Source organism: Catellatospora coxensis (assembly GCF_016862635.1).
In the GTDB taxonomy this organism is placed as follows: Bacteria; Actinomycetota; Actinomycetes; order Mycobacteriales; family Micromonosporaceae; genus Catellatospora; species Catellatospora coxensis.
The window spans coordinates 1-57,671 of sequence record NZ_BONI01000052.1 but is presented as its reverse complement, the minus strand read 5'-3'; the positions used below and the strand labels follow the sequence as shown (position 1 = coordinate 57,671).

44 protein-coding genes and 2 tRNA genes are annotated in these 57,671 nt (G+C 69.6%); 27 read left to right on the top strand and 19 right to left on the bottom strand.

Annotated features, from left to right (window positions below; translation table 11 throughout):
• Nucleotides 1–179: 179 nt before the first annotated feature.
• From Cco03nite_RS27265 to Cco03nite_RS27255, 3 genes are all read left to right on the top strand, one after another.
• Nucleotides 180–647 carry a DUF6584 family protein gene (locus tag Cco03nite_RS27265; RefSeq protein ID WP_203695071.1) on the top strand — a complete coding sequence of 156 codons (468 nt, stop codon included), beginning with the start codon at nt 180–182 and terminating at the stop codon, nt 645–647.
• 83 nt (nt 648–730) lie between these two features.
• Nucleotides 731–1,228, top strand: coding sequence for a DUF6584 family protein (locus tag Cco03nite_RS27260; protein WP_203695070.1), 498 nt, complete (start codon nt 731–733; stop codon nt 1,226–1,228).
• 39 nt (nt 1,229–1,267) lie between these two features.
• A complete protein-coding gene (locus Cco03nite_RS27255) occupies nt 1,268–1,771 on the top strand; it encodes an NfeD family protein (RefSeq protein ID WP_239167700.1) in 504 nt (167 codons plus the stop codon).
• 26 nt (nt 1,772–1,797) lie between these two features.
• Here Cco03nite_RS27255 and Cco03nite_RS27250 read toward each other — a convergent pair whose 3' ends face one another.
• Complete coding sequence (locus Cco03nite_RS27250; RefSeq protein WP_203695068.1) at nt 1,798–3,006, bottom strand: RNA-guided endonuclease InsQ/TnpB family protein; 1,209 nt, start codon at nt 3,004–3,006, stop codon at nt 1,798–1,800.
• A 120-nt stretch (nt 3,007–3,126) separates the two neighbouring features.
• Here Cco03nite_RS27250 and Cco03nite_RS27245 point away from each other — a divergent pair, with 120 nt between their 5' ends.
• Together Cco03nite_RS27245 and Cco03nite_RS27240 are read left to right on the top strand one after the other, a co-directional pair.
• Nucleotides 3,127–4,605 carry a flotillin family protein gene (locus Cco03nite_RS27245; protein WP_203695067.1) on the top strand — a complete coding sequence of 493 codons (1,479 nt, stop codon included), beginning with the start codon at nt 3,127–3,129 and terminating at the stop codon, nt 4,603–4,605.
• 142 nt (nt 4,606–4,747) lie between these two features.
• The gene (locus Cco03nite_RS27240; protein WP_203695066.1) at nt 4,748–6,115 is read left to right on the top strand and encodes an MFS transporter; all 1,368 of its coding nucleotides are present in this window, start codon (nt 4,748–4,750) and stop codon (nt 6,113–6,115) included.
• A gap of 87 nt (nt 6,116–6,202) precedes the next feature.
• Here the strand turns inward: Cco03nite_RS27240 and Cco03nite_RS27235 are convergent, their stop codons facing one another.
• Nucleotides 6,203–7,645: a CCA tRNA nucleotidyltransferase gene (locus Cco03nite_RS27235; protein WP_203695065.1), complete on the bottom strand. Its 1,443-nt coding sequence runs from the start codon at nt 7,643–7,645 to the stop codon at nt 6,203–6,205.
• Nucleotides 7,646–7,703: 58 nt separating this feature from the next.
• On the opposite strand from Cco03nite_RS27235, the gene murJ reads away from it, so the two are divergent.
• Entirely contained in the window at nt 7,704–9,440 is a 1,737-nt protein-coding gene (murJ, locus tag Cco03nite_RS27230) for a murein biosynthesis integral membrane protein MurJ (RefSeq protein ID WP_203695064.1), read from the top strand.
• Nucleotides 9,441–9,521: 81 nt separating this feature from the next.
• On the opposite strand, the gene Cco03nite_RS27225 is transcribed toward murJ, so the two are convergent.
• Complete coding sequence (locus tag Cco03nite_RS27225) at nt 9,522–11,039, bottom strand: helicase HerA-like domain-containing protein (protein ID WP_203695063.1); 1,518 nt, start codon at nt 11,037–11,039, stop codon at nt 9,522–9,524.
• 230 nt (nt 11,040–11,269) lie between these two features.
• Between Cco03nite_RS27225 and Cco03nite_RS27220 the strand changes: the two genes are divergently transcribed.
• The 7 genes from Cco03nite_RS27220 (at nt 11,270) to Cco03nite_RS27190 (ending at nt 18,448) form a co-directional block, all read left to right on the top strand.
• Nucleotides 11,270–12,853 (top strand): protein kinase family protein, encoded by a 1,584-nt coding sequence (locus tag Cco03nite_RS27220; protein ID WP_373314338.1) that lies wholly within the window; start codon nt 11,270–11,272, stop codon nt 12,851–12,853.
• A complete protein-coding gene (gene sigM, locus Cco03nite_RS27215; RefSeq protein ID WP_203695061.1) occupies nt 12,850–13,488 on the top strand; it encodes an RNA polymerase sigma factor SigM in 639 nt (212 codons plus the stop codon). The genes Cco03nite_RS27220 and sigM overlap by 4 nt, the downstream gene beginning before the upstream one ends.
• Nucleotides 13,488–14,333, top strand: coding sequence for an RsmA family anti-sigma factor (locus Cco03nite_RS27210; RefSeq protein WP_203695060.1), 846 nt, complete (start codon nt 13,488–13,490; stop codon nt 14,331–14,333). Before sigM ends, Cco03nite_RS27210 begins: the two co-directional genes overlap by 1 nt.
• Before the next feature lie 118 nt (nt 14,334–14,451).
• Nucleotides 14,452–15,375, top strand: a complete 924-nt coding sequence (gene trxB / locus Cco03nite_RS27205; protein WP_203695059.1) for a thioredoxin-disulfide reductase — start codon at nt 14,452–14,454, stop codon at nt 15,373–15,375.
• A gap of 110 nt (nt 15,376–15,485) precedes the next feature.
• The gene (gene trxA / locus Cco03nite_RS27200; protein WP_203695058.1) at nt 15,486–15,809 is read left to right on the top strand and encodes a thioredoxin; all 324 of its coding nucleotides are present in this window, start codon (nt 15,486–15,488) and stop codon (nt 15,807–15,809) included.
• A 195-nt stretch (nt 15,810–16,004) separates the two neighbouring features.
• On the top strand, nt 16,005–17,159 hold the full coding sequence (locus Cco03nite_RS27195; RefSeq protein WP_203695057.1) for an N-acetylmuramoyl-L-alanine amidase: 1,155 nt from the start codon (nt 16,005–16,007) through the stop codon (nt 17,157–17,159).
• A 5-nt stretch (nt 17,160–17,164) separates the two neighbouring features.
• A complete protein-coding gene (locus Cco03nite_RS27190; protein WP_203695056.1) occupies nt 17,165–18,448 on the top strand; it encodes a DUF2786 domain-containing protein in 1,284 nt (427 codons plus the stop codon).
• Between the two features lie 12 nt (nt 18,449–18,460).
• Here the strand turns inward: Cco03nite_RS27190 and Cco03nite_RS27185 are convergent, their stop codons facing one another.
• Complete coding sequence (locus tag Cco03nite_RS27185) at nt 18,461–19,132, bottom strand: GNAT family N-acetyltransferase (RefSeq protein WP_203695055.1); 672 nt, start codon at nt 19,130–19,132, stop codon at nt 18,461–18,463.
• A 265-nt stretch (nt 19,133–19,397) separates the two neighbouring features.
• Here Cco03nite_RS27185 and Cco03nite_RS27180 point away from each other — a divergent pair, with 265 nt between their 5' ends.
• Together Cco03nite_RS27180 and Cco03nite_RS27175 are read left to right on the top strand one after the other, a co-directional pair.
• Nucleotides 19,398–20,660 (top strand): aminotransferase-like domain-containing protein, encoded by a 1,263-nt coding sequence (locus Cco03nite_RS27180; protein WP_239167703.1) that lies wholly within the window; start codon nt 19,398–19,400, stop codon nt 20,658–20,660.
• Between the two features lie 7 nt (nt 20,661–20,667).
• On the top strand, nt 20,668–21,651 hold the full coding sequence (locus tag Cco03nite_RS27175) for a D-alanine--D-alanine ligase family protein (protein ID WP_203695053.1): 984 nt from the start codon (nt 20,668–20,670) through the stop codon (nt 21,649–21,651).
• 186 nt (nt 21,652–21,837) lie between these two features.
• Here Cco03nite_RS27175 and Cco03nite_RS27170 read toward each other — a convergent pair whose 3' ends face one another.
• From Cco03nite_RS27170 to rpmH, 9 genes are all read right to left on the bottom strand, one after another.
• Complete coding sequence (locus tag Cco03nite_RS27170; protein ID WP_239167699.1) at nt 21,838–22,443, bottom strand: hypothetical protein; 606 nt, start codon at nt 22,441–22,443, stop codon at nt 21,838–21,840.
• An 8,249-nt stretch (nt 22,444–30,692) separates the two neighbouring features.
• Nucleotides 30,693–31,760: a ParB/RepB/Spo0J family partition protein gene (locus tag Cco03nite_RS27165; protein ID WP_203695052.1), complete on the bottom strand. Its 1,068-nt coding sequence runs from the start codon at nt 31,758–31,760 to the stop codon at nt 30,693–30,695.
• Between the two features lie 40 nt (nt 31,761–31,800).
• On the bottom strand, nt 31,801–33,072 hold the full coding sequence (locus tag Cco03nite_RS27160; RefSeq protein ID WP_373314340.1) for a ParA family protein: 1,272 nt from the start codon (nt 33,070–33,072) through the stop codon (nt 31,801–31,803).
• Between the two features lie 520 nt (nt 33,073–33,592).
• Nucleotides 33,593–34,339, bottom strand: coding sequence for a 16S rRNA (guanine(527)-N(7))-methyltransferase RsmG (rsmG, locus tag Cco03nite_RS27155; protein ID WP_373314336.1), 747 nt, complete (start codon nt 34,337–34,339; stop codon nt 33,593–33,595).
• Nucleotides 34,336–34,914, bottom strand: coding sequence for a Jag family protein (locus Cco03nite_RS27150; RefSeq protein WP_239167702.1), 579 nt, complete (start codon nt 34,912–34,914; stop codon nt 34,336–34,338). Before Cco03nite_RS27150 ends, rsmG begins: the two co-directional genes overlap by 4 nt.
• A 225-nt stretch (nt 34,915–35,139) precedes the next feature.
• Complete coding sequence (yidC, locus tag Cco03nite_RS27145; RefSeq protein ID WP_239167698.1) at nt 35,140–36,015, bottom strand: membrane protein insertase YidC; 876 nt, start codon at nt 36,013–36,015, stop codon at nt 35,140–35,142.
• Nucleotides 36,012–36,296 carry a membrane protein insertion efficiency factor YidD gene (gene yidD, locus Cco03nite_RS27140; RefSeq protein WP_203695050.1) on the bottom strand — a complete coding sequence of 95 codons (285 nt, stop codon included), beginning with the start codon at nt 36,294–36,296 and terminating at the stop codon, nt 36,012–36,014. The genes yidC and yidD overlap by 4 nt, the downstream gene beginning before the upstream one ends.
• On the bottom strand, nt 36,293–36,736 hold the full coding sequence (gene rnpA, locus Cco03nite_RS27135; protein WP_203695049.1) for a ribonuclease P protein component: 444 nt from the start codon (nt 36,734–36,736) through the stop codon (nt 36,293–36,295). Before rnpA ends, yidD begins: the two co-directional genes overlap by 4 nt.
• Nucleotides 36,737–36,755: 19 nt before the next feature.
• On the bottom strand, nt 36,756–36,893 hold the full coding sequence (gene rpmH / locus Cco03nite_RS27130; RefSeq protein WP_020522716.1) for a 50S ribosomal protein L34: 138 nt from the start codon (nt 36,891–36,893) through the stop codon (nt 36,756–36,758).
• A gap of 667 nt (nt 36,894–37,560) precedes the next feature.
• Between rpmH and dnaA the strand changes: the two genes are divergently transcribed.
• Nucleotides 37,561–39,189: a chromosomal replication initiator protein DnaA gene (gene dnaA, locus Cco03nite_RS27125; RefSeq protein WP_203695048.1), complete on the top strand. Its 1,629-nt coding sequence runs from the start codon at nt 37,561–37,563 to the stop codon at nt 39,187–39,189.
• Here dnaA and Cco03nite_RS27120 read toward each other — a convergent pair.
• A complete protein-coding gene (locus Cco03nite_RS27120) occupies nt 39,186–39,938 on the bottom strand; it encodes a hypothetical protein (RefSeq protein WP_203695047.1) in 753 nt (250 codons plus the stop codon). The two genes, dnaA and Cco03nite_RS27120, sit on opposite strands and share 4 nt — an antisense overlap.
• Nucleotides 39,938–40,477: a SigE family RNA polymerase sigma factor gene (locus tag Cco03nite_RS27115; protein ID WP_203695046.1), complete on the bottom strand. Its 540-nt coding sequence runs from the start codon at nt 40,475–40,477 to the stop codon at nt 39,938–39,940. The genes Cco03nite_RS27120 and Cco03nite_RS27115 overlap by 1 nt, the downstream gene beginning before the upstream one ends.
• Before the next feature lie 647 nt (nt 40,478–41,124).
• Here Cco03nite_RS27115 and dnaN point away from each other — a divergent pair.
• From dnaN to Cco03nite_RS27090, 5 genes are all read left to right on the top strand, one after another.
• Entirely contained in the window at nt 41,125–42,273 is a 1,149-nt protein-coding gene (gene dnaN / locus Cco03nite_RS27110; protein WP_203695045.1) for a DNA polymerase III subunit beta, read from the top strand.
• A 37-nt stretch (nt 42,274–42,310) separates the two neighbouring features.
• Entirely contained in the window at nt 42,311–43,186 is an 876-nt protein-coding gene (gnd, locus tag Cco03nite_RS27105; RefSeq protein WP_203695044.1) for a phosphogluconate dehydrogenase (NAD(+)-dependent, decarboxylating), read from the top strand.
• A 1-nt stretch (nt 43,187) separates the two neighbouring features.
• Complete coding sequence (gene recF / locus Cco03nite_RS27100; RefSeq protein WP_203695043.1) at nt 43,188–44,294, top strand: DNA replication/repair protein RecF; 1,107 nt, start codon at nt 43,188–43,190, stop codon at nt 44,292–44,294.
• Complete coding sequence (locus tag Cco03nite_RS27095; protein ID WP_203695042.1) at nt 44,287–44,817, top strand: DciA family protein; 531 nt, start codon at nt 44,287–44,289, stop codon at nt 44,815–44,817. Before recF ends, Cco03nite_RS27095 begins: the two co-directional genes overlap by 8 nt.
• Nucleotides 44,818–45,147: 330 nt before the next feature.
• Entirely contained in the window at nt 45,148–45,711 is a 564-nt protein-coding gene (locus Cco03nite_RS27090) for a hypothetical protein (RefSeq protein ID WP_203695041.1), read from the top strand.
• Here the strand turns inward: Cco03nite_RS27090 and Cco03nite_RS27085 are convergent.
• Nucleotides 45,696–46,250, bottom strand: a complete 555-nt coding sequence (locus tag Cco03nite_RS27085) for a hypothetical protein (RefSeq protein WP_203695040.1) — start codon at nt 46,248–46,250, stop codon at nt 45,696–45,698. The two genes, Cco03nite_RS27090 and Cco03nite_RS27085, sit on opposite strands and share 16 nt — an antisense overlap.
• A 449-nt stretch (nt 46,251–46,699) precedes the next feature.
• Here Cco03nite_RS27085 and gyrB point away from each other — a divergent pair, with 449 nt between their 5' ends.
• From gyrB to Cco03nite_RS27060, 6 genes are all read left to right on the top strand, one after another.
• Nucleotides 46,700–48,658 carry a DNA topoisomerase (ATP-hydrolyzing) subunit B gene (gyrB, locus tag Cco03nite_RS27080; RefSeq protein WP_203695039.1) on the top strand — a complete coding sequence of 653 codons (1,959 nt, stop codon included), beginning with the start codon at nt 46,700–46,702 and terminating at the stop codon, nt 48,656–48,658.
• A 148-nt stretch (nt 48,659–48,806) separates the two neighbouring features.
• Nucleotides 48,807–51,299, top strand: a complete 2,493-nt coding sequence (gene gyrA / locus Cco03nite_RS27075) for a DNA gyrase subunit A (protein ID WP_203695038.1) — start codon at nt 48,807–48,809, stop codon at nt 51,297–51,299.
• Between the two features lie 3 nt (nt 51,300–51,302).
• On the top strand, nt 51,303–52,091 hold the full coding sequence (locus tag Cco03nite_RS27070) for a DUF3566 domain-containing protein (RefSeq protein WP_203695037.1): 789 nt from the start codon (nt 51,303–51,305) through the stop codon (nt 52,089–52,091).
• Nucleotides 52,092–52,511: 420 nt separating this feature from the next.
• Nucleotides 52,512–52,585 (top strand) — tRNA-Ile (locus Cco03nite_RS27065).
• Nucleotides 52,586–52,609: 24 nt separating this feature from the next.
• Nucleotides 52,610–52,738 carry a DLW-39 family protein gene (locus Cco03nite_RS42555; RefSeq protein ID WP_239167697.1) on the top strand — a complete coding sequence of 43 codons (129 nt, stop codon included), beginning with the start codon at nt 52,610–52,612 and terminating at the stop codon, nt 52,736–52,738.
• 26 nt (nt 52,739–52,764) lie between these two features.
• A tRNA-Ala gene (locus Cco03nite_RS27060) sits at nt 52,765–52,840 on the top strand.
• A gap of 80 nt (nt 52,841–52,920) precedes the next feature.
• Here Cco03nite_RS27060 and Cco03nite_RS27055 read toward each other — a convergent pair.
• The 3 genes from Cco03nite_RS27055 to Cco03nite_RS27045 form a co-directional block, all read right to left on the bottom strand.
• Nucleotides 52,921–54,042, bottom strand: a complete 1,122-nt coding sequence (locus Cco03nite_RS27055; RefSeq protein WP_239167696.1) for a tyrosine-type recombinase/integrase — start codon at nt 54,040–54,042, stop codon at nt 52,921–52,923.
• A 35-nt stretch (nt 54,043–54,077) separates the two neighbouring features.
• The gene (locus tag Cco03nite_RS27050) at nt 54,078–54,308 is read right to left on the bottom strand and encodes a helix-turn-helix domain-containing protein (protein WP_203695035.1); all 231 of its coding nucleotides are present in this window, start codon (nt 54,306–54,308) and stop codon (nt 54,078–54,080) included.
• Between the two features lie 1,935 nt (nt 54,309–56,243).
• A complete protein-coding gene (locus Cco03nite_RS27045; protein WP_203695034.1) occupies nt 56,244–57,317 on the bottom strand; it encodes an AAA family ATPase in 1,074 nt (357 codons plus the stop codon).
• Nucleotides 57,318–57,671: the final 354 nt, after the last annotated feature.

Below are 57,671 nucleotides of genomic sequence, written 5' to 3'. Positions count from 1 at the left end.
CGCTCTTGAAAAGTGTGAGCGGGCCCACTCATTCATCTGATCATGGCCTGTCTACTGCGGAAATTGACGTACGTCACGCGGTAGATAGGCCATCGTCTGTACTAATAGGCCGCTGACGCGCAGCTTTACGGCACGCTCGGTGTATGGACCCTCGGCCCGCTGATATGCATAGTGGGGACATGGGTAAGTCAGATCTGATGGATCGGGTGACCACGGACCTGTCACGTGGCCATACCTACCCGGCGATCCAGCGCATGCACAGCCTGGTCGCCGCGCATCCCACCGACCTGGATCTGCGGCGCAGGCTCGCCGCGATCTACCGGGCCACCGGCAACGCCGTCGAGGCCGGCCGCTGGTCATACCTGGACGACATCGCCGAACCCGAGGAACTCGAGGCATTCGAGGCCCGCTACCCGGCACACCGTCGCCTCGACGCACTCCGCTGGCCGACCGGCGCACCCGCGCCGACCGACATCTCCCGCGTACGGCTGGCACCGCTGCTGGCCGCCGCCGCTTCGGCACAGTCGCCGAAGCCGAACCCCCGCCGAGGATCCCGTCTGCAGACCTCGGCCGCCGTCGCGGCACTGGTGGCACTGTCCACATTGGTGGTCATCGGTGCCCGGACCGCGCTGGACTGGATCTTCTAGCGCCGAACCTCGGTATTGATCTGTGACCCGGCCGTTATAATTGCCCCTGGCGTGACATGCCACCGGTCCATAAGGATCAGGGCGTGGCAAAGGCGGACGTACTCGCCCGGGTGCGCGCCGATCTCGCGGCCGGGCATACCCATCTGGCTGTGCAGCGTCTACGGACCCTGCTGGCCGTCCTTCCCGACGACGTCGAGATCCGCGCACTACTGTCCTCCATCTACCGGCAGACCGGTAATCCGGTGGAGGCCGGCCGGTGGGGCTTTCTCACCGACGAGGTGCGCGACGCCGAGCTGACGGCGTTCGCCAAGGCCAACCCCGATCCGTGGCAGCGATTGCGGCTGCTGCACTTCCAGGGCGACACCGTGCACCTGTCCGCGACCGCGACCCAGCGCCTGGTGCAGCTCGCCGACGAGGCGGAGCGCTCGGGCAAGCCGACGCAATGGGCCGGGTCGTATCGGGCGCCCACGAAGAAGCGCGGCGTGGTGGTGCCGTGCCTGTTCACCTTCCTGGTCATCGGCCTCGCCCTGGTGCTGGCCGGCATCGGTGCCTTCAAGGTCCTCAGCTGGGTGGCCGAGTGACCGATCCGGTTGTTGCCCGAGGTCGCTACGGTTCCCGGCGTGGGTACGGCGACACTGGTCTTTCTGATCATCGGGGCACTCGGCATCGTCATCGCGGCGGTCGCCGTCCTCGGTGGTGACCTCCTCGACCTCGGCGACGGTTTCGTCTCCACGGAACTCGTCGCGTCACTGATCGGCGGCTTCGGCTTCAGCGCCGCCGTCGTGAACGAGCTCACCGGCGACGCCCTGGGCATCGCCGCGGTGGTGTTCATCGCGATAGTCGCCGCGATACCCCTGGCCCTACTGGCCAGCTACCTGGTAAAACGCATGTCGAACATGCGGACGGACGCCACCCCGACCCGCGCCGACCTGGTCGGCACCCGGGGTGTGGTGGTCACCCCCATCCCTGCCGGCGGCTTCGGCGAGGTCCGCGTGCGCATCGGCGGGCAGCCCGTGAAGCTGTCCGCCCGCGCCGAGCGCCCCGTGCCGCTGGGAACCAAGGTCGTCGTCACGTCCGCCGTCAGCGACACCAGCGTGATCGTGCAAGAAGTCCCGGAGCAGTAGCTCCTCTCCTTGGCAGAAGGAAGGCATTAACGGCTCCCCACGGATGAATTCGGGGGATTCCCAGCTCGGACCGCATCCGATCCACCGTCCCGGAAGGAGGCGATCGTATGTCTGATGTCGTCGGCACCGGCACGGTTGCGTTCAGCCGTGGCGAGGATCGTCCTCGCGGCGTTGAGATCGCGGTCGGCGGTGTACCCGCAGGCCGCGCATTCGAAGATGCGGACACCCAATCCGAGGCGGAGGTTGGCTCTCGCGCCGCACTCGGAGCAGGTCATCGTGGTGTAGGCGGGCGGCACCAGCACCACCTTCCGGCCCGCCCGCGTACCACGGTCGATCAGTTCCCGTTTGCATGCGCCGATCGCGGCGTCGGCCGCCTTTCGGGCCATCCGGGTTTTGGCCAGGAACTTCGGCTTGAAGTCCTCGACGGCGATCAGGGCGTGATGGTCGGTGATGCTCTTGGCCCAGACGCGGGCGTCGTGGGTGTTCTGCCGGGCGGCTTTCTTCTCGATCCGGGCGGCCAGCCGCTTCGCGCTCAGGTAACCCTTCGACGGGGGCTGCCCCTTCGGCGGGCGACGGCGCGCCATTTTGCGCTGGGCCTTGCCACGTTCGGCGGCGCAGCGCTTGCGGTGCCCGAGGTGTGGCAGGTCGAAGGCGGGGTCGGTGGTCGTGGCGGTGGTCTTCACGCCCCAGTCCACGCCGATGGCAGGCAGATCCGCTTCGGGTGTGTCGGCACGGGCACGGCGGACCACGAACGAGGCGTACCAGTGGCCGAGGTTGTCCCGGTAGACGCGAACGCTGGTCGGCTCGGACGGCAGTTCCCTGGACCAGACGACCGGAACGGTGACCTTGCCGGGAAGGCACAGGACCCCGGCCTTGATCCGAAAGCCCCGGGTGGTGTATTCCAGGCTCGCCGGCGCGTCCTTGAGGCGCTTGACCTTCGGCCGGCCCCGGCCTTTGACCTTGAACGAATGATCCAGGGCGATGGCATAGGTACGCAGGCTCTGCTGCTGGGCGACCTGGGAACCGGCGCGCAGCCAGGCGTTACGGCTCCGGGCCTCGGTCAGCATCTTCGACAGTGTGCCGAATGTCGGCTTGCGGCCGGTCCGCTGCTGGTGGACGGCCTCGTTCCACAGCCACCGGCAGCGGCCCCACTCGTCGAGCAGCGCTGCCTCTGCGGTACGGCCGGGCCGCAGGCGGTAGGTGTAGCGCACTGTCTCGAACACGTCGATCACCATATATGCCGAAGCTGTGGAGACCATCCGCTCTCACGGTGAATCGCCTATCCCAGACCTGTTCTACAGAGGTTCCACTCCCTACCCACGGCTAAGACCAAGGGTTTCTTCGAAAGGTTCTGAATGACAGCCCTCACCATTGCGATCGCGGGCGGCGTGCTGCTCGTGCTCCTGCTCATCCTCTTCGTGCTGTCCCGGATCAAGGTGGCCGGCCCGAACGAGGCCTTCATCGTGACCGGCCGCAAGGGCCGGGTCACCGAAACCGCCGACGGCGCGCGCTCCACCGACCTGTCGGGTCAGAAGGTCGTCATGGGCGCCTCGGTGTTCGTGCTGCCGGTCGTGCAGAAGCTGCAGGTCCTCGACCTGTCGAGCCGCCGCATCCACGTCGAGATCACCGGCGCGGTCAGCAAGCAGGGCATCCGGGCCAACCTGCAGGGCGTCGCGATCGTGAAGGTCGGCGGCACCGAGGACGCCATCCGCGCGGCCGCCCAGCGCTTCCTGCACCAGCAGTCCGAGATCGAGGAGTTCACCCGCGAGGTGCTGGCCGGTGCGCTGCGCTCCATCGTGGGCCGGCTGACGATCGAGGAGATCATCCGGGACCGGGCCGCCTTCGCCTCCGCCGTCGCGGAGGAGGCGGAGCACTCGATGACGAACCAGGGCCTGGTGCTCGACACGTTCCAGCTGCAGGACATCCTCGCCGAGGGCTCCTACCTGCAGGACCTGGGCCGCCCCGAGGCCGCCCGGGTGCTCAAGGACGCGGCCATCGCCGAGGCCAACGCCCGCCAGGAGGCCGAGCAGGCCCGGCTCAAGTCCGAGGAGTCCATCGCCGAGGCGCAGCGCAACCTGGCCCTCAAGCAGGCCGGCATCCAGGCCGAGATCGACGCCGCCAAGGCCGTCTCCGCCGCGGCCGGTCCGCTGGCCGAGGCCGAGCGCCAGCAGGTGATCATCGCCGAGCAGCGCAAGGTAGCCGAGCAGAACGCCGAGCTCAAGCAGCGCCAGCTCGACACCGAGGTGCGCAAGCCCGCCGACGCGGCGCGGTACAAGGTCGAGCAGGAGGCCGAGGCCGACCGCAACGCCCGGGTGCTCGCCGCCGACGCGGCCCGCCAGGCGACCATCGCCGCCGCGCAGGCCAACGCCGAGCAGTCCCGCCTGACCGGTGAGGGCGAGCGGGCCCGCCGCGCCGCGCTCGCCGAGGCGAACGCGATCGAGGGCGCCAAGGAGGGTGAGGCCGAGCAGCGGCGGCGTACCGCCATCGCCGACGCGGTCGAGCGCGAAGGCACCGCCGAGGCGGCCGCCATCCTGGCCAAGGGCCAGTCCGAGGCCGAGGCGATGCGCCTCAAGGCTGAGGCGTTCGCCCAGTACGGCGAGGCCGCCGTGCTCGACCTGCTGGTCAAGGTGCTGCCGCAGGTCGTCGCCGCGGCGTCCGCCCCGATGGGCGCGATCGACAAGATGACCGTCATCTCCACCGACGGCGCGAGCTCGCTGACCAAGTCCGTGGCCACGAACGTGGCCCAGGGCCTGCAGCTGGGCAACGACCTGACCGGTATCGACCTGCCGGCGCTGCTCGCCCGGGTGACCGGCGCGACGAACACCAAGGAGTGATCCATCCGCGGCGGGTGTTCCGGTGACCGGGACGCCCGCCGCGTTCGCGAGACGCATCACCGCTGCGGGCGTTCCGGTCGTGGATGACCGGAACGCCCGCAGCGTTCATGTACGGACCCCCCGCGCCACGTAGGGTGGTGACGTGCCGCACCCCGTGATGCCGAACACCGTGCCGACGCCGAAGGTCGCCGCGACCTCCCGCGCGATCCTGGCCGGGGCCCCGTTCCGGCGGCTGCTCGGGGTCAGGCTGACCAGCCAGATCGCCGACGGCTGGTTCCAGGCCGGGCTGGCCGGGTCGCTGCTGTTCAACCCCGACCGGCAGTCCAGCCCGGTCGCCATCGCGGCCGGCTTCGCCATCCTGCTGCTGCCGTACTCGCTGCTCGGCCCGTACGTCGGCGTGCTGCTGGACCGGTGGGACCGCCGGGCGTCGCTGTCCACCGCCAACCTGGCTCGCGCCGCGATGGTGCTGCCCGCGGCGGCGCTGCTGTGGTCCGGTGCGCAGGGCCTGGCGTTCGCGGTCTGCGCGCTCATCGTCATCGCGATCAACCGGTTCTTCCTGGCCGGCCTGTCGGCGTCCCTGCCGCACGTGGTGGAGGAGCGCAAGCTCGTCCCGGCGAACGCGCTGGCCTCCACGCTCGGCACGATCTGCTACTCGGTGGGCCTGTTCACCGCGGCGTCCGTGGTCGCGCTGCGGGTGGTCGGCACGGACCGGCACGGGTACGGCGCCATCGCGGCCACCGCGGCCGTCGGTTACCTGGTCTCCGGACTGCTCGCTCGGCGCCTGTTCAGCCGTGACGAGCTGGGCCCGCTGGCACACGAGCGGCCCACCACGAGACTCGGCGAGGCCGTGGTGCAGGTGTTTCGCGGCATGATCAGCGGTGCACGCCACCTTGCGGAGCGGCGCAAGGCACTGCGCATCATGATCCTGCAGTCGTCCTACCGCTTCCTCTACGGCGTGCTCACGCTCGCGGTGCTGCTCCTCTACAGCCGCTACTTCGGGCAGAACGGCAGCCGGGCCGCGCAGGTGTCCGGTGCCGCGACGTCGATGGGGCAGTTGGGGCTGGTGGTGCTCTCGGGCGCGGCCGGTGCGGCGCTTGCCGCCGTGATCACCCCGCTCGCGGTGCGCTGGTGGGACGCCCGGCGCTGGCTGAGCGGTGTGGTCGCCGCCGTCGGCGTGGTGGTGCTGGTCTTCGGGCTGCCGTTCATCGCGCCGCTGCTGCTGGTCGCGGTGTTCCTGGTGAACGTCGCCTCGCAGAGCATGAAGATCATCGTGGACGCGACCATCCAGCGCGAGTGCCTCGACGAGTACCGCGGCCGCATCTTCAGCGTCAACGACACCGCGTTCAATCTGTGCTTCGTGACGGGCCTGTTCACCGCGGCGCTGACCCTGCCCCCGAACGGCAAGTCCGCGCTCGGCCTGGTGATCACCGCAACGGCGTTCGTGCTCCTGGCGGTCTGGTACTGGTTCGCGACGGCCGGCGCCGCACGGGACGCCGCCACGCGTCCATGATCGTTGGACTTGCCAGGCAAGTGGGCGAAAGCGCGCTCAAGATACGCACGGGTGCCTGGCAAGTCGGACGATCTTGGAGCCCCACGGTCAGGGGATGAGGCCCTCGGTGCGGGCCCAGCGCTGGAGTTCGGCCTCGGCCTCGTCGCGGTCGAGGGGGCCGCGTTCCAAGCGCAGTTCCTTGAGGTGCTTCCAGGCGCGGCCGACGATCGGGCCGGCGGGGATGCCGAGCAGCTCCATGATCGCGTTCCCGTCGAGGTCCGGCCGGACCCGGGCCAGGTCCTCCTCCTCCTGGATACGGGCGATGCGCACTTCCAGCGCGTCGTAGTCCGCGGCCAGCAGGGCGGCCTTGCGCTTGTTGCGGGTGGTGCAGTCGGAGCGGGTGAGCTTGTGCAGGCGGGCGAGCTGGTCCCCGGCGTCGGTGACGTAGCGGCGCACCGCCGAGTCGGTCCACTCGCCGCGGCCGTATCCGTAGAAGCGCAGGTGCAGTCCGACCAGCGCGACCACCGGCGAGATCACGTCCTTGGGGTACTTGAGCAGCTTCAGCCGCGACTTGGCCATGCGCGCGCCGACCATCTCGTGGTGGTGGAAGCTGACGCCCCCGTCGCCGCCGACCGCCTTGGTGGCCGGCTTGCCGATGTCGTGCAGCAGCGCGGCCAGGCGCAGGACCAGGTCGGGGCCGCCGTCGGCGGAGTCGAAGCCGACGGCGTTGCTGACCACCTTGAGGGTGTGCTCGTACACGTCCTTGTGCTGGGCGTGCTCGTCGATCTCCAGCTTGAGGCCGGCCAGCTCGGGCAGGAAGCGGTCGGCCAGGCCGGTGTCGACCAGCAGCCGCAGCCCGGTGACCGGGTCGGCGCCGCACAGCAGCTTGGAGAACTCGTCCCGGATGCGCTCGGCGGTGATCCGGTCCAGGTCCGCGGCCATGTGCTCCATGGCGGTGACCACGGCCGGATCGACGGCGAAGCGCAGCTGGGCGGCGAACCGGGCGGCGCGCAGCATGCGCAGCGGGTCGTCGCCGAACGACTGGGCCGGGGTGCCGGGGGTGCGGATCACCCGCGCCGCCAGGTCGGCCAGGCCGCCGAACGGGTCGGCGAACCCGTGCCCGGGCAGGCTGACCGCCATCGCGTTGACCGTGAAGTCGCGCCGCACGAGGTCGTCGTGCAGGTTGTCGCCGTACTGGACCTGCGGGTTGCGGCTCACCCCGTCGTAGGACTCGGCCCGGTACGTGGTGATCTCCAGGCGGAGCCCGCCGCGCTGCAGCCCGATGGTGCCGAACTCGCGCCCGGTCTCCCAGATCGCCTCGGCCCAGCCCTTCACGATCTTGAGGGTGTCCTCGGGGCGGGCGTCGGTGCAGAAGTCGAGATCGTCGCCGAGGCGGCCGAGCAGCGCATCGCGCACGGATCCGCCGACGAGGTGCAGCTCGAACCCGGCCTTGGCGAACCGGCGGCCCAGTTCGTCGGCGACGGGTGAGACGCGCAACAGCTCGGTGACGGCGTTGCGCTGGACGGTGGTGAGTTCAGGTGAGGGCGACATCGATCATCCAGCGTACTGGGGAGGCTGGCCAGGGCCGTTCGCAGGTATGGTGCATCCCATGACAGCCCCCGATCGTCTGCCCCCGGTCGACGAGGACCACACCACCGTCATCCCGCGCGTGGTGGGGACGGCGCTGCCCGCCGAGGAGATCGAGGTCGCGGCCGAGCCCTCGTTCGAGGACGAGCACCGGGGCGCGGCGGGCAACTCGGCCATGATGGCCGTCGGCTCGCTGGTCAGCCGGGGCACGGGCTTCCTGCGTACGGCCGTGATGGTGGCCGCCGTGGGCACGTACGCCCTGGGCGACGCGTACACGACCGCGCAGATCTTCCCGGGAATGATCTACGAGCTGCTGCTGGGCGGCATCCTGTCCAGCGTGCTGGTGCCGATGCTGGTCCGCGCCCGCAAGAACGACGCCGACCGGGGACAGGCCTTCACCCAGCGGCTGCTCACGCTGACCGTGATCGTGCTCGGCATCACCACGGTGCTCGCCGTGATCTGCGCGCCCCTGCTGGCCCTGGCGTACGCGAGCGGCACCCCCCAGGCCTACCAGGACCTGATCACCTCGCTGTCGTACCTGATGCTGCCGACGATCTTCTTCTACGGCCTGACCGGCCTGTGCAGCGCGGTGCTGAACACCCGCGGGCGGTTCGCCCCGCCCATGTGGACCCCGATTCTGAACAACCTCGTGGTGATCGGCACCGGCGTCGTCTTCCTGACGATCTACCACGGCGACCCGGTCAAGAACGCCGCCGAGGTCACCCGGGGGCAGATCCTGCTGCTCGGCGGCGGCGTGCTGCTCGGCATCGTGGTCCAGGCCATCGGGCTGATGCCCGCGCTGCGCGGAGTGGGTTTCCGCTGGCGCTGGCGGTTCGACTTCGCCAAGCTCGGCCTGCGCAGCCTCGGCCGCGTCGGCGGCTGGATGTTCTGCTACGTCATCGTCAACCAGCTCGCGCTGCTGGTCATGTTCAACCTGCTGAACCGGACCCAGGACGACGGCCCCGGCCCGATCATCTACAACAACGTCTTCCTGCTGATGATGATGGCGCACGGCATCGTGGCGGTCTCGATCATCACGGCGCTGCTGCCCCGGATGAGCGCCGCGGCGGCCGACGGCCGGGCCGGGGACATCGCAGCCGACCTGAGCCGCGGCATCCGCATGGTCTCCGTGGTGCTGGCCCCGATCGCGGTCACCTACCTGGTGCTGGCCCTGCCGATCGCCATCGCGCTGTTCGAGCGCGGCCAGGTCGACCGGACCGCGTCGATCGAGACCGCGCCCGTGCTCGCCATGGCCGGGCTCGCGCTGCTGCCGTTCGCGATCAGCCAGCTGTTCAACTTCAGCTACTACTCGATGCAGGACACCCGCACCCCGGCGCTGCTCAACCTGCCGGTGATCACGCTGCGGCTGTCCATCCAGCTGGGCTGGTGGGTCGCGTTCGCGGCCGCCACCACCGCGGTCGGCATGATGGTCGGCAACGCCGCCTCGTACGTCTTCGCCGCGATCCTGTCGGCCACGCTGCTCAAGCGCAGGATCGGACTGATCGGCCTGCGCCGGATCTCGATCACCCTCGGCAAGGTCGCGGTGGCCGCGCTGGTCGCCGCCGGGGCCGGTTACGGGACGGTCAAGCTGCTGTTCATGGGGGCGACCCAGTCTTCGGTCAGCTCCTTCACCGCGTGGGTGACCCTGGTCGCGGGCGGTCTCGTGATCTGCGGCGTCTACGGCGCGGCCGCCCTCGTCCTGAAGGTGAGCGAGGTTCAGGACGTCGTCGGCATGGTCCGCCGCAAGATCGGCCGCTGACCCGTCACACCAGCTCGCACGAGGCCGCGGTTTCCCAGAAACCGCAGCAACGCGGCCGGTGCGCGCGGCAGGCGGCGGGCGTCAGCGGCGGCGGGTGCCGAAGATGGAGCGGATGATGGCGGTGCCGGCTGCGGCAGCGGCCGTGGTGAGCAGGCGCTTGGTGGTCTTGGAGCCGAGGATCTGCTGGGCGAGGTTCGGCTCGGCCGGGGGCGGGGGAGCGGGTGCCTGCCGGGGCGGCACGGGCGCGGCCGGTGGCGGCGCGAGCCGGGCGGCCAGCATCTCGTACGCCGATTCGCGGTCCACCGGCTGGTGGTACTTCGCGCCCAGCGGCGATCCGGCGACCAGCGCCGCCATCACGGCGGGCTCGACGGCCGCCATCAGCGACTGGGGCGCCCGCAGCCGGGTCCACGCGACCGGGGTCGGGGAGCCCTTCTCGTTCAGCACGGTCACGATCGCCTCGCCCGTGCCGAGCTGGGTCAGCACCTCCTCCAGGTCGTAGCCCGACTTCGGGAACGTGGAGACCGTCGCCTTCAGCGCCTTCGCGTCGTCGGGGGTGTACGCCCGCAGCGCGTGCTGGACCCGGCTGCCCAACTGGGCGAGCACGTCGGCGTGCACGTCCTTGGGGGTCTGCGTGACGAAGAAGACCCCGACGCCCTTGGACCGGATCAGCCGCACCGTCTGCGTGATCGACTCCAGGAAGGCCTTGGAGGCGTCCTTGAACAGCAGGTGCGCCTCGTCGAAGAAGAACACGAGCTTGGGCTTGTCGGGGTCGCCGACCTCGGGCAGCTCCTGGTAGAGGTCCGCGAGCAGCCACATCAGGAACGAGGAGAACAGCGCGGGCTGGGCGACCACCCCGGGCAGCTCCAGGATGGTGACCATGCCCCGCCCGTCGGGGGCGTTGCGGAGCAGGTCCGTGGTGGCGAACTCGGGTTCGCCGAAGAACGCGTCGGCTCCGGCGTCGCTGAACGAGATCAGCTCGCGCAGCAGCACTCCGGCGGTCTGCTTGGACAGCCCGCCCAGCGCCTTCAGCTCGGCCGCGCCCTCCTCGGAGACCAGGTACTGGATCACCGCGCGCAGGTCCTTGACGTCGACGAGGGGTAGGCCCTTCGCGTCGGCGAAGTGGAAGACCAGGTTGAGCGAGGACGTCTGCACCTCGGTCAGGTCCATGACCTTGGCCAGCAGCAGGGGCCCGAAATCGGTGATGCTGGCACGCACCGGCACACCGACGCCCTTGCCGCCGAGGGTGAGGAACTCGCAGGGGTACGCCGTCGGGGTCCAGGGCTGGCCGAGTTCGGCCATGCGTTCGGTGATGCGCTCGCCGGGCACGGCCGGGGCGGCCATACCGCTGACGTCGCCCTTGATGTCGGCGAGGAAGACCGGCACCCCGGCCGCGGACAGCTGCTCGGCCATCACCTGCAGGGTCTTGGTCTTGCCGGTGCCCGTGGCGCCCGCCACCAGGCCGTGCCGGTTGAGCATGGCCAGCGGGACCCCGATCGGGTAGTCCGGGTCGGCCTTGCCGCCGCCGCCGACCAGCGCGCCCAGGTCGAGCGCCGGGCCGTCGAAGGTGTAGCCCGCCTTTGTCGCCGCCGCGTCCACCATGAGATAGGTCCCCTTGAGATAATTTGCCCGATATGGAGGAAGCGTAACTATTCTGGGTCACGCGCACGAAGTATCCGAACCGGCGACTGATATACGTTCGAGTCCCGGAACCGGCCCCTTGCCGATGCGCCGATTCGTCGGATAGCTGTAAGGTCGCACTCGGCAACCGAGCGGAGCGCCTAGGCTCTCTAGATAGCGGACAACAATGCGACGGCTTCGACACGCGCCGAATGGCTGATCGACGCCACGCCGAGCTGATAGAGAGCGACTGCTTGATGAGGGAGGACGGGGTGACCCAGGTCGGCGAGGGTCCACGCGCGGCCGGGTCCGCTGCCGGAGCTCTGGGCGAGCTTGCGGTCGGCGATGTGCTGGCCGAGCGCTACCGCCTCGAGGAGCACATCAACGACGACAGCGCGGGCCGCCAGGTCTGGCGCGGGGTTGACATCGTGCTGCGCCGCCCGGTCGCGCTGGTGCTGCGTACGCCGGGTGGGGCCTCCGCCGAGGAGATGCTCTCCGCCGCCGTGACCGCCAGCCGCGTCGTGCACGGCAACCTGATCGGCGTCTACGACGCGATCGACGAGGGCGAGCGGGCCTACGTCATCCGCGAGTGGATCGACGGCACCGCGCTGCGCGACCTGGTCGCCGAGGAGGGCCCGTTCGACGCCGAGCGCACCACCTCCGTGCTGCACGCGGTCGCCGACGCGGTGTCCGCGCTGCACGCCAGCGGCATGGCGCACGGCAACGTGCACCCCGGCACGGTCCTGGTCGCCGCCGACGGGCGGGTCGTGCTGGCCGACGCCCGGGTCGACTCGACGACCAGCAACGAGGCCGACGTACGCAGCCTCGGCGCGCTGGCCTACTTCATGCTCACCGGCCACTGGCCGCGGGCCGAGGCGGGCCGCGCCACCGCGCTGCCCGACGCGCGCCGCGACAGCACCGGCAGCCTGGTCGCGCCCCGCAACGTGCGCGCCGGCGTGCCGACCTACCTCGACGACCTCGTCATGGACCTGCTGGACCCGAAGCTGGCCCTGCCCACCGCGCAGGTGCTCACCGGCGAGCTGGCCCGCCTGGACACCGGCGAGCGGCTGCTCTTCGGCGGCAACGGCACCCTGCGCTTCGCCGACGAGACCGCCGCGCCCGAGCCGGCCCCACGGGCTGCCACCCCGCGCCTGATGGTCGCCGGCGGCGTCGCCCTGGCGCTGGTCGTCTCCGGCCTGGTGCTCGCCGTACGGGCGCTCAACGCCGACGCGACCGAGCCGTCCACGGCACCGTCGCCCAACGTCGCCGTCGAGGTCAGCGCCACCCCCGCGCCCCAGCCGCAAGCGATCAAGCTGCGCAACGATCAGGTACGCATCGTCGCCCCGGTCAAGGACCGCGACAACGAGAAGCAAGCCTCGAACATGGTCGACGGCAACCCGAAGACGCTGTGGCAGACGACCGGGTACACGAAGTCGAACTTCGGCAACACCGCCAAGAAGGGCATCGGCATCCTGATCACGCTGGACAAGCCGCAGGTCGTGTCCAGCGTCACGCTCGAGCTCTCCGCACCCGGCGCTTCGGCCACGCTGCTGGGCGGCTCCGCCGCCGCACCGGATTCGAGGGCCGGCGACAAGACCATCGTCGACACCTACCAGCAGGTGGCCGGATCGCAGGCCTTCGGCAAGGACTCGGGCACCACCATGGTGTTCTCCACCGACGCCTCCACGCAGTACCAGTACCTGCTGGTCTGGATCACCGATCTGCCGCGTGACCCCAACGAGTCGGACTACCCCTACCGTGTCGGCGTGCAGGAGATAGCGGTAGAGGTGCAGTGACCGGGCAGGACCCCCGCACGGACGAGGAGCTGCTGGCGGCCCATGCCGCCGGCGAGCCCGACGCCTTCGGGGTGCTGTTCCGCCGCCACCGCGACCGGCTCTGGGCGGTCGCGCTGCGCACCACCAACGACCGCGAGGACGCCGCCGACGCGTTGCAGGAGGCGATGCTGTCGGCGCACCGCGCCGCGGCCCGCTTCCGCGGCGAGGCGGCGGTCACCACCTGGCTGCACCGCATCGTCGTGAACGCCTGCGTCGACCGGCTGCGCCGCCGCCAGGCGCACCTGACCGTGCCGCTGCCCGGCCAGGCCGGCGCGGACGACGACGACCGGCACGCCCCCGCCCGCAACGAGCCGGCCGCACCCAGCACCGACCACGACACCGCGATGGTGGTCCGGTCCGCGCTGGCCGAGCTGCCGTACGACCAGCGCGCCGCCCTGGTGCTGGTGGACCTGCAGGGCTACTCGGTGGCCGAGGTCGCGCAGCTGATGGGAGTGGCCGAGGGCACCATCAAGAGCCGCTGCTCACGGGGCCGGGCCCGGCTCGCTGTGATGTTGGGGCACCTGCGCAACCTCGGCGACTCCCCTGACGTCGGAGGGACACGAGCACAGGACGTCACACCGGGAGGGGGGCTCTGATGAGCGCAGTTGATCTCGACTTGCTGGCCGACTACGTCGGCGGTGCGCTGGACGGCACCCCGGAGCACGAGCGAGTCGCGCGGCTCGTCGCCGACGACCCCGAGTGGCGCTCCGCAGCCGCCGACCTGACGACCGCGCTGGCCCTCGTCGACGCGGACCTGACGGCTCTCGGGGCGGCCCCGGAGCCGATGCCCGACGACATCGCCGCACGTTTCGACGCCCTGCTGGCCTCCCCGGAGTTCACCGCCTCCCGGCCCGTCCCGCCGCGCCCCGCGGTGGGGGAGCGGACGCTGAGCCGGGACGTCCCGGGCTCCCGCCCCGCCCGCCGCGGCTGGCGACGCTGGGCCGCCCCGGTCGCGGTCGCCGCCGGCGTGCTCGCGCTGGCGGGCATCGTGCTGCCGCTCGGCCCGCTCACCACGTCACGGGAAGACATGGCGAGCGGCACCGCGGAGAACGCTCCCGCGATCGCCGTGGCGCCCGACGGCGGCGTCCCGGTCACCGCCAGCGGCAACGACTACCGCCGCCAGTCGTTGACCAGCGGTAACGGCATGTCGCAGAAGTCCGCGCCCAGCTCCGAGCCCGTACGCACGTTCGACGGCAGCGAGATGGCCGCGGCGACCGACCTGAGCCGCCTCAGCGGCTCCGGCGATGCGCTCACGAGCTGCTTCGCGGCCATCCGTACGGTGCTGCCGGGCACGATCGCCGGGGCCGACTTCGCCCGCTTCGAGGGCCGTCCCGCGCTCATCGTGATGGTCGACACGGCCACCGGCGGCTGGTGGTTCGTGGCGGGTCCGCAGTGCGGCCAGCCGGGTCCTGACGAGCTGTTCCGCACGCCCCGCAACTAGACACAGTGAGCTGACCCACCGCTGGGGCCGTAATGGAATGTCCGCTCCGTACGATGGCGTTTCAGCCAGCGACAAGTACGGCGCGAACAGTTCGTGTCGACCCAAGGGAGCGCGTCTCGTGGAGAACGTCCGAAACCTGATCATTGTCGGCTCGGGTCCGGCCGGGTACACCGCGGCCGTCTACGCTGCTCGGGCCAACTTGAAGCCCCTGCTCATCGAGGGCGTCGAGTCAGGCGGAGCGCTGATGACCACCACCGAGGTGGAGAACTTCCCCGGCTTCCCGGACGGGGTCATGGGTCCCGAGCTGATGGACCAGATGCGCAAGCAGGCCGAGCGCTTCGGCACCGAGTTCATCACCGACAACGCCACCCGCGTCGAGCTGGCCGGCGACGTCAAGAGCGTATGGGTCGGCGACCAGGAGTACCGTGCCCGCGCGGTCATCCTCACCACCGGCTCGGCCTGGCGCCCGCTGGGCGTGCCGGGCGAGCAGGAGCTGCTCGGCCACGGCGTGTCCTCCTGCGCCACCTGTGACGGCTTCTTCTTCAAGGGCCAGCGCATCGTGGTCGTCGGCGGCGGCGACTCGGCGATGGAGGAGGCGACGTTCCTCACCCGTTTCGCCGAGCACGTCACGATCATCCACCGCCGCGACGAGTTCCGCGCCAGCAAGATCATGGCGGAACGCGCCCTGGCCAACGAGAAGATCTCGGTCGAGTGGAACACCGTGATCGACGAGGTACTCGGCACCGACGGCAAGGTCTCCGGCATCCGCGTGCACAACGTGATCACCGGCGAGTCCCGGGAGATCGCGGCGACCGGCGTGTTCGTCGCCATCGGCCACGACCCGCGCAGCGACATGTTCCGCGGCCAGGTCGAGCTGGACGACGAGGGTTACGTGAAGGTCGACGCGCCGAGCACCCGTACCGACATCCCGGGTGTCTTCGCCGCGGGCGACCTGGTCGACCACACCTACCGTCAGGCCATCACCGCAGCCGGCACGGGCTGCACCGCGGCGTTGGACGCGGAGCGGTTCTTGGCTCATTAGGGCCGAGAACAGGCAACACAGTCTCGCTCACCAGTGCGTGAAACCACGGTCTGGCCCACGCCGGTCGTGCGGGACAGCAGACGGAAAGATCTGAGATAGGAGTGACCCGAATGGGATCCGCGAAGGCGGTCACCGACGCGACGTTCGTCAGTGACGTACTGCAGTCCGACAAGCCGGTGCTGGTGGACTTCTGGGCCGAGTGGTGCCAGCCGTGCCGCAAGGTGGCGCCCGTGCTGGAGGAGATCGCCGGCGAGATGGCCGACCAGGTCACCATCGTCAAGCTGGACATCGACGCCAACCCGGAGACCGCGCGGGCCTACCGCGTCATGTCGGTGCCGACCCTGACCGTGTTCAAGGGCGGGCGGCCGGTGCAGTCGGTCGCGGGCGCCAAGCCCAAGGGCGACATCCTCCGGCTCATCGAGACGGCGCTCTGATTCTGCGCGAACCCCGTGGGGCTTCGAGCTGCGGCTCGGGGCCCCACGGGTTTGTCCGGCCGCGCACCGTGGAACATGGTCATGGTCCGGCGGGCCGGGCGGCGCGTCGGAACGACTACAGGTTCGAGATCCCTACCGGCCCGCGCGGCGCGATAGGCTCCGGTGGCATTTGTGAGGTTTACCAGGAGGTCCGCTGTGCGAGCCATCAAGCGCGGTGAGCGCGGCCCGGCCGTCACCGAGATCAGGTCGATCCTGGTCGCGTTGGGGCTGCTGGAGGCCCCGGCCGACCCGGCCGAGGCGGACCACTTCAACCCGGCCGTGGAGCGCGCCGTCCGCGCTTTCCAGCAGGACCGTGGGCTGTCCGTGGACGGCGAGGTGGGTGCGGAGACGTGGCGCGCCCTGGACGCCGCGCGGTGGACCCTGGGCGCCCGCACGCTCTACTTCAGCGTCTCCGACCCGCTGCGCGGCGACGACGTACGCCAGCTGCAGGAGCGGCTGCTGGAGATGGGCTACGACGTCGGCCGCACCGACGGCGTGTACGGGCCGCGTACCGCGCGGGGCCTGTCGGCGTTCCAGCGCGAGATGGGCCTCACCCCCGACGGCACCTGCGGCCCGCAGACCCTGCACATGCTGCGGCGGCTCGGGCGCAAGGTGGTCGGCGGCTCCCCGCTGAAGCTGCGCGAGGAGGTGACCTTCCGGCAGACCGGGCCCAGCCTGGTCGGGCGGCAGATCATCGTCGACCCGGGGCACGGCGGCTCCGACCCCGGCGTGGTGGTGCCCGACGGCCCGCTGCGCTGGACCGAGTCCGACCTGTCGTACGACCTCGCCACCCGGCTGGAGGGCCGGCTCGCCGCGGCCGGCATGCGGGTGCACCTGACCCGCGGCCCGCTGCCGATCGAGGCGCCCAGCGACCTGGACCGCGCGCAGCTGGCCAACGACCTCGCCGCCGACCTGCTGATCTCGCTGCACATCGACGGCCACCACAACCCGCAGGCCGACGGGGTCGCCACCTACCACTACGGCACCTCGAACGGTGTCACCTCGACGATGGGGGAGCGGCTGGCCGGCCTTGTCCAGCGGGAGATCGTAGCCCGCACCGGGCTGCGCAACTGCCACACCCACGCCAAGACCTGGGAACTGCTGCGCTACACCCGCATGCCCGCGGTACGCGTCGACGTCGGTTACCTGACCTCCCCGAAGGACCGCGCGCAGCTGATCGACCCGATGTTCCGCGAGCGCGTGGTGGAGGCGATCGTCGCCGCCGTGCAGCGCATGTACTACCCGGTCGAGATCGACGTGAAGACCGGCACCATCGACGTGAGCGCGCTGCGCCTGGCCCTGCCGAGCTGATCCCCGTGCCGACCACCCCCACCTCCGGCGAGGCCCGCCGGTACGCCGACCGGATGCTGTCCGAGATCACCGCCGCGCTGCTGCAGCGTGACCCCCGGCGCTGCCGCACGGTCTCCGACCAGGTGTACGCCAGCACCCTCGACCCTGCGGCCGTCGACGCGGCCGTGTCGTACGCGCTGGAGCAGGCGGTGCAGCACGCCTGGGACCGGCACTGGCGGCCCGTGGAGCTGGACCACGCGCTGCGCCGCTTCGCCGCCCGCGCCGGGGCCCCGAAGGCCGCCGCGGGCTGGATGTCGCAGCTGCTGTGCGATGTGATCGCCGGCCGGATGCGCGTCCACGACCCGGCGACCGTCGACGGGCGCTGGTCGGCTGAGCTGGCCACCCTCGACGCGACCGTGTGGTGGACAGGCGACACCGGTCAGCTGGCCCAGTTCGGCGAGCGGCACGGGCTCGTCCGGGAGAAGGTGCTAGGCGGCGCGTTCGAGCTCATGCGCTGGCTCTACCAGGAACTGCCGCCGATGGAGCCGGCCGGGCACGCGCCCGGTTCGCCCATCCCACCGCGTCGGACCGGCTCGGGAACGGGCAAATCCACCGACCAGCGCATGCTCGACCGAATTAGGGCATTGCTGGCTAAAGCGGAGTCCACCGGCTTCCCGGAGGAGGCCGAGGCGTTCACCGCCAAGGCGCAGCAGCTGATGGCCCGGCACAGCATCGACCACGCGCTGATCGACGCCGCGACGGGGGCGGGCGACGGACCGGCCACCCGGCGCATCGTCATCGCCAACCCCTACGAGGGGCCCAAGGCGATGCTGCTGCAGGTCGTCGCCGACGCCAACCGCTGCCGCGCGCTGAACTACAAGGACCTCGGGCTGAGCACCGTCGTCGGTTTCGAACCCGACCTGGACGCCGTGGAGCTGCTCTACACCTCGCTGCTGGTGCAGGCCGTGCAGGCGATGACGGTGGCGAACCCACGCGCCGACCGGTACGGCCGCAACGACGTGCGCTCGTTCCGGCAGGCGTTCCTCAGCGCGTACGCCCAGCGCATCGGCGAGCGACTCACCGAGGTCCGCGAGGAGGTCGACGCGGAACTGTCCGCGGGCACCGACCTGGTGCCCGTGCTCGCCGCGCGTTCCGAGGCCGTGGACGCCGCGTTCGAGGAGCTGTTCCCGCACCGGGTCAGCCGGACCTCGCGGGTGGCCAACGCGGCGGGCTGGGCCTCCGGCCGGGCCGCTGCGGACCGTGCCGAACTCGCGGTCCGGCAACGGCTGCCGGAGCCCACCGCGCGGTGACGCGCCGGCCGGTCAGTTGGTGGTGCTGCGCACCGCCGGACGCACTCCGGGCCGCAGCAGCTCCGGGCTCATCGAGCCGAGCAACTTCTCCAGCGCGTACTCCACGTCGGACTTCCACGACAGCGCGGTCCGCAGCTCCATACGCAGCCGGGGGAAGCGCGGGTGCGGGCGCACCGTCTTGAAGCCCACGGCGAGGAAGAAGTCGGCCGGGGCGAGGCAGCTGAACTGCTTCGTGTCCTCGTCGTCGGAGTGCTCGCCGAACTTGGCGTCACCGAACGCCTCGATGGCGCGGATGCCGCGCTTGGTGAGGTCGCGGGCCACCGACTGGATCAGCACCCGACCCAGCCCGCCACCCGCGAACGCGGCGACCACATGCGCGGTCATCAGCTGGACGGCGTCGGGGGAGACCGGCGAGGTGGGGAAGGCGTTGCCGCGGGGGACGTACATCGGCGGGGCGTAGAGCACGAACGCGGCGGGCATGCCGTCGACGTATGCGATCTTGCCGCAGGAGCCCCACTCCAGCAGGGTCTGCGAGACCCACGCCTCCTTCTCCAAGCCCGGGTCGCCGTTGGCACACGCCCGCTCCCCGGAAACGGGATCAAGCTCCCAGAACACGCAGTTGCGACAACCCTTGGGCAGGTCCTCCAGGGTGTCCAGCGTCAGATTCACCACTCTGCGTGACATGAGCAGCTCCGTGCTCTTACCGCGGCAGAGCCGCGTGCGCCGAAAATTAGCCCGCCACCGAGCCAACCCATTGACTTTACGCCCGATTACGGCCTTCCTGCACCCTATCCCGTTGGATGGATTCGACCGAATGTCGGTTCAAGACCCACATGACCCAGCGTACGATTCGATGACCAACTGTTTGTCCAGCCGGGGAGGGACCGTGGCGGAGACGGGCACGACGCTCGACGACTACACCGATCGGTACGCGCAGCGCATCATCGGGATGACCGCCTCGGAGATTCGAGCACTCTTCGCCGTGGCGAACCGCCCCGAGGTGGTGTCACTCGCCGGGGGTATGCCATACATCTCCGCGCTGCCGCTCGACGCGGTCGGAGAGGTCATCGGCGAGCTCGTCGCCAAGCAGGGCGCCAGCGCGCTGCAGTACGGCCTCGGCCAGGGCATGCCCGAGCTGCGCGAGCAGATCTGCGCGCTGATGGCCGACGTCGGCATCGACGCCTCGGTCGGCGCGTCACCCGACGACGTCGTCGTCACCATCGGCGGCCAGCAGGCCCTCGACCTGATCGCCCGGCTCTTCCTCGACCCCGGCGACGTCGTGCTCGCCGAGGGCCCCACCTACGTCGGCGCGCTCGGCGTCTTCCAGGCGGCGCAGGCCCAGGTCGTGCACGTGCCGATGGACCACGACGGCCTCATCCCGGCCGCGCTGGAGGTCGCCATCGAGGAGCAGCGCCGGCTCGGCCGCCGCGTCAAGTTCCTCTACACGATCCCGACCTACCAGAACCCGGCCGGCGTGACCCTGTCCGAGGAGCGCCGCGAGCAGGTCCTCGACATCTGCGAGCGGGCCGGGCTGCTGGTCATCGAGGACGACCCGTACGGCCGGCTCGGTTTCGAGGGTGAGGCGCCGCGGCCGCTGCGCGCCCGCCGCCGCGACGGGGTCTTCTACCTGAGCACGTTCTCCAAGACCTTCGCGCCGGGCCTGCGGGTGGGCTGGATCCTCGCCCCCCATGCGGTACGCGACAAGCTGGTGATCGCCACCGAGGCGAACATCCTGTGCCCGAGCAACTTCGCCCAGTCCGTGGTGAGCACCTACCTGTCCACCATGCCCTGGCGCCAGCAGCTCAAGACGTACCAGCAGATCTACGCCGAGCGCCGCGACACGCTGCTGACCGCGCTGTCCGACCTGATGCCCGAGGGCACCACCTGGACCCACCCCGCGGGCGGCCTGTTCGTGTGGGCGACCCTGCCCGCCGGTCTCAACTCCAAGGCCATGGTGCCCCGCGCCATCGCCGCGCGCGTCGCGTACGTGCCCGGCACCGGCTTCTACGCCGACGGCACCGGGCAGCAGCACCTGCGGCTGAACTTCTCGTTCCCGCCGCCGGAGCGCATCCGGGAGGGTGTGCGCCGCCTCGCCGGCGTGGTCGAGCAGGAGCTGGCCACGCGGGCCGTGTTCGGCGACACCGGGCCGCTGGACGCGGTGACCGAGCTGCCGCGGCCCGGCGCGCACGCACCCGGTCCCGACTTGGCATGATTCGAGGGTGACCGCACCGTCCACCTCGCCTGCCGTCCGAGCCGACCTCCGCTGCCTGGTGCTGGCGGGCGGCCTGTCCTACGAACGTGACGTCTCACTGCGTTCCGGCCGCCGGGTCCTGGACGCCCTGCGCGCCGTCGGCGTCGAAGCGGACATGCTCGACGCCGACATCGCCCTGCTACCCGCACTGAAGTCCGACCCGCCGGACGCGGTGTTCATCGCCCTGCACGGCTCCACCGGCGAGGACGGCTCGCTGCGCGGGGTGCTCGACCTGTGCGGCGTGCCCTACGTCGGCCCCGACGCGCGCTCGTCCCGGCTCGCCTGGGACAAGCCCTCCGCGAAGGCGGTCTTCGTCGAGTACGGCATCCCCACCCCCGAGTGGGTCGCCCTGCCGCACGACCGGTTCTCCGAACTCGGTGCCGTCGCCGTGCTGGAGCGCATCGTCGACCGGCTCGGACTGCCGCTGATGGTCAAACCCGCCCAGGGCGGGTCCGGCCTGGGCGCCGCGGTGGTCCGGGACGCCTCCGCGCTGCCGGCCGCGATGGTCGGGTGCTTCGCGTACGACCAGACCGCCCTGGTGGAGCGCTATGTCGAGGGAGTCGACGTGGCGGTGTCCATCCTCGACCTCGGTGAGGGTCCGTTCGCGCTGCCGCCCGTCGAGATCGTGCCCAGCAACGGCGTGTACGACTACGCGGCCCGCTACACGGCCGGCCTCACCACCTGGCACGCACCGGCCCGGTTGTCGGCGGAGACGAGCGCGCAGGTGGTCAAGACGGCGCTGGCCGCACACCAGGCACTGGGCCTGCGCGACATGTCCCGCGTCGACCTGATCGTGACCCCGGCGGGGGAGTGCACGGTCCTGGAGGTCAACGTCTCACCGGGCATGACCGAGACGTCCCTGCTGCCGATGGCGGTGCAGGCCGGCGGACTCGACCTCGGCGAGGTGATCACCCGCCTGGTCATGCGGGCCGCCACCCGCCCCGCCGGCTGACCGGCACGCACAGCTGCACGGCGAAGCGCCCAGGTTCCTCGGGAACCTGGGCGCTTCGCGTTATGTCGTTGGCTTGAGGTGTCTGTCTCTCGCCGTTGTCACTCGGTATCGCCGGGCTGTCGGCGGATCCCGCTGCCGGCTTCACCGCTCGGGTCTGCGCGACTGCCGGCGAGGTGCCCGAGCCTGTCAGGAGTCGGTCAGTTTCGCCGGCGCCTGCCAGTCGATGCGCGGTGGCTGCGCCAGCGGTGTGCCGCCGAACTCTGCCAACCACGCCGCGACGTGGGCCAGGCTCTCCCGCCACTGATCCTCGGGGATCGGCGGCAGGATGTCGTCCCACAGCGGCAGGAACGTGCCACGCAGCTGCAGCTGCCCGACCGGGCGAGCCATGAACCACACGTGGAGGTGCGCGGCCCCGTCACCCCACCGGTAGACGTGGACCCGGGCCACGTTGTCCAGTGAACGGATGGCCCGCTCAAGCCGCACCGTCATGACGCCGAGTTCGGCGGCGAGCAGGTTCGGCAGATCGCCCAGATCGAGGTGGGACCGAGGCTCCAGCATCAGCACCATCGGCAGGCCCGTGGGCCGGTCCATGGTGCGTACGCGCCAGCGCTCGTTCACCCAGATGTACGCGTCATCGGGTGCGGTGCACGCCGTGCAGTCGGCCGAGTCCTCGCCCTTGCGGGCGGGTTCGGTCTCTACCGGCGGGTCAAGATGCTTGATCTTGAAGTCGCCCTCGAATGGGAATGAGGGCCACGCAGTGAAGCCGGGAAGGGGCATGGGGATATCGGCCACCTGCAGAATCTAGCCCAGCCAGGCGGTCCTGTCTCCCCCCGGCTGTGGATTCCCGAAGGCCGGTTTCACGTGAAACCACAGCCCACAGGGTGCCTGTGGATAACTTTGTGGATAGGCGGGGACCTCCCTGTGGAATCTGGCATCGTTACCCCCGTCACCTTCTGAGTGCGCAGAGCGACGGCAGGTCTGTTCACGTGCTGATCCCGTTGGCAGCACTCGGATTCGACAGGTTCGTGGCGGTGGTTTCACGTGAAACATGGCCTGTGGATAACCGGGCTCCGGCTGTGGAAAGAGGACAGTCCAAGGCTGTGGACAGCGGATACGTGACCTTCCTCGCACTTCGGCGGGGCAGTGGAGATCGTTGACCTTGGGCATGCGGGTTGTGGATAACCCAGGTGACCTGTGTACAGACCACCGGCTGTCCCTACGGACCTGGCCCAGCGGGCAAGCCGCCTGGCCGACGCTGCCGGACGGGGATGCCCTGCCGCTCAAGCAACAGGCCGGAGAAGGGTGCCGGCCTGTCCGCCCCGGAAGCTCAGGCCGCAGCCGGTGCGCCACGATCGCCGGTCGTGCTCAGTCGGCTTGACCGGTGACAGGTCGGATCTGGTTCGCCTGGTCACAAGATCCCGGACGTGGGCCTGGGCATCCGGCTCAGGTTCGGGTACACCGCCAGGTCCGGCTTTCCGTTCCGCAGGCCGAGACGCGGCGAGGGTGGTCGAACCATGCGCCAGCCGTCGGCCACGAACTGTCTGGCGCACTCGGCCCGATCCGCTGGGCAGACCCAAGCGGTCTGGACCAAGCCCGCTGGCGACCCATGACGAAGGCGGGACACCGGCGAACCGTGAATACCACCGCCGAGTGGCCGAGGTGTCCGACAACGGTGCGTTTGGCATAGCAAGGATGGCGAGAGCGGGCCCGGAGCCAGGCGGGGTGCCTGGTCGGACTACTCGCCTGCCATCGGCCTACCCCTTTAAATCTGTTCCGCTTCCATATCGTTCTGCCGCCCCAGATCTGTGCGGCCAGTGCGGCGCGCCAAGCCCGACATCAGGCCGGGTCCAGCACCAGCGCGGTCCGCCGCGGGAAGGATGGCTCGCGATCGGGGTGACTGGACCCATCGTCCTGGGCTCGGGGTTGCGGTGCCCAGCAAAGTCTGCGGAGCGGTGGTGCAGGCCTTGCCGGTGCACCTGCTGTCCTCGACTTCTGCATGGGCTCGTTGAACCAACTGACAACTGATTGGGCACCGGCGTGGGCTGCATGGCACCGCTTCAACCACTGCGCCGGTGGGCCAAATCGTCGGGCCGTTATCCACGCATCTCGTGCTCGGGATCCACTCGCAGGACCTGGCTTCCACGGCTCGTCACGTCCTGGGTCCGGCGGGAGCAGGGGGCGTGGCGCTTCGTCGGATGGGCTCGGCAACGGAACCAAGCCGATCTTCACCGGGCCTGGCGCGAGTAGAGGGCTGGCTGAGGCGCGTCCATCTGAGGGCGACATGGCATCCGTCGCCGGCTTGTTCCCACAGTCGGCTGACCGCCAGGGCACCGTGGACGGCGGCAACGGTTCAGACCGTGGCCGGGCGGCGGTCCTGGCGGCTTATCGTCGGCTGACCCGGCATCGTGGTTTCACGTGAAACCGCGTGCAGGGAAAACCGGTCCGCCAGATCCCTTCCTTCGCCGTGTGCCTGGTGCTGGGCTGAACAACCCGTCACTCCGCAACCGAAGCGTGTCCAACCGTGCCTCGGGGTGCTTGCGGGTACGGCCCGGATCACCGGTGCTGGCGTCAGTTGCAACCGCGTGGACCTCCGGGTCCCGCTCGTTCAACGGCCTCGAGGTCGATTTGAGGACCTCGTCGAATCCAGCGACAAGCAGCCGAGTTCAGCGGCGCTCCCCGCACTGGCGGCACCGCCTCATCCACCGGTCTATGAGTTCCCCTGTACCCCGTTGAGCGGCCGTGCCGGCGGTTGGCGATCGCCGCCACGACGGGTACTGCTCATCGGGAAGGTCTGCCGCCCGGGTTCCACTCCACGGCGGCTCGGTCTTGTCCGCACGGGGTCCACAGGACAGCGCGTCGGCTGGTCCCGCTGCATGCACCAGCAGACCCGGGCCGCCGCCGCCAGGACCGCGCCGAACTAAGCGGGGCCGCAGTGTCCGCCAGGCCGGCCACCGAACCGCAGAAACCGCGGGACGGAAGTAGCAGGACCGGCGAGCCACACGGGACTACCAGGGGTCTACCCGCGGTCATGTGCTCTGCGAACACCTCAGTTGCCCTGAGACTCCCTGGGGCCTCGGGCCTTCGGGGCATCGGGGCATCGGGGCATCGGCTTCCCCTGGACGCCGGGGCCGCTGAACTGCTGAGCCGCGAGCAGCTGAAGCACATGGACGCGTGGAACGCTGAGTCCAGCACGCGTTCGTCGGGCCGGGAACAACGAGCCGCGCACCGGCACAAGGCGGATGGCGCTGCCGGGCGTGACCGCGACCCATCAACCGAATCAGTGAGCTCCGTTTCATCGCGGGCGTATCAACAGGTGATGGCTGAGGTCCTCTCCGGCGACGCCGGCGTCGCGCCCCGCCGACCCGAACCGCCCGGCCCGAACCCGCCGTTCCTGAACTGCTCTGCCCGAACCGCTCTGCCGTAACGCCCTGAGGCGGCACCGGCGAGGCCGACAGTTCGCTCGACGACAGCACATTCGGTAGCCGTCTCGACAGGAACTTCCGCCCGACGCCGCCGCAAACAGGCGGTTGACCAGACCACGGCCGCCGACGCGTCGTGGGGCGTGTCCACGGCTACGACGGCGCACCCGCGCAACATCGCGCGACACCTTCGCAGATCGGAAGAGAATCGCCCGTCGAGTACCCAATCCGCGCGCGGATCAGGTGCCCATGAAGTTGCCGCTGCATGTGGACAGGGCCACACGCCGAACGAGCCGTCATCTGCTGGTGCCACGGACTCCCGGCCGACGGAGTCCGATGAACCTCAGTCCATCAAGTGCGAACCCATCGGTTTGCTCAAGCAGCCACAGCTCGGTCGAGCCGGCACGGCGCACCCATCGCCAGTCCGGACCGAGGGCTCGCCGCGCCCGCTGTCGTCGGCCGCACGCGGGATTCCCAGTCGCCGCCCACACAACGACGCCGACCAGAACTAGCGGCGAATCCAGCCTCCGGAGGTTCGCGCGAATCGCGGATGAGTTCCTGGCCCACAACTCGGAGGGAAACGGGATCGGCTCGTGCGGGCGGCCTCCAGCCCGGGGTTGGCACACCACACTTCGTTGCGGGGTTCGGCCGTTGGCCCCCGGCCTCGACTGCGTGCTCTGCCGTATGACGATCCGCCTTCCCAGACGTCATGCCGGTCGCCGCGGTCCTCCAGTTAGGGGTCATGTTGGTGCGAGTCGGTTCTGCGCCATGGCTGCAGTGGAACCCGTACAGACAGACCTACGTCCGCAGTCGCGCGATGCACGACTCCACCGCACGACGTCGAGTGTCGGGTGGCCCGAGGACGGGTGACCTGACTCGGTGATGTCGCAGTTGTCGGCCAGGACGTTCAGGTGGACTGATGCGCCGGACGCCGACCACACGAGCCACGAATCGCCCAGTTGCACGCACTATCCCTGCAGTACCGAACTGCTTAGTGCCCCTGCGCCCCGCGCCAGTTCAGGAAACGTCGTCTGGCTCATGTGCGCGCTGCGGCCGTGCCGGCGAAAACACAGCGGCTTCGACAGGTGTGCAACGTGTCCCCAAGCCATACGCCGCCCGGGGCGCGCCAGCACGGTTATCCGCCTCAACCGGGCGGAGTTTGCTAGCGCGTCGCACGACGGCAACCAGGAGGGAGAACCGCACTAACCGAGAACGCGCGGGCGCTTCGGTCTCGGGTGGAGGAGCAAGCGCGCCTTCGCCATGGCAACGAATCTTCCGACTCCGACCGCGGTCGCCATCCGCGCGCCACACCGGTCGACCTCAACGCGGCACCAGTTGTCCTAGCGAGCTGTCGTTCCGAGCTGTCGTTCCGAGCCCTCGTGCAGAAGCGCACTCGCCAAGTTGTCAGTCACGTGCGCCAGCACTCCGCTTGAATGCGACAACGGCCGCACGTGCCGTCCTGGGCTGCAATGCTCTGAAGCCCTTCGCGGCGTGCCGTTCCGCGCAGGCGCAAAGTGCTGCCCGCCCGGCGCGGACCAGCAGGCCGGCAGAGATGGAGACGAACTGGGGCGGCCAGCGGTTGTTCTACGGGCGAGCCACTTGTTAGACACCTGCGCCCTTTCGGGCTGGCCGACCACGCCGGTGAACCTTGATTCGATTCGCTACAGAGACGGCTGCAACCGCGAACGCGATCATCGTGTTTCACGTGAAACACTGCGCCCGCCCACAGGGTCGCGCCAAACCGAGCCAGCGGTCGCCGTCCAGCCCGAGTGCGCCACTAGCCGGTTCGCGGACACACGGGCAACCCTCGTTGCTGGCGGGCGATCCCGTCGCACACGTCGGACGCAGCGAGTAGTTCTCGGGCGGAATGCCGTTCTCTCCGACGCCCACCTTCGGACGCGCGCAACCGGGGGAGCGTGTGGCCTTCCTCCTCGACGTCCGCCGAGGGAACCGCGCCACGATGCCGTGTAGAGCCGGGGGCATCGTCCGTCTCGCGAGCGTCCCAGATTCAAGTTCAACCCAGCCGCGTGCGCACGCACCCTGCCCTCCAGCGTTGGTCGCGATCGGCGGCCTGCCGTCGCCCGGGGATACCCGCCCAGAGTGAAGACCGACGACCGACCCGCGCGGCTGCATCGGCCGAGTGCTGCCCGGTGAACGCACCCGCACTCGGGTTGGCGTACCACTCGACCGACAAGTGCTCGGGCCACTGGCGCAACGCCCTTGGCTTAGGCCGATGCAACACTCGGTTACGCAGACCATGGGGAGAATTGCCCGCGACGGGCCTCGGCCCGGAACGCGCGATTCTGCGCCTGCGGCAAACTCTGCAACGCGTACTCCGCCGCCATCCGCCGACCGCTAGCGGCTATACCTCTGCCTCACGGAGCGGGGCCGCGTGGCTGGCACGGCGCGCGAACTCCTCGCACGAAATCACCGAACAGTCGGCGCGGATTGCACCGGGATGCGTCCAGGCAGATGCTGGCCGCCAGTTGGTCAAGCCGCTGGCCTCTAGTACTGCAGCCAGTTCCGCAGCCGACCGAGCGACAGCATCGGCCGCAACGCGTCGAGCGCGTTCGGACCGTCGCCTGCGGCCGACCCGAACTCCGATCGTCGGCGACTTCCCAACTGGCGCCACCCAAGACAGCCCCGCTCGGCTCCCCGCTCAACCACAGATCCGCACAACGCCACCTATCGGGTGGGCACGCGCCAACTCTCCGCCGTCCCAGGTTCCCTCATGACCGCCGAAGTCGACGGGCTGTCAGCCGAGTGGGAAGGTCACCGCCATGGCTGTCGGCGCCCTGCCTTCCCGCAGCGCCCGCACTTGCCCGTCCACTGCACAACCACTCCGCAGAACCCCTCAGCCGGCACCGGGTCAGGCGGAACGGCAGGACCGTGGCCTCACGACGAAGCATCAACGAACACTGCGCGTCGACACGAATGTCACGTCTGGCGCAGAGCAAACTGCCCCGCAGGCGCACTGCGCCCGTACACCGAAGCGCTCTCCACGGATCGGAAGTACCAAGCCCCACGACGAGAGCCCAGTGCTCCGAGACACGGTCCCGATGGAGGCTGCGATCCTCGCCTCGCTTCTCGCCGGCTTCTCCATCCGGCAGGCGGTCCTCCGGCGTGGGTGCTCCAGCCATGGCCGTTCGGACTGTCCGCCGCGCGTGGAACTCCGGCTTCGACCAACATGCGCTCCGACCATGGCACCGAGCGCCGGCGTCGATCGCAAGGTTTCACGTGAAACCAGAAGATCGCGAGCGCACCCCGTCCTCATTGGTTGAGAGGGCTCAGACTCCGAACCTTCGTGTCCCACCAAGTTCTTCAGGACCGGGTCGACACGAAGGACGCAGTCTGTCTGGCTTGAGCACTCCACTCGCTCGCCACGGCCCATCGCATCATGGGCAAGGGCAAGCCTGTGAAGGAGCCCGGCAGTCCACGACCTCCCAAAGGCTCGGAGAAAGTAGGCGCCACCGCCACTGGCTGACACCCGACCACCCGCCGAAGGGCTGGCGGTCGTCGCCTGCTTCGTTGGAGTCGACGCGCGCTACCCGTTCTGCCTTCCAACGCCCAAGAGCGCAAGCCGCATCGAAAGCGCCGACAAGAGCCCGTGAGGGAACACGGGCCGCTGAGACCGAACCTCGGAGAACGAGGCTCTGGGGCGTGGCCCGTGTTAGGGCAACCCACCACGCGCCCATGAAGCACGATCACACGACGGGGCTCGCCGCCCGCCTTGCACCGGCCGCGAGTTCCCGGCCAAGCGCCAGAGGTATCGTCCCTAGCTGACACGGCCGACGGTGCGACTAGAGCGAGCGAGTCGGGAGCGGGTCGGTACGTCGCGATCGGCTTGACTCATGTCCGCCGACGACAAGCCTGGGGGCCAACCTGACTCAGCGACGACTCTGTACTTACCGCGCCCTGCGAGGACCCTTGTGCCCACCCGCTCCGAGTTGACCCGTGGATCGACGCAGCACGGGTGGGGGAGTGTCGAACACGACCTCACCACCCTGCCTGCAGCGCTCGGGTGAACCCGCACCCCAAGCCCGCCGCACGAGTAGAGGATCTTCTGGTTTCACGTGAAACATCACCGCCTCGACTCAACGCCGATGCCGACCGCGCACTGAACGACACGCTGCAGGTGGCTACGCCATCCGATGCCCGACCCACCCTCGCGCTTCACGCCGTGACCCGGACACAGGCCTCCGTATGGCCACCGACGGTTGCCTAGCCAACGAACCGGAGCCCGCGGTCGAAGTGTGCCGACGCGCCGATCCACCGAGCTTTTGCCGCCGCCATGGGCCTCCCCGAATCGGACCCCGACCCGCCCATTCCACTGGTCCGCCGTTCCGCTGGTCCGGCATCTGTCGACTGGCGGACCCGGCTCCGCTCTATGCCAGCACCGGCAATCCGGCACCCCGGCCCGGCCCACGCAACCCACCCACGCATCCACACCCAATCGCTCGGCCTCGCACCCGTACGCTCCCCGCCTGGCGCTCGTACAGGAGCTCGCGGCCGGCCAGCCTGACCGCGGTCCGCCGCGTCGACGGCGAGGTGGAGCAGGAGCCGCTGGCGAGGTGGAGCAGGAACCGCTGCTGCCAAGGACACCCGCGAACCGCACAGGCCCAAGGGCGGCTCCGATGTCCTCGCTCCGAATTCCAGGCCCTCCTGGTCTGGATCGGGGCGATCACCGTGAACCTGAACCACACCCGTACGCCCGGGACCGCAGGCACGGGATGACATGGGTATGGCAGACGCCACTGCCTTGCGAGCGCAAGAGGCACCGACACGGCATACCGGGTCCCGAAGCCCTCGCCAGCGCGGCCGGAATCTACGCGCTTCCTCGGCCCGCACCGCCCAGGCAGGCCCGGACCGTCGTCGAGTCAATCCGCCAGACCCTGACCCGCAACCACCGCTGGCGAACCCATCACGCACCGGGCCTTCGACAGACCCGGAGTGCCCGACTTCTGCGCGCCCCACTGCCGTAAGCCCATCCAACTGGTCCACCCCTTCGGCCGCGGGGCTCGATCCACAGGTCCTGGCAACGAGCGCGGTGCACCCCATCCACAGGACCACTCCCACAGGCGCCGCCATCTCGTCCGCCAACTCCATCCCGCCAACTCCATCCCGTCGGCTCTGTCTCGTCGGCTCTGTCCCGTCAGACCGTGCAGCCACGTCGGGCCGACCAGACCCGGCCCGCCAGACCGTCCACGACGCTCGTCCGACCAGACTCTTCCGCCACGCCCGCCCGACCAGAGTCGTCATCCAGACCCGTCCCAGCAGACCTGTCCGTCACGACCGTCCCGCCAGGCCGGCACCACCAACCCTCTGCCGGTGCCTCTGTCCGGCTTCATGCGGAGACCTGATTGCTGGCCGAGTGGTTCAGTCCCGCAGACCCGACCCCAGAGGTCGAATCAGGCCAGCCGACCGGGCCAGCAGGCTGACCTACGTGCCCCGACAGGGGTCAGTCCGGCATGCCGAATCAGGAGGAGCGGTCAAGGATCAGCGTGGCCGAACCCGATTTGCATCTCCATCCACGGTGCGTCCAGGCGTCAGTCGGATGGTTGAGCCGAAGGCAGGCACAAAAAGCGGGCCGCCCCGTCGGACGGCCCGCTTCGTCAACCTAGTCTATTCCTGGTTCTCCACGCCGATGATCCCGACGATCCGCTCCAGGTCGTCGACCGTCGCGAACTCTATCGTGATCTTGCCCTTGCTCCGGCCGATGTCCACCTTCACCTTGGTGTCGAACCGGTCCGACAACCGGTCCGCCAGGTCGACCAACGCCGGGGCGTGCGGCTTGGCGCGCCGCTTGGCAGCGGGCTCCTTCGCATCGCTCTCCGCGTTGGCCAGCATCACCAGTTCTTCGGTGGCCCGCACCGACAGCCCTTCGGCGACGATGCGCGTCGCCAGCTTGTCCTGGGCGTCGGCCTGGTCGAGGCTCAGCAGCGCCCGCGCGTGGCCTGCGGACAGCACTCCGGCGGCCACCCGCTTCTGCACCTGCGGGGGCAGGTTCAGCAGGCGGATGGTGTTGGAGATCTGGGGCCGGCTGCGCCCGATCTTCTTGGCCAGCTCGTCGTGGGTGGCGCCGAACTCCTCCAGCAGCTGCTGGTATGCCGCCGCCTCTTCGAGCGGGTTCAGCTGCGCCCTGTGGATGTTCTCGAGCAGGGCGTCGCGCAGCATGGCGTCATCGCGGGTGTCCCGCACGATCGCCGGGATCATCTCCTTGCCGACGGCCTGTGCGGCACGCCAACGCCGCTCGCCCATGACCAGTTCGTACTTGTCCTGGCCGAGCTCGCGGACGACGATCGGCTGCAGGAAGCCGACCTCCTGGATGGAGATCTTCAACTCGTCGAGCATTTCGTCGTCGAAGATCTGCCGGGGCTGCTTCGCGTTGGGCACGATCGAGCCGACGGGGATCTCCGCGAACCGTGCGCCGGGCACGGGTGCCAGGTCCATCACCTGCGCCGGGGGAGGCATCTCCACGGCCTGCGGGGCCTGCGGAGTCTCCACCGCGACCGGGGCGGCCGGGGGAGCGGAGACCGGCGCGACCTCAACAGGCGTGGCCTGCGCCGGGACCGAAGCCGGGACCGGCGCGGGTGCCGCCGGCACGGGAGCCGCGGGTGCCGCCGGAGTCGTCGGGATCAGCGCGCCGAGACCCCGGCCGAGGCCTCCCTTACGTACGGGGGGCGGGGTCATGCCGCTGCCTCACCTTCCGCAGTGCTGCTGTTCCGCGTGCTCATGCCGCAACTCCGATCTTCGCGCCGCGCTCGGCGATCTCCTGCGCGGCCTCGAAGTAACTGGTGGCTCCACGCGAACCGGGATCATAAGTCATGACCGACTGGCCGTAGCTCGGTGCCTCGGATACGCGCACGTTGCGGGGGATGACCGAGGTCAGCACCTTCTCGCCGAAGTGGTTGCGCACGTCCTGCTCGACCGCGTCCGCCAGGCGGGTACGGCGGTCGTACATGGTCAGCAGGATGGTGGACACGTCCAGGTTCGGGTTGAGGTGGGCCTTCACCAGGTTGATGTTGTTCAGCAGCTGGTTGAGGCCCTCCAGCGCGTAGTACTCGCACTGGATCGGGATGAGCACCTCCTGCGCGGCGCACAGCGCGTTGACCGTCAGCAGGCCGAGCGACGGCGGGCAGTCGATGAAGACGTAGTCGAACTCCATCGGGAAGCCCTGGATCGCGCGGCCCAGCCGCGACTCGCGGGCGACCACGGAGACGAGCTCGATCTCGGCGCCGGCGAGGTCGATGGTGGCCGGTACGCAGTAGAGGTTCGGGATGCCCTCGACCGCCTGCGCCACCTCCTCCATCGGCACCTGGTCGATCAGACAGTCGTACACGTCCGGCACGCCCGCGTGGTGCGGCACGTTGAGTCCGGTCGAGGCGTTGCCCTGCGGGTCGAGGTCGACCACCAGCACGCGGTTGCCGTGCAGGGCCAGGGCCACTGCAAGGTTCACCGTCGTGGTGGTCTTGCCCACGCCGCCCTTCTGGTTGGCGACGCACATGACGCGCTGCCGGGTGGGGCGAGGCATGGTCACCTCACCGCTCGGGTTGAGAATCTGTACGGCGCGCATCGCTTCCATGGCCAACGGTGGGTCCTCCGAACTACCGGACGCTGTCGTGTTCGCGTCAGAAGCACCGTACGCGGTCGCACTCTGATCCTCACCTGCGACATGCGTAGAACTGGGTTGAGGGCGGGGCGAGGGCGGCCGGTTGGCCGGGGGAGCGGACACCGGCACGTAGCCGGTGGCGCCGTGCGGAGCCGAGGAGAACTCCGCGGGCGGCACACTGCTCCCCGGCGGCGGCACCGACGCCGTCGCGCGGAAACCGGTCGCGTCGGGGCTCGCCGGACCACTGGGTGCCGGGTATGACCCTGCCGCGCTCGACGTGTACGTGTTCGCGACGGTCGGCCTCATACCGGAGCCCGGGTTGGCGGCGCCTCGCTGCGCCGGGGTTGATGTTTCACGTGAAACAACGCCGTAAGAGCCCTGGGGGAGGCTCATGCCGTATTCCTGCACCGTGTCATCCCTGCCCGCATCGGATCGGATGGCTGCGCCGGCCGGTCCGGCGCGCGCTGGCGTCTCTGCCGGCGGTGCTGTGACCGCACCCGCGACAGTCGGGTCCACATTATCGACGCGCGGCCAGCCTACGGCGGACGGGCGACGGAAGCTACCACCGTCCTCCACTCGGGCACGCGTCTGACCGCCTTCTGGCTGGACATACACCAAGAATCCCGGCACCAGTGACATGCGACATCCGAGCCGCCGCTGCGCGAGCGCGGTGCCCGGCCAGCCCGCGGCTACGGGCGCGACGGGGGCTGTACGCATCACCCGCCGAGCCGGCGGCGTCCCTGTCGCCAGCACCGCGCCGGACAGGGGCGAGCGGATGGCCGCCCCCGCACCCGGGAACGCGCCGGCATAGGTGCGCGGGCGCGGCAGGTCGGCCGAGGCCGACATGCCGGCGCCGTCGGTTCGTAGGACACCCATCGTCGTGCGCCCTCTCCGTCAGCGGAGGGCGCACCGCTCAGCGCCGGCGTCCTCCGCGCCCTGCCCGCCGGGTCGGCTTGGCAGTCTTCGGCACGACCTCGCGCTCTCGGACGATCTCCACCACGGTGGTGGGCGGGTCGATCAGGCCGACACCGCACTGGTGGATCACGGCCGGGCCGCCGCCGAGGCGGGCGACGGCGTCGCCGTGCTCCGCGATCTCCTCGGTGGCCGACACTCCCTTGAGCGCCAGCAGGCGGCCTCCCGGCGAGGCCAGCGGCAGGCACCAGCCCGCCAGCCGGTCCAGGGGCGCCACCGCGCGGGCGGTGACGACGTCCGCGCTGAGCCGGCCGATCTGCTCCTCCGCGCGGCCGCGTACCACGGTGACCTGGTCGGTCAGGCCGAGAGCCGCCACCGCCTCCTCCAGGAAGGAGGTCCGACGTGCCAGTGGTTCAACCAGAATGACCGAAATATCCGGTCTAGCCACTGCGAGCACGATACCGGGCAGACCCGCTCCGGAGCCCACGTCGACGACCGTGGCGGACGGGGAAATCAGCTCGGCCACCGCGGCACAGTTCAGCAGGTGGCGCTCCCACAGCCGGGGAGCTTCACGCGGGCCGATCAGGCCGCGCACGACGCCGTCGGTGGCCAGCAGGTCGACGTAGCGCGCGGCGGTGTCGAGGCGGTCGCCGAACAGCGCCTCGGCCGCCGGGCGAAGGTCAGGGGAGAGCACGGAGCCGGTCACCCCGTCGGGGATGACCGGCTCCGTCTTGTCGTCGGGACTCACGCCGGACGTACCACGATCCGGCGGTTGGGCTCGACGCCCTCGGACTCGCTCTGCACCCCCGCCGCGGCGTTGACCACGTCGTGCACGCACTTGCGCTCGAAGGCGGACATCGGCTCCAGCTTGACGGCCTCGCCGTGCTGCTTGACCTTCTCCACCGCGTTCTTGGCCAGCGCACCCAGCTCCTTGCGGCGCTGGTCGCGGTAGCCACCGACGTCCAGCAGCAGGCGGCTCGGCTCGCCGGTCTGCTTGAAGATCGCCAGTCGGGTCAGCTCCTGCAGGGCCTCCAGCGTCGCCCCACGCGGGCCGACGAGGGACTGCAGCCGGCTGCCGACCACCTCGACCACCGGTCGGCCGCCGGAGACCAGCTCGTCGATGTCGCCATCGGCGTCCAGGATGTCCAGCAGACCCTCGATGTAGTCCGCCGCGATCTCGCTCTGCCGGAACAGGTCGGCGTCGCTGGCGGCCTTGCGCTTGGGAGCGGCGGCCTCGTCGGCGCCCTCCTCGGCCTCCTCGGCCTCTTCGGCCTCCGCCGCGCCCTTCACGGTCTCGGTCTCGGCGAGGTCTTCGACTGCCACGTCGTCCAGCTCTGTCTGGTCGGTCACGTTCTTCTCCGGGTGTTCGGTCCGATCAAAACCCCGTGATCGGCCCCGCGCCTCACGACACGGGGATCACGAGCAGGTCTGTGGGGGGTGGCAGTCAGCCGGCCCGCCGCCCGCGCCGGCGGCCGCCCGGCGTCCTCCGCGGCGAGGCGGAGGACGGCTTCGGGCAGGGCCGCGATCGCAGGGCGATCATGGCTGAGGTCAGCCGACGTTCTTCTTCACCGTCTTACGCTTGGTGTTGGCCGGCTTGGCGCCGACCTTGGGCGCGAGCGCCTTGGCGACCTCCGGGTCGATGACCTTCGGCTCCGCCTTGGCGCCGGCCATCTTCGGCGGCGGGTACTTCTTCAGGACCCACATCTGCTGGCCGAGCGTGAAGAGGTTCGTCGTGGTCCAGTAGATGATCAGACCGAGCGGGAAGGCCACCGCGGAGATGATCAGCGTCGCCGGGATGCCGTACAGCATCAGCTTCTGCATCATCTTCTGGGTGGGGTCCTCGGACCAGCCGGTCTTCAGGATCATCTGGCGGCTGGTCATGTAGGTCGTGATGATCATGACCACGCCGAGGATGCCACAGAGCACCGCGGCCGCGCCGCCTTGGGTGAAGGTCGCACCGATGGACACGCCGAACAGGTCGGCGGCCATGCCGCTCTGGAACTGCGCGGCGGTCCAGCCGTAGAGGGTCTCGTCGACGGTGCCCGTGCCGAGGCGCTTGATCACGTGGAAGACGCCGAAGAAGATCGGCATCTGGATCAGCAGCGGAAGGCAGCCCATCAGCGGGTTGGCCTTCTCCCGCCGGTAGAGCTCCATCATCTCGCGCTGGAGCGTCTCCTTGTCACCCTTGTGCTTCTCCTGCAGCGCCTTCAGCTGCGGCTGGAGGGTCTGCATGGCCCGCTGCGACCGGATCTGCTTGATGAACAGCGGGAACAGCAACACACGCACCGTGAGCACCAGGAACACGATCGCCAGGACCCAGTCCCAGTTGGTGGCGAGCCAGGTGCCGTCGCCCCAGAGTTTGTCGAAGAGGCTGTGCCATAGCAGCAGGACCTTCGAGACGATCGTGTAGATCCAGTCCATCATGAGGGTGTTGCTCCAGTCACATCAGTACTGCGGCGGGTGTTGGGTGGCACTGGGTCATATCCGCCCGGGTGAAAGGGATGGCAGCGACCGAGCCGCTTGACCGTCAGCCAGAACCCCCGCGCCGCGCCGTGCTGCGCGATGGCCTCCAGCGCGTAGGCGCTGCAGGACGGGTAGAACCGGCAACGGGCTGGCAGGCCCGGACTCACCCAACGACGGTACGCGATGATGGGTAGGGCCAGCACGCGCCCGGCGAGTGTCGTGGGTCGCGACGGCTGCGTCATGACTTCCCCCCGGTCGACCTGCGACGCGATGCCTGGCCGGGGTCGCGCTTGAGCGCCGCGGCGAGCGCGGCGTCGAGGTCCCGGCCCAGTTGTTCGTACGACGCGGACGCCGCCTGCGGCAGCGCTCGCACCACCACGGTGGCCCCGGCGGGCAGGCCCGCCAGCCGCTCGGCAGCCAGATGGCGCAGCCGGCGCTTCACCGTGTTGCGGATCACCGCGTTCCCCACCGCCTTGGAGACCACGAACCCCGCCTGTGAGACCTGCCCGGACACGGCAACGGCGTGGCCGGGATCAGCTCCCTGCCACGCCGTTTCATGCTCGGTGGCCGCTGCGGGCACCGTCAGGTGCACCACCACGGCGCCACGACCGGCTCGGCGGCCTGCCCGCACGGCGGCGGCGAAGTCAGCGCTTCGCCTCAACCTGTGCGCAGCCTGCAGCATCCGAGGCCCGTCCGGGGTCTCAGACCGCCAGGCGGGCGCGGCCCTTGCCCCGGCGGGCCGACAGCACCGCGCGCCCGGCGCGGGTGCGCATACGCAGCCGGAAGCCGTGGGTCTTCGCGCGCCGACGGTTGTTCGGCTGGTACGTGCGCTTGCTCACGTCAGGTCTCCTGGGGATCGCCCCGCCCTCAAGCGGGGAAGTTCTAGCTTTTCGCGGATGCACCGCCCGGTTGACGGCAGGATCGGGACGAAGAATCTCGATCTTGTCTGAGTCAGGGCGGACGCCGCAACCGACACCCTAGCAGAGGGTGATGGAGCAACCGCTCCAGGGTACACGTGCCGTCGATGTCCGCCAAGAACTCTTCGCAGCTCACTCACCGTGTCAACAGCGTCGCCCCCACCGCAACCCACAGTGTCGTTATCAACACTCACCGAGAGTGAAGCTGTGGACAACAGGTGGACGCCTGTGGATAACCCTGTTAGCGTGCCGGAGTGCCTGGCTGACGGGGCTGGCCGTTAATTGTGGCGGTTACCGCAAAACCGGGCAATAAGGTGGCTCGTTCGGCACGGTGGGCCGTGTTGCAGGCGCTCGTGCGCCGGATAGGGCGACCCATACCAGCCGGACCCCGGATACCGATCGACACACAGCCTGTGGATAACTTGTGGAGAACCTCGTTGATTCGGGGGATAACCCGGGGGAAAACCACGGTCCGTGATGACACCGTCATTGATCGGAGCCGTCGGGCGGGAGCTGACGGGCAGCCCGGTGCGAGACCGAGCCCCGCTACACGGAATCGAAGGGTCGAGCGCATGAACGAGGCTGACAGGTGAGCGACCTCAATGCCGTGTGGCTGGCTGCCACCGACGAGCTCGCTGACGAGATCGTCTCGGCGCAGCACCGCGCTTATCTCCGGCTCACCCAGGCCCTCGCGGTGGTCGACGACCTCGTGCTGCTGAGCGTGCCGGACGCGTTCATCCGCGACATCATCGAGACGAAGCTGCGCACCGCCATCACCGACACGCTGTCCCGGATCATGGGCCGGCCGGTGCAGGTGGCGGTCAAGGTGCGTCCGCCGGACGAGTCCGCGGCCCGCCCCGCGCCCCCGCCGCCCCCGCCCACCGAGTACGCCCCGGTGGCGTACACCGCACCCGTCTACACCCCGCCGCCCGCCGAGCACTCGATCGTGGCGCCGGCCGCCGACGGTGAGGACGCGCTGTTCGCCGTCCCGGTCCCGCGGCATCCCGAGGTCGCCCCGGTGCGCGCCGCCGTGCTGCGCACACCCGACCGCGACGGCCCGTCCGACTCCGGCCCCGGCCGGGGCACCGGCCCGGTGGACAGCCGCGCCGTGCCGCACCCGCTCGCGGCGGTACGCGAGGAGCGCGAGCGCCGTCCCGGCGCCACCCCCGGTTCGGCCGCGGGCGACGCCGGCGGCAACAAGCTGAACCCGAAGTACCGGTTCGAGACGTTCGTCATCGGCTCCTCCAACCGGTTCGCGCACGCCGCGTCGGTGGCCGTCGCCGAGTCCCCGGCAAAGGCGTACAACCCGCTGTTCATCTACGGCGGCTCCGGGCTGGGCAAGACCCACCTGCTCCACGCGATCGGCCACTACGCCCAGGAACTCGGCCACGCCCGCAGCGTCCGGTACGTGTCGACGGAGGAGTTCACCAACGACTTCATCAACTCGATCCGCGACGACAAGGCCAGCGCGTTCCAGCGGCGCTACCGGGACGTGGACATCCTCCTGATCGACGACATCCAGTTCCTGGAGAAGCGGGACCGGACGCAGGAGGAGTTCTTCCACACCTTCAACACGCTGCACAACGCCAACAAGCAGATCGTCATCACCTCCGACCGCTCGCCCAAGGCGCTGTCGACGCTGGAGGACCGGCTGCGCACCCGGTTCGAGTGGGGCCTGCTGGCCGACATCCAGCCGCCGGACCTGGAGACCCGGATCGCGATCCTGCAGAAGAAGGCCGCGCAGGAGCGCCTGCACGCGCCGGCCGACGTGCTGGAGTTCATCGCCTCGCGGGTGTCGAACTCGATCCGCGAGCTCGAGGGCGCGCTGATCCGGGTCACCGCGTACGCGAACCTCAGCCGCGAGCAGGTCAAGCTGTCGATCGCGGAGGAGGTGCTGCGCGACTTCATCCCCGACGACGCGGCCCCCGAGATCACCGCCGACCAGATCATGCTGTCGACCTCGGAGTACTTCGGCGTCAGCCTGGAGGACCTGCGCGGCCACTCGCGCTCGCGGGTGCTGGTCAACGCGCGCCAGGTGGCCATGTACCTGTGCCGCGAGCTGACCGACCTGTCCCTTCCCCGGATCGGACAGGCGTTCGGGGGACGTGACCACACCACGGTCATGCACGCCGACCGCAAGATCCGGCAGCAGATGGCGGAGCGGCGATCCCTCTACAACCAGATCGCCGAACTCACCAACCGCATCAAGCAGATCTAGCGCGGCAGCGGCGACGGCCGCGCCGTCGGACCGCTCACCTGGACGAAGACACCCCCGCGGTACGCGTACCCCCGCTCCTCGGGGGTGATGCGCTCCGCGCCGTCGTCGTTGCCGTACCCCTCGATCCGCACGACGACAACGTCCCCGCGCACCGACACCTGCGCCGGATCGACCCACGGGAAGAAGCCGAAGGTCTTCGCGTCGAGCACGAGCCCGAGCGGGCGGAGCGTGCCGTCGACGACGGTCAGCGCCAGCAGCTGCTTACGGGTGAAGATCCCCTCGATCCGGCAGCTGACGAGCACCAGCAGCTCGTCTCCGGGCACCCCGTCGAGATCCGCGCGCAGGGGCGAGGACAGCTCGGTCACGGTCAGGAAGTTGTACGGGCCGTCGCGCTCCGTACCGTCGACGAAGGTCCGGCGGCCCGCCGGGCACAGCGCCAGCTCCGGCACCTCGAAGGACGCGTTGCGAACATCGGTCACCGGCGCGGTGTCGCTGACCCCGGCCGACGGCCGGACGGTCGTGACCGGGCCGGCCGACCCGGAGGGCGTGGTCACCGGCGGGGACACGGCCCTGCCGACGACCACCGCGGTGGCGGCGAAGCCGCCCGACAGCGCCACCACCGCGGCCACCACGGCGACCGCCCTGCGCCGCGCGCGGCGGCGGGAGGTGGCGAGCACCCGGGGATAGAGGTCGACGGGCGCCGCCTGTGCCGCGAGTTCGGCGAGCTGGGCGCGGAAGAAGTCGTTCATCACAGCTTCCTGTCGCTGATGGGGGAGTCGAGCAGGTGGGGCGCGTCGGTGCGCAGCCGCGCCAGCGCCTTGGCGGACTGCGACTTGACCGTGCCGACCGTGATGCCGAGCAGGTCGGCCACCTGCGATTCGGTCAGGTCCTCGAAGTAGCGCAGCACCAGGACGGCGCGCTGGCGGGCGCCGAGCCGGGCGAGCGCCTCGTGCAGCGCGAGCCGGGTGACGGTGCGCGCGTGCTCGTCGACGGCGGCCTGGGCGGGGGAGTGGTCGCCCGGTTCCGGGGGGAGGTCCGTCAACCGCTCCGGGGTGCGCCTGCGGCGACGCCACCACGAGATCTGCAGGTGATACATGATCTTTCGGGTGTACGCCTCGGGGTTGCCGTCCCAGATCCGGTGCCAGACCTGGTGGGTGCGGCTCAGCGAGTCGTTGACGAGGTCCTCGGCCAGATGCTGGTCACCGGTCAGCAGGTAGGCGGCCCGCAGCAGGGCCGGCGTCCGCGCTCGCACGTACGCCTCGAACTCTTCGGCGCGCGATGCGCTCATCGGGATCCGCCTTGTGGGTAGAGGGTGTCCGGAGCCGGGTACGCCCCCTACAAGTCGCCCGCGACGGCGAAAGGTTGCCCGTTGTCCACAGCGGTCGTGGATAAGTCCGTGGATAACCCGGTGGATTGGCTGTGGATCCGCTGTGGACGGATGTGGACAGAGAAACCCCCAAAAATCTTGCTGTGGAAAGAGTGTGGACACCCATGTGGACGGCGCCCTTGATCCGTGGACAGCGGGCCATGATCGGTGGATATCGCTGTGGAGGACGTGGATGCCCGGCGTCCACAGTTTGGGGAGAACCTCTGGGGATTGCCGGTGGATAACCTGTGGACGCCGGTGGACAACCGGTGGACGAAGCTCCGGCTGTGGAGAAACCGGCGGGTTATCCACCGGCCGTCCACCGCTCCTCCACACCCCCACATGCGGGCTGACCTGGGAGTACGGCGTTAATCCACAGTTTCCACAGCACCGATGATGAAGACGGGAGTTATCTCTAAGAGAGAAATCAAGAAATCATCGGGGTTCGGGAAGTTGTGGATGCTCGGCCGCCGCCGATCCACAGGGGTCCCCGAGGGGAGATCGCTCGGGGGTCCTAAGGTTTCAGTGGTCAGCTTGGCAGCATCGACGTGACCACAGGAGGGCTGAAGATGAAGTTTCGGGTAGAGCGCGACGCGCTCGCCGACGCCGTGGCCTGGACCGCCAAGAGCCTTCCGAGCCGGCCCTCGGTGCCGGTTCTGGCAGGTGTGATGCTGCGGGTCGCCGACGGCCGCCTGCACGTCTCCGGCTTCGACTACGAGGTCTCCAACCAGGTGGACGTGGAGGTGCAGGCCGACGCGGACGGCGCGACCCTGGTCTCCGGCCGCCTGCTCGCCGAGATCACCAAGGCGCTGCCGGCCAAACCGGTGGAGATCGCCGCCGTCGGCGCGCACCTGGAGCTGGTGTGCGGCAGCGCCCGGTTCACCCTGCCGACGATGCCGGTCGAGGACTACCCGACCCTGCCGGAGCTGCCCGCCAGCGCCGGCCGCGTCGACGCCGCGGTGTTCGCCTCGGCCGTGTCCCAGGTCGCCATCGCGGCCGGGCGCGACGAGACGCTGCCGATGATGACGGGCGTGCGGCTGGAGCTGTCCGGGGACACCCTGGCGCTGCTCGCCACCGACCGCTACCGGCTCGCCATCCGGGAGATCTCCTGGACGCCGGACGACCCGGAGATCAGCGTCAACGCGCTGGTCCCGGCGCGCACCCTGGCCGACACCGCCAAGACGCTCGGCCCGACCGGCGGCGACGTCACCATCGCACTCGCCGACGGCGGCAAGGGCGAGGGCATGATCGGCTTCCTGGGCGGCTCGAAGGTCGGCGGCTCCCGCCGGACCACCAGCCGCCTGCTCGACGGCCAGTCGTACCCGCCGGTGCGCTCGCTGTTCGCGCCCAGCTACGCCTCCGAGGCGCGGGTCACCGTGTCGTCGCTCGTCGAGGTCGTCAAGCGCGTCTCGCTGGTGGCCGAGAAAGCCACGCCCGTGCGGCTGAGCTTCAGCGAGGATGGTCTCGTGGTCGAGGCCGGCGGCACCGAGGAGGCCCGCGCGAGCGAGGCGATGGACGCCACGTTCACCGGCGAGTCGATGACGATCGCGTTCAACCCGCAGTACCTCATCGAGGGCCTGGGCGCGCTCGGCGCGCCGACCGCGGTGTTCTCGTTCAACGACCCGTTCAAGCCCGCGGTCATCACCCCCGCCGACGCAGACGGTGCGGTGATCCCCGGGTTCCGCTACCTGATCATGCCGATCAGGGTGGGCCGCTGACACAGCGGCCAGGCTCCAACGCACCAAGGGGGAAGACATGCAGCTCGGTCTGGTCGGACTCGGCAAGATGGGCGGCAACATGCGTGACCGCCTGCGCGAGGCGGGTCACGAGGTCGTCGGATATGACCGCAACCCGGCCCTGTCCGACGCCGAGAACCTGGCCGACCTCGTCGCCAAGCTGGCGGCGCCGCGCGCGGTGTGGGTGATGGTGCCCGCGGGCGTCACCGAGGCCACCATCGACGAGCTGGCCCCGCTGCTCAGCCCCGGTGACCTGATCATCGACGGCGGCAACTCGCGCTTCTCCTCGGACGGCCCGCGGGCCGGGCGGCTGAGCACGCGGGGCATCGGCTACATGGACGTCGGCGTGTCCGGCGGCGTCTGGGGCAAGGACAACGGCTACGGCCTGATGGTCGGCGGCTCCGACGAGAACGTCGCCCGGATGATGCCGGTCTTCGACGCGCTCAAGCCGGCGGGCGAGTTCGGCTTCGTGCACGCCGGCCCGGTCGGCGCCGGCCACTACGCCAAGATGGTGCACAACGGCATCGAGTACGGCCTGATGCACGCCTACGCCGAGGGCTTCGAGCTGCTGGAGGCCTCCGAGCTGGTCACCAACGTGCCGGGTGTGTTCCGGTCGTGGCGCGAGGGCACCGTCATCCGGTCCTGGCTGCTCGACCTGATGGACCTCGCCCTCACCGACGACGAGCACCTGGAGAAGTTGAAGGGCTACGCCGACGACACCGGCGAGGGCCGCTGGACCGTCGAGGAGGCCATCCGCCTCGCCGTGCCGATGCACGTCATCTCCGCGTCGCTGTTCGCCCGCTTCGAGTCCCGCCAGGACGACTCCCCGGCGATGAAGGCGATCGCGGCGCTGCGCAACCAGTTCGGTGGGCACGCCGTGCAGCAGGCCGGCTGAGTTGTACGTCAGAAGGCTCGAACTCGTCGACGTCCGCTCGTATCCACGGGTGGGCGTCGACCTCGAGCCGGGGCCGAACGTGCTGATCGGCCCGAACGGCGTGGGCAAGACCAACCTGGTCGAGGCGCTCGGCTACATCGCCACGCTGGCCAGTCACCGGGTCTCCACCGACGCCCCGCTGGTGCGGGTCGGCGCGAGCAGCGGCGTGATCCGCTGCGCGATCGTGCACGAGCGCCGCGAACTGCTGGTCGAGCTGGAGATCGTGCCGGGCAAGGCCAACCGGGCCCGGCTCGGCCGGTCTCCGGCCAAGCGGCCTCGCGACATCCTCGGCGCGCTGCGGCTGGTGCTGTTCGCGCCCGAGGACCTGGCCCTGGTGCGCGGCGAGCCCGACCAGCGGCGGCGTTACCTCGACGACCTGCTCACCGCCCGGCAGCCCCGGTTCGCCGGGGTGCGGGCCGACTACGACCGGGTGCTCAAGCAGCGCAACGCCCTGCTGCGCACCGCGTACCTGAGCCGCAAGGTCGGCGGGTCGCGCGGCGGCGACCTGAGCACCCTCGAGGTGTGGGACACCCACCTCGCCGAGCACGGCGCGCAGCTGCTGCGGGCCCGCCTCGCCCTGGTCGAGCAGCTCGCGCCATACCTGGAGGACGCCTACCAGCAGGTCAGCGCCGGAGTGGGCAAGGCGGTCGCGGAGTATCGCGCCTCGGTGCCCGAGCCGACCCCGGAGGCGATGCTGGCCGCACTGGCGGAGGTCCGCGCCGACGAGATCGCCCGGGGCACCACGCTGGCCGGCCCGCACCGCGACGACCTGGTGCTCCGCCTCGGCGACCTGCCCGTCAAGGGCTACGCCAGCCACGGCGAGTCCTGGTCATACGCGCTCGCGCTCCGGCTGGCCGGCTACAGCCTGCTGCGGGCCGACGGCATCGAACCCGTCCTGATCCTCGACGACGTCTTCGCCGAGCTGGACACCGGACGCCGCGAGCGCCTGGCCCAGCTCATCGGCGACGCCGCCCAGGTGATCATCACGTGCGCGGTCGAGGCCGACGTGCCCGCCGCGCTACGCGGCGCCCGATACTTCGTGACCCCTGGGGAGGTGAGCCGTGGCTGACGCCGTACCCCCCGCGGAGCAGAACGGTCCGGAGCTGGCCCGAGCCGCGCTCGACGCGGCGCTCAAGAAGCGCGCGGCACGCCACCAGGCCGCGGCGGAGGCGCGGGCCAAGGGCGAGAGTCCGGCCCGCTACCGGCCACGCGGCTACTCCGGCCCCGGACCTGACCCGCGCGACCCGGCGAAACTCGGCGACGTGCTGTCCCGGCTGATGAAGTCGCGCGGCTGGCAGCGTCCGACGGCCGAGGCGACCGTGTTCGGCGAGTGGGAGAAGTGCGTGGGCCCGGACATCGCCACCCACAGCCGCCCGGTGAAACTGGAGAACGGCGAGCTGACGGTCGAGGCCGAATCCACCGCCTGGGCGACCCAGCTGCGCCTGCTCGCCCGGACCATCCTCACCCGCATCGCCGGCACCGTGGGCAACAACGTCGTCACCAAACTCCACATCCACGGCCCCGCCGCCCCCTCCTGGTCCCACGGCCGCAAACGCGTCCGCGGCACCGGCCCCGGCGACACCTACGGCTGACCCCGCCTTGGACCAAAGGAAGGGCACCTTCTTAACGCTATGCGTAGAGGAAGGTGCCCTTCTTAACGCTCCCCGGTCGGGGCGCGGGCGATGATCGCTGTTTCCGGTCAGCCGGTCAGGAGATGCGGTCAGACCGCACATCGGGACCGGGGACCGCAAGCAGCGATCATGAATCGTCGCCGTGGGCGACCGCCGGCGGCCCGGGTGGGCCATGGGGGCGTCGATCGGCCGGAGGGGCGGCCCGTGCATCGGAGCGGATCTTCGGAACCTCGATGACGGATGAGGCATCTGAAGGCCATGCGGAGACTGTGGGGACATCTTGCGGCGCTGATGGTGCTGACCTCAGTGCTGGTCGTCGGGCCGTCGGGGACGGCGTGCGCGTGCAGCTGCGCCGAACCCGATCCGGTGGAGAATGCGGCCTGGGCCGACCTCGTGTTCGTCGGGGTGGTCGTCGACATCGACCGGCCTGTGTTCAGCATGTCGTCCGGCGACCTGATGACCGCCCGGCTCACCGTCGAGCAGGTGCGAAAAGGCGACGCGCAGGGTCACGTCGAGGTCAGGACCGCGATGGAAGGCCCGAGCTGCGGTTTCGACTTCGTCGAGGGCAACCGGTACCTGATCTACAGCCGGGAGGGCCAGACCAGCCTGTGCTCCGGCAATCAACTGCTCGGCGCGGCTCCCGAGGTCGAGCTGGAGGGCGACGTGCCGGTCGCCGCATTGCTCGGCGGCGGCGCCGTGGTACTGCTCGCCGCGCTCGCGCTCTGGTGGGTGCTGCGCCGCCGTTCGGCGCAACCGGCGTCCGCTCCCACGGACGCCGGCATCGGGCAGGCGAACCCCGACCCCGCGACCGGGGGACAGGACGAGACCCGCCCGGACGGTCAGGATTCGGCGTAGACGGCGAAGCCGCGGTCGGCGCAGCGGCGGTAGAACTGGGCCAGCACCCCGAACTCCGACAGCGGGAAACTCCACTGCGGGTCCCCGTCGGTCTCCTCGCGCAGCGCGTCGAGACGCGTTTCGAGCCAGCGCAGCTGCTGCTCGGGGAGTCGGGAATCGGTCAGTGCGGCGCGAAGCACAGCGGCGACGCTGTCGAACGTGACGGTGTCGCCGTGCGGTGCGTGGCCCGCGACGAACTTCTCCAGGCCGCCCGCGATCCAGGCGCAGCCGTCGGGGTCGATGACCGGGTCCTCGTCCTCCTCGGCGGCCTCGGTGGCGTAGAGCACACCCTTGAGTCCGAGCAGCAGATCGACGACCTCGGTGTACGCCGTGGCGCGGACCGTGCCGGTGCGGGCGATGTGACCCGCGAGCGCGGCGGTCGGCGCGGCGGTGCTCGGCTGTTCGGCCAGCTCGGCGAAGTCGACGAATTCCGCGGGCGCCACCGGGTCGTAGAAGCGGCCCGTGGCCGGCCACTGCACCGCGACGTTGTCCAGACCCATGTCAGCCTCTCGAGCGCTTGAGTTCCAGGCCGTGCGCAACTTACGGCATACGGAGGACATTGCGCGACCCTCTGAACCGGTGCTTCTGGGCCCGCTCGCCACCGGCCCTCAGGAGCGCCACCTCCGTGGGGGGAGTTGCGACCGGAGGCTTTCGGGCGGCTACGGGGCTGTGAGGGCCTCGAAACGACGTTCTGTGGGTGCCGCGTGCGGCAGATGTCGGCACGACACAGTAGGATCGAGACCGAGAGCAGAACACTGGGTGGACCGTGTACGCGACACCGGTGGGTTGTCCCGTACGCCGCAGGTCCGCCCTGTGTCGCGCCGTGTGTCACCCCCGTCCCGCGTATGCCTGCCCGGCGAAGCCTGTCCCCGGTGCGTGGGTATGCGGACGCGGTGAGACAGGACTGGTTGTCGTCCCCGTCGCTCCGGCGGCGGAGGAGGGATTGAGAGTGGCAACGCCGAAGCAGAACGACAAGGCCTACAACGCGTCATCGATCACCGTCCTGGAAGGCCTGGAGGCGGTACGCAAGCGCCCCGGCATGTACATCGGCTCCACCGGTGAGCGGGGCCTGCACCACCTCGTGTGGGAGGTGGTCGACAACGCCGTCGACGAGGCGCTCGCCGGCTTCTGCGACACGATCTCCATCACGCTCACCAAGGACGGCGGGGTGCGCGTCGTCGACAACGGCCGCGGCATCCCGGTCGACATGCACCCGGTGGAGAAGCGTCCGACCGTCGAGGTCGTGCTGACCGTTCTGCACGCCGGCGGCAAGTTCGACGGGCAGGCGTACGCCGTCTCGGGTGGTCTGCACGGCGTCGGCATCTCCGTGGTGAACGCGCTGTCCACGCGCATCGACCTGGAGATCCACAAGGACGGCTTCGTGTGGCGGCAGCGCTACAACAACTCCAAGCCCGAGCCGCTGGAGAAGGGTGAGGCGACCGATCGCACCGGCACCAGCGTCACGTTCTACCCGGACCCGGACATCTTCGAGACGGTCGAGTTCAACTTCGAGACCATCTACCGCCGCGTACAGGAGATGGCGTTCCTCAACCGAGGGCTGACCATCGCGCTGCGCGACGAGCGCGCGCTGGCCACCGACGGCGAAGAGGCCGAGATCCGCGAGGTCACCTTCTGCTACAAGGGCGGCATCGCCGACTTCGTGCGGCACCTGAACAACACCAAGAGCCCCATCCACAAGTCGGTGGTGGAGTTCGGCGCCGACGGTGAGGGCATGGCGCTCGAGATCGCGATGCAGTGGAACGAGTCCTACGGCGAGTCGGTCTACACGTTCGCGAACACGATCAACACGCACGAGGGCGGCACGCACGAGGAGGGCTTCCGGGCGGCGCTGACGACCATCGTCAACAAGTACGGCGCGGACAAGAAGATCCTCAAGAGCGACGAGAAGCTCTCCGGTGAGGACATCCGCGAGGGTCTGGCCGCGATCATCTCGGTGAAGCTGGCCAACCCGCAGTTCGAGGGTCAGACCAAGACCAAGCTGGGCAACACCGAGGTCAAGAGCTTCGTGCAGAAGGTCTGCAACGAGTGGCTGGCCGACTGGCTGGAGCGCAACCCGGCCGAGGCCAAGACCATCATCACCAAGGCCTCGCAGGCCGCCCGTGCCCGCATCGCGGCCGCTCAGGCCCGCAAGCTGGCCCGGCGCAAGTCGCTGCTGGAGTCCGGCTCGATGCCCGGCAAGCTGGCCGACTGCCAGTCGACCGACCCGAAGATGTGCGAGCTGTTCATCGTCGAGGGCGACTCGGCCGGCGGCTCGGCCAAGCAGGGCCGCGACCCGCGGGTGCAGGCCATCCTGCCGATCCGCGGCAAGATCCTGAACGTGGAGAAGGCGCGCATCGACAAGGTGCTGCGCAACAACGAGGTCCAGGCGCTGATCACCGCCCTGGGCACCGGTATCCACGACGAGTTCGACATCGAGAAGCTGCGGTACCACAAGATCGTGCTGATGGCCGACGCGGACGTCGACGGCCAGCACATCCAGACGCTGCTGCTGACGCTGCTGTTCCGCTTCATGCGCCCGCTGGTCGAACTGGGGCACGTGTACCTCGCGTCGCCGCCGCTGTTCAAGATCAAGTGGAACAAGAAGGGCGACGACGCGCAGTACGCGTACTCCGACCGCGAGCGGGACGGCCTGATCCGGCTGCGCCAGGAGACCAAGCCGAACGCCAAGCCGGACGACATCCAGCGGTTCAAGGGTCTGGGTGAGATGAACTACCCGGAGCTGTGGGAGACCACGATGAACCCGGGTACCCGGACACTGCGTCAGGTGACCTTGGACGACGCGGCAACCGCAGACGAACTCTTCAGCGTGCTGATGGGCGAGGACGTTGAGGCACGCCGCTCGTTCATCCAGCGCAATGCGAAGGATGTCCGCTTCTTGGACATCTGAGCCAGGACGGATGTCCGAGTTTGGGCATCTAAGGCCAGGAACCTGCCGACCTGTGGATAGACACACTGTTTATCCACAGGTCGGGCCCTGATCCACAGCGTTATCCACAGCTTCCTCAGCTTCATACGCAGGAAAAGAGTTTTAGACAGTGAGCGAGACTCCTGACCCTCGGCCGGAAGAGGTCGGCGTGCACGGCCGCATCGAGCCCGTCGGGCTCGAGGTGGAGATGCAGCGGTCGTACCTCGACTACGCCATGAGCGTCATCGTCGGCCGGGCGCTGCCGGACGTGCGCGACGGCCTCAAGCCCGTGCACCGCAAGATCCTGTACGCGATGTACGACGGCGGCTTCCGTCCCGACCGCGGCTACTTCAAGTGCGCCCGCGTCGTCGGCGAGGTGATGGGTAACTACCACCCGCACGGCGACACCGCGATCTACGACTCGCTGGTGCGCATGGCGCAGCCGTGGTCGCTGCGCTACCCGCTGATCGACGGCAACGGCAACTTCGGCTCGCCGGGCAACGACCCCGCCGCCGCCATGCGGTACACCGAGTGCCGGCTGTTCCCGCTCGCGATGGAGCTGCTGCGCGACATCGACGAGGACACCGTCGACTTCATCCCGAACTACGACGGTCGTAACCAGGAACCGACGATCCTGCCGGCCCGGTTCCCGAACCTGCTCGTCAACGGCTCCGAGGGCATCGCCGTCGGTATGGCCACCAAGATCCCGCCGCACAACCTCCGCGAGATCGGCCAGGCCGTGCAGTGGTGCCTGGCGAACCCCGAGGCCACCGAGGCCGAGGTGCTCGAAGCCGCCATCGGCATCGTCAAGGGCCCGGACTTCCCGACCCGGGGTCTGATCGTCGGCACCAGCACGATCGAGGAGGCGTACCGCACCGGTCGCGGCTCGATCCGCATGCGGGCCGTGGTCGAGGTCGAGGAGGACAAGAAGGGGCGCGCCTGCCTCGTCGTCACCGAGCTGCCGTACCAGGTCAACCCGGACAACCTCGCCGAGCGCGTCGCCGAGCTCGTCAAGGAGGGCAAGCTGGGCGGCATCGCCGACATCCGCGACGAGTCCTCCGGCCGCACCGGTATGCGCCTGGTGCTCGTGCTCAAGCGCGACGCCGTGGCCAAGGTGGTGCTGAACAACCTCTACAAGCACACCCAGCTGCAGGAGACGTTCGGCGCGAACATGCTGGCGCTGGTCGACGGCGTGCCGCGCACGCTGAACCTGGCCCAGTTCCTGATGTACTACGTCAGCCACCAGATGGAGGTCATCCAGCGACGGACGGCCTTCCGCCTGCGCAAGGCCGAGGAGCGCGCCCACATCCTGCGCGGTCTGGTCAAGGCGCTGGACATGCTGGACGAGGTCATCGCCCTCATCCGCCGCTCGCCGAGCGCTGAGGAGTCGAAGACCGGCCTCATGGCGCTGCTCGACGTCGACGAGATCCAGGCCACCGCGATCCTCGACATGCAGCTGCGCCGGCTGGCCGCGCTGGAGCGTCAGCGGATCATCGACGAGCTCGCCAAGATCGAGCTGGAGATCGCGGACCTCAAGGACATCCTGGCCAAGCCCGAGCGGCAGCGGAAGATCATCTCCGACGAGCTCGGCGAGATCGTGGCCAAGTGGGGCGACGACCGGCGCACGAAGATCATCCCGTTCGACGGCGAGGTCTCCATGGAGGACCTCATCGCGCGCGAGGACGTCGTGGTGACCATCACCCGAACCGGGTACGCCAAACGGACAAAGGTTGACCTGTACCGCTCGCAGAAGCGGGGCGGCAAGGGCGTCTCCGGCGCGACGCTGCGGCAGGACGACATCGTCAGCCACTTCTTCGTCTGCTCCACGCACGACTGGATCCTGTTCTTCACGAACAAGGGCCGGGTCTACCGCGCCAAGGCGTACGAGTTCCCCGAGGCCTCGCGCATCGCGAAGGGCCAGCACGTGGCGAACCTGCTCGCCTTCCAGCCCGACGAGCAGATCGCCCAGGTCATCGAGATCCAGAACTACGAGGTCGCGCCGTACCTGGTGCTGGCCACGAAGAACGGTCTCGTGAAGAAGACCGCGCTGGCAGAGTTCGACTCCAACCGCAGCGGTGGCATCATCGCGATCAACCTGCGCGACGACGACGAGCTCGTCGGCGCCGCCCTGATCGCCGCGGAGGACGACCTGCTGCTCGTGAGCAAGCAGGCGCAGGCCATCCGCTTCAACGCCACCGACGAGGCACTGCGCCCCATGGGCCGCGCCACGTCGGGTGTCATCGGCATGCGCTTCGGCGACGGCGACGAGCTGCTGGCCATGGAGGTGGTCCGGGACGGCATGGACGTCCTCGTGGCGACCAACGGCGGCTACGCCAAGCGCACCCCGATCGACGAGTACCCGGTGCAGGGCCGGGGCGGAAAGGGTGTATTGACCGCAAAGATCACCGAACGCCGTGGCGGACTGGTGGGTGCGGTCGTTATCAGCCCGGAAGACGAGCTCTTCGCTATCACGAGCAACGGCGGAGTTATCCGAACTCCGGTGAAGCCCGTGCGGCGGACGCGCGATCGGAACACAATGGGTGTCAAGCTGATGGACCTCCCAGAAGGCGTAACCCTCGTCGCCATTGCCCGCAATGCCGATGAGCCGGACGAACAGGACTAGTGCATGACGGAGACACAGGCGATGTCGGAGACCGCGGGGGCTCCGGCGAGTCCGGTCGAGAAGGACGGCGGCGACGCCGCCTCGTCGACCGGCCGGGCGGCCGTAGGCCGCGCGACAGTCCCCGCTGATCAGTCCGAGCCGACCCCGGCCCGGTCCGCGACCGGGGGTGACGAGCCGGCCGGCAGCACCGCCGCTGCCGCCACGACCACCACCACCGGCACCTTCACCCGGCCGGCGGGCATGCCCGTCCCGGATTCGGAGCCCACGGGCGCCATCGCGACCTCCGACCGGCCGGCGACGGCCACCGGTCGAGCCGCGGCCGGCTCCTCGACGCTGCGCTCGGTGGTCAACAGCGCCAGTGCCGGCGCGGTGCGGGTCACCGAGGCCGTGCGTGCGGCCCGGACCAGTGCCGGCTCGGCCGCCTCGCGCGGCCCGCGCCGGGCCCGGCTGAGCATCAAGCGCATCGACCCGTGGTCGGTGATGAAGTTCTCCTTCGCCGTGTCCTTCGTGCTCCTGGTCGTCATCGTGGTCGCCACCTCGGTGCTGTACCTGGCGCTGGACGCGATGGGCGTGTTCAACTCGCTGAACACGACCCTGGCCGACCTGTTCGCCTCGAACGGCAGCGCGGGCGACTTCCGCATCAGCGCCAGCGCGGTGATCGGGACGTCGGCCATCCTGGGCGCGATCAACGTGGTGCTCTTCACCGCGCTGATGACCCTGGGCGCGTTCATCTACAACGTCTGCGCCGACCTGGTCGGCGGCGTCGAGATCACGCTCGCCGAGCGCGACTGACCTCACGCCACACCACAGCGGTCCGCGGCTCTCCCACGGACCGCTGTGGCGCGCGCTCGCACTTCCGGCCCCGGCCGGCCGAGGCCCCCGCCACCGGCCGGCCGGGGCCGCTGCGTGCCCGGCCGAGCCGTAAACGGGCCTTGGCCCGCTGAGCCGGGTGATCCGCGTGCAGCGGCCGGGTGGCAGGCCGGTCGCCGAGCGGTCTGCGCGCGCCCAGCTCGGCGGGTCTCGCGTTGCGATGATCGGCGGTCGAGGTCTAGATCTGTGTTCGGACCGCGCGTTTTGCCCTGAAACGGCGATCATCACCTGGGGTGAGGCGGGGGAAATGGTCGGCGGGGCGGCTGGGCGAGACACGCCGCGCGGGAAGGGGATACCGGTTTGGAAGAGCCGAGACGGGTGCGGTAAGGTTCGTTGTCGCGCGGGGCTATAGCTCAGTCGGTTAGAGCGCAGAGCTGATAACTCTGAGGTCGCTGGTTCGATTCCAGCTAGCCCCACTCCCGAGCGTTAAGGTGCTCATCATGTGGAAGAAGTTGCTGATCGTCGCCGGAGTCGGCGTGGCGGTCGCACTGGTCGCCAAGAAGCTCAAGGCGGCCAGCGACGAGCGGGAACTGTGGCACGAGGCCACCACCGCACCCGACCTCCGCTGAGTCAGACGGGCCGCGCCCGTCCCCTCGGGGCCTTAGCTCAATTGGCAGAGCACCGCCTTTGCAAGGCGGGGGTTAGGAGTTCGATTCTCCTAGGCTCCACCAGCAGGAATATAGATCAAACTAGGCTTTACCGATGGTCATATAAAGCCATCGGTAAAGCCTAGGGCTTTTTGATCAAGGTGTTACGGCTTCCCGGCCTCCCCGTCTTCGCCCATGATTCGATCGATGCCGTCCGCTGCATCACGCGCCTTTGCGGGCAGAACGTGGCCGTAGGTGTCGGCCGTGAGCCGAATCGTTGAGTGGCCGAGCAGTTCCATCACCGTCCGCAGCTCTTGGCCGTCGTGGAGCAGGAACGTGGCGAACGCGTGGCGAAGGTCGTGCAGGCGAAGCCATTCGAGCCCAGCAGCCTTGCGGGCCTGCTCGAACCGGCGGTTCACGTTGCGCGGCTCCATCGGTCCGCCGAGCGTGTTAGCGAAGACCAGGCCGGACTCTCGCCACAGCTCCTCCGTAGCCGCCTTTTCTCGGTCTTGCACCTCACGGTGCCGGATCAAGGCCTCACAGGCGAACCGCGCCATTGGTACCGGCCGCGTCGAACGGTGCGTCTTCGGCGACACGATGCAGAGCTGGCCGTTGACCCGCTGGAGTGTTTGCCGGACGAACAGCACCTTCTCATCGGTCTCCACGTCGATCCAGCGCAGCCCCAGCAGCTCACCACGACGAAGGCCGGTGGTCAGCGCCAGCACGAAGAACGCTTCCAGCCGATCGCCCGCTACCTCGGTTAGAAGCTTCCGGGCCTCTGCCGGCGTGAGCGCGCGTCGCTCCACTCGGCCGAGCCTCGGAAGCTTCGCAGCCTTCGCTACGTTGCGCTCCACCAGGTCGAGCCGGAGAGCGTCAGCCAGTGCAACCCGCAGCACGCCATGAACCTTGATTACCGATGCGGGGGCCATCTTGTCCCGCAGCTGCGCGACCAAGCGTTGCACGTCGCGCGGCGACAGCTTGTCTAGCTTGATCCGTCCGAGCTGCGGGATCAGGTGCCCGTCGATGACCTGTCGGTAGCGCGCGATCGTCGTTGGCTTGGTGGAGCCGTCGCGCTCCTTCTCGGTCAACCACTCAGTCAGCCACTCCTTGATGGTGCGCGGAGGAGCGGCCAGGTTCACGCCGAGCGTGAGAGCGCGGCGGAGCGCGTCCCGCTTCACGATGGCCTCAGCTTCGGTCGGGGCGTAGACGACCTTGCGGCGGCGCTTTCCGTCGATCCATCCGAGGTCCACGGATGCGGCCCACAAGCCGGGCTTGAACTCGTACACCGATCCTTCGCCGTGCCCACGGCGACTCTTGCCACTCATGCCATTACCTCTTCGCTGGTCAGGAACTCTTCGATTGCGGCTACAGGGATCAGGCGGGCGCGGCCCGCTTTTACGGAACGGAGGCGTCCGGCGCGCATGAGCACGTACACCGTGTCTCGGCAGATGCCGAGCAGTTCGGCGGCCTCAGCGGGTCGAACGCTGCGCTTCTCCAGCGCGGCAACTCCTAACGGGCTGGTTGGTCTAGCGAGGACAGCGGGGGTGGTCATGACATGCCTCCTGAGGCGGATTCGTGATCGTCTTCGGAGAGAGCTAGACAGCTAGAGCGCTGGCCAGCGGTTGTTTCAGGTCCTAGCGCGAGCGCTAGGTCTAGCGGGTCGGGCCGCTAGGTCTAGCGGCGGCTGATGGGTGGTTGGGGTTGTGGAGGTGGCCCCCCGCTGCGCGGGGAGGTGCGTGCTCGGCCTGGTTCGTCAGCCCGCCGGAGGCGGGGGCCATCTCCCTTGGTCCGGGAGGTGTCCCCCCCGCTGCGCGGGGATTCGAGCGCCTGACTGTCTGCCGGGCGCGGGGACACCTCCCCTGCTGGCGCTGCTGCTAGCAGGAGCGGCGCGCAGGGGTCCGGGAGCGGCAGTGGTGGCGTTTCCGGGCTCGTCGGTGCCGGGGGTGCTATCTGCTACCGGGCTGGTCGCCGGGCGGTTGGGGTGCTAGCTGGGCTGCTAGCGCTAGCGGTGGGGGGTGCTATCGCTAGCAGCGCGCCGACTGGTGGCCGTCCGGGCTCGTGGCGGCTCGATGGTGTTCAAGACGGCTGAAACAAATAGGGCTGCCCTCACCAGCCCCCTATTTGTTTCAGCAGGGGTTTCCTCGCGGAGGACGGTCTACCTCTACCTTTCGGCGTTGCCGCTGGTGGCAGGCGGTTTGTGGGGTAGAGGCGGGGGTAGAGGCAGCTCTACCGGCGTCGGTGCCTCTACCGGCGGCTCTACCGGGTAACGGCACGGCGTACCTGGTGCCCGAAGGGCTGCTGTGGGGCCGTTCCCGGGGGTGTCCGGCGTTGCCGTTACCCGTTACCTCCCGGCGTTGCCGCTGCTCACCAGCGGCGCGGCGGGTAACGGCAGGGGTAACGCCGCCGTTACCCGGTGATCGGCCGTTACCGGTGCCGTTACCGCCGCCCGGCGCGGGGTGACCGGAGGCTCGCGGATGACGGGCGGTAAGCGTCTATCCGTCTCGTCTCGTGCGGAAAGTGGGCCAGAAACCGCCCGTACGTGCGCGCGAGGCTGTAGACGAGTAGACGAATGAGACGATGAGACGATTACACGCGGTGACATGTCGTCGGGTTCCGCGCGTGGCGGCAGGTGCCCGCCGGGTGGGCGGACGGTTGCCGAGAATGCGCCCGTACGTGCGCGCGTGCGCTGGGGCGGACGGTTGGAGCGGACGACCGGACGGTTACGCGGGCGGTAGCGGGTAGCGGCGGTCCGGTGCCTGAAACCGGCCTGTGGGGCTGTTTCGGGGGTGCGCGGCGAAGTGCCGCTACCCGCTACCTTTCGGCGTTGCCGCTGGTCCTGTGCGGTTCTACGGGTAGCGGCACGGGTAGCGCTGCCGCTACCTCCGTCCGTGCCGCTACCGCTGGTGCTACCTGTCGGACTGCTCTGGCTCGCCGCGTCTAGGGCGCCGGGGCCGGGGTCCCCGCGGTGGCCTGTGGGCCGGTTTCGGTGCTCGGCCGGCAGAGTGTCTAGAGCCTCTAGATCCCTGGCCAGACGGGGTGTCGGTGGTCTAGACCGTTCTCTAGCTCTAGAGCGTCGGTGCTCTAGAGCTAGAGCAGACCTAGAGCGGCGCTCTAGCCCCTGCGCGCGAGTCGAGGGGTGCCCGCTGGGCAGGTTTTGGGTGCTGGCTGCTGGTCGGGGATAGAGAGCTAGGCCGCTGGTTGTCGGGAGGTTGTGGGGCTAGCGGAGGGGATAGGCCTATCGGCTGGAGGGGCTAGACCTAGCCCCTGGCGGAGCGCCCGGCGTGCCGCGTGCGCGCGGTCTTGCGCGGGGTGCGCACGCACGTCCGTCCCACTAGAGACACGTCCGTGCGTGCGCACCCCCATATGTGGGTTGACCTGGGGTTTCGGTGCGCACGTGCACGCGCGCCCGGCAAGATCACGTGCGCACCCTTGCGCACGGTCGTGCACGCGTTGCGCGTGCGCGCTATGCGCGCTGGTCATCAGGGGTTCACAGGGTGCTGACAGCCCACACGGTGGGCTTGCCGGGATGGGGGTCGATCTCGTCGAGTAGTCCCGCGTCGGACAGGCTCTTGAGAGCGTCTTGGATGGTCCTCTTCTGGAGGGGACCGTCCGGCTGGTCGGCCAGGGCGTCGCCGATCTGCTGGACGGTCATGCCCGTGCCGGTCGTGGCCAGTAGGCGCATGACGCGGCGTGCGGCGGGCCGGAAGCCTCCGAGCGGGTCGGGGGCGTAGGTGTGGCGGTCGCTGTCGTCGGCGATGGCGTGCCAGGTGCCGCCCGGTTTCCAACGGTCGTCGGCCAGCAGTTCGCCGTGACGGCGGATGAGCAGTTCGCCGTGCCCTTTGCCGCTGCGGGTGAACGTGCGGGTCAGGCGGAGCAGGTTGCTGCCGCGTTCGGCCGGGAGCAGTTCCCACACCCCGTCCACGTCCTGTGTCTTGGCGGAGTTGCCGCGCGCCCCGCGTGAGGTGTCCTTGCCGAAGTGGTCGAGTCGGATGGATGAGATCTTGCGTGCCTTGAGCGGCATGAGCGTGTGGCGGTAGAGCGCGAGCCAGGGTTCGGTGTCGTTCTCCTTGCCGGTGATCATGCGGGAGATCGTGTCGAGGATGACCACATCGGGCCGGTACTCCTCTACAGCGGCCATCAGGTCAGCGCCGCCCTCGGCGGTGTTGAGCGGTCGGAACAGCGGGAACGACAGGTAGACCAGGTCGGTCAGCGTCTCGGGTGTCGCGCCGAGGGCCAGCAGCCGTTCCAGGATGTCGTCGTCGGGGTTTTCCATGTCGATGTACAGCACGCGCACCGGCGCGCGTGCCTGGTCGCCGAGGAACGGCGCGCCGGAGGCCATGTGGCAGGCCCAGTCGAGGGTGAACAGGCTCTTTCCTGCCTTGCCTTCCCCGACCAGGGTGATCTGTTGGCCCCGGACCATGAGCTTTCCGGCGTGGAAGTCCACCGGTGCGGGCTCGCGTTCCAGGAACGTGGACCAGTCCAGCGGTGTGGCCCGTCGTAGTGGTGCTGGCGGGTCGGGCCGCTGGTCGGTGGTGCCCTCGGGCCATTCGTGGTCGGTCATGACGGTGTGCCTCTGCCACGCGAGGAGGCTGCCCACAGCAGCGCCTTAGCCCCCTGCGTGTGCGTGGTGAGTGTCGGTGTCACGGGTGCGGGTCCTCTCGTGAGTTCGGCGCGGTTGACCGCGTCCGGAAGGGCGGGCGGTGTGGGTCTGAGCGGGTCTGGTGGCGGCATCAGGCGGGCCAGGTGCCGCCACCGTGGCGGCACCTCGGCGGCACCGTTTTCGTGATCTACGGCCCCGGTGCCACGTCAACCCGGTACAGGGCAAATGCCGATAGGAAGATCAGCGTTTTGGCGATCTCTAAGCCTGGGTGTCCGTGCACCGTGCGCAGTGCCGACAGCACCGGGCCGCCGCGCC

What these genes read in the sequence shown, in the direction of transcription:
- Cco03nite_RS27210 (WP_203695060.1), top strand. Translation starts at nt 13,488, where the DNA reads ATGAGCGCAGTTGATCTCGACTTGCTGGCCGACTACGTCGGCGGTGCG.
- Cco03nite_RS27045 (WP_203695034.1), bottom strand. Translation starts at nt 57,317, where the DNA reads ATGACCGACCACGAATGGCCCGAGGGCACCACCGACCAGCGGCCCGAC.
- Cco03nite_RS27235 (WP_203695065.1), bottom strand. Translation starts at nt 7,645, where the DNA reads ATGTCGCCCTCACCTGAACTCACCACCGTCCAGCGCAACGCCGTCACC.
- Cco03nite_RS27220 (WP_373314338.1), top strand. Translation starts at nt 11,270, where the DNA reads ATGGCTGATCGACGCCACGCCGAGCTGATAGAGAGCGACTGCTTGATG.
- Cco03nite_RS27225 (WP_203695063.1), bottom strand. Translation starts at nt 11,039, where the DNA reads ATGGTGGACGCGGCGGCGACAAAGGCGGGCTACACCTTCGACGGCCCG.
- Cco03nite_RS27160 (WP_373314340.1), bottom strand. Translation starts at nt 33,072, where the DNA reads ATGAGCCTCCCCCAGGGCTCTTACGGCGTTGTTTCACGTGAAACATCA.
- Cco03nite_RS27180 (WP_239167703.1), top strand. Translation starts at nt 19,398, where the DNA reads ATGACCGCCTCGGAGATTCGAGCACTCTTCGCCGTGGCGAACCGCCCC.
- Cco03nite_RS27165 (WP_203695052.1), bottom strand. Translation starts at nt 31,760, where the DNA reads ATGACCCCGCCCCCCGTACGTAAGGGAGGCCTCGGCCGGGGTCTCGGC.
- dnaN (WP_203695045.1), top strand. Translation starts at nt 41,125, where the DNA reads ATGAAGTTTCGGGTAGAGCGCGACGCGCTCGCCGACGCCGTGGCCTGG.
- Cco03nite_RS42555 (WP_239167697.1), top strand. Translation starts at nt 52,610, where the DNA reads ATGTGGAAGAAGTTGCTGATCGTCGCCGGAGTCGGCGTGGCGGTCGCA.
- Cco03nite_RS27120 (WP_203695047.1), bottom strand. Translation starts at nt 39,938, where the DNA reads ATGAACGACTTCTTCCGCGCCCAGCTCGCCGAACTCGCGGCACAGGCG.
- Cco03nite_RS27245 (WP_203695067.1), top strand. Translation starts at nt 3,127, where the DNA reads ATGACAGCCCTCACCATTGCGATCGCGGGCGGCGTGCTGCTCGTGCTC.
- Cco03nite_RS27050 (WP_203695035.1), bottom strand. Translation starts at nt 54,308, where the DNA reads ATGACCACCCCCGCTGTCCTCGCTAGACCAACCAGCCCGTTAGGAGTT.
- Cco03nite_RS27185 (WP_203695055.1), bottom strand. Translation starts at nt 19,132, where the DNA reads ATGTCACGCAGAGTGGTGAATCTGACGCTGGACACCCTGGAGGACCTG.
- trxA (WP_203695058.1), top strand. Translation starts at nt 15,486, where the DNA reads ATGGGATCCGCGAAGGCGGTCACCGACGCGACGTTCGTCAGTGACGTA.
- rnpA (WP_203695049.1), bottom strand. Translation starts at nt 36,736, where the DNA reads ATGCTGCAGGCTGCGCACAGGTTGAGGCGAAGCGCTGACTTCGCCGCC.
- Cco03nite_RS27090 (WP_203695041.1), top strand. Translation starts at nt 45,148, where the DNA reads ATGGTGCTGACCTCAGTGCTGGTCGTCGGGCCGTCGGGGACGGCGTGC.
- gnd (WP_203695044.1), top strand. Translation starts at nt 42,311, where the DNA reads ATGCAGCTCGGTCTGGTCGGACTCGGCAAGATGGGCGGCAACATGCGT.
- murJ (WP_203695064.1), top strand. Translation starts at nt 7,704, where the DNA reads ATGACAGCCCCCGATCGTCTGCCCCCGGTCGACGAGGACCACACCACC.
- yidC (WP_239167698.1), bottom strand. Translation starts at nt 36,015, where the DNA reads ATGATGGACTGGATCTACACGATCGTCTCGAAGGTCCTGCTGCTATGG.
- Cco03nite_RS27115 (WP_203695046.1), bottom strand. Translation starts at nt 40,477, where the DNA reads ATGAGCGCATCGCGCGCCGAAGAGTTCGAGGCGTACGTGCGAGCGCGG.
- yidD (WP_203695050.1), bottom strand. Translation starts at nt 36,296, where the DNA reads ATGACGCAGCCGTCGCGACCCACGACACTCGCCGGGCGCGTGCTGGCC.
- Cco03nite_RS27085 (WP_203695040.1), bottom strand. Translation starts at nt 46,250, where the DNA reads ATGGGTCTGGACAACGTCGCGGTGCAGTGGCCGGCCACGGGCCGCTTC.
- Cco03nite_RS27070 (WP_203695037.1), top strand. Translation starts at nt 51,303, where the DNA reads ATGACGGAGACACAGGCGATGTCGGAGACCGCGGGGGCTCCGGCGAGT.
- Cco03nite_RS27265 (WP_203695071.1), top strand. Translation starts at nt 180, where the DNA reads ATGGGTAAGTCAGATCTGATGGATCGGGTGACCACGGACCTGTCACGT.
- Cco03nite_RS27250 (WP_203695068.1), bottom strand. Translation starts at nt 3,006, where the DNA reads ATGGTGATCGACGTGTTCGAGACAGTGCGCTACACCTACCGCCTGCGG.